Raw genomic sequence first — 44,007 nt, forward strand, 5'->3', positions numbered from 1 at the left:
GGAACTTTTCAACGCCTTTGATGGTAATGCCTAGTAGACCATCTGGGAGCTGCTCGAAATCCGTGATGATTACCCGGGTGCCGAAATGGCACATCGTCTCTTCATCTTTCATGCAGAGGCCGAAGCCGTTACCGTCCCCCATAGCCAGTTTGACTAAACGGGTATAGCGTGGTTCGAAAATACGCAGTTTACTTATCCCACCTGGCAGCAGGTATATCTGTAACGGAAATAGTGGTAATTGCATAGTATTAGCCTTACTGACGTTATTCATTATATAAATACGGGCCAACCGGAAGTTGGGTTTGCTATAACGTTCAGGAAAAGTATAAGCAGACAATCTTTAGAAGTTGTCTGCTTTTCGATACTACTTAAGTGCTAACATGATGGCGGAAGTGAGCTGGCTAAGTTGTTGTTGATTAATGATAAATGGAGGCATTATGTAGACAAGTGTGCCAAATGGGCGAATCCATACCCCACTGTCGACAAAAGTTTCCTGAATACTGGCCATCTCAACGGGCTCATGGAGCTCGACCACGCCGATGGCTCCCAGCCAGCGAACCGCCTTGACTTTGTCGAGTACTTCAATCTCTGGAAGTGACTCAGCTAATTGTTTTTCAATGGCTTTTACCTGATGCTGCCAATGCCCTTGGGCGAGGATATCCAAGCTCGCATTGGCGACTGCACAGGCCAGCGGATTACCCATGAAGGTTGGGCCGTGCATAAAGCACCCCGCTTCACCGCCGCATACCGTATTTGCGACATGACTACTGGTAAGGGTGGCCGAAAGGGTCATATATCCCCCCGTCAGCGCCTTGCCGACACACATAATATCAGGACTGATACCGGCATGTTCGCAGGCAAATAATTTTCCGGTGCGGCCAAAACCGGTCGCTATCTCATCGGCAATGAGCAAAATACCGTATTCGTCGCACAGCTGTCGCACCCGCTTGAGGAAGGTCGGGTGATAGATACGCATCCCCCCCGCTCCTTGCACGATAGGCTCGATAATGACTGCGGCAACGTTGCGGTGCTGCTGCTCGAGCTGGTGGCGGAAATCATCAATATCCGACTCTTGCCAAGGCTCAAAGAAGCCTCCCTCCGGCGACTGGGCGAAGATATGCTCAGGCAGGAACCCCTTGTACAGACTGTGCATCGAGTTGTCGGGGTCGGTGACCGACATAGCGGCAAAGGTGTCGCCATGATAGCCATGTTTGACCGTGAGAAATTTTGCCCGCGGCTCGCCTCTTGCGTGCCAGTACTGCAGCGCCATTTTCAGTGCCACTTCCACCGCGACGGAACCTGAGTCGGCGAGAAAAACATGCTGCAGGGGGGGCGGTGTGATAGCGACCAGCTTGCGGCAGAGCTCGACAGCGGGCTGATGGGTAATGCCGCCGAACATCACATGTGACATTTTATCGAGCTGGGCTTTAGCCGCTTCGGTTAAGGCCGGATGGTTGTAGCCATGGATCGTCGACCACCACGACGACATGCCATCAATGATTTCCCTGCCGTCCTCAAGTTGCAAATAGACCCCGTTGGCACTGACTACCGGGTAACACGGGAGTGGGTTCAGGGTTGAGGTATAGGGGTGCCAGACATGCTGCTGATCAAATTCCAAATCGACCGTATTGTTTGTTTTTTGCACAGTTGTAAACCTTGCTCCTTGTTGGTGGTTGACAGTCTACCGTCTCAAAGTAGACTAGCCAAGTAACAAGAAGCAATGAATGCATCATTCAGCAGCCCGTGTTTGTGCTGGCTGAAATCATAATAAGAGGTGATTACACGTGGAAGTACGTCACGACTGGACAGTCGAGGAAGTTCAAGCGCTATTTGACAAGCCATTTATGGATTTGGTGTTTGAGGCCCAGCAGGTACACCGCCAGTACCATGATCCCAACAAGGTACAGGTGAGCACCTTGCTTTCTATTAAAACAGGAGCCTGTCCGGAAGACTGCAAGTATTGCCCGCAAAGCGCGCACTACCGCACGGATGTGGATCGTGAGCGCCTGCTGGAAGTTGAGCGGGTGCTGGATGCGGCGCACAAGGCGAAGACCTCCGGCGCCACCCGTTTCTGTATGGGAGCGGCATGGAAAAACCCGAAAGAGCGCGATATGCCTTATTTGCTGGAGATGGTCCGCGGGGTGAAATCCATGGGGCTGGAAACCTGTATGACACTTGGCATGATCACCGGCGCGCAAGCCAATGAGCTGGCCGATGCTGGCTTGGACTACTACAACCACAACCTCGATACTTCACCGGAGTTCTACGGCAATATCATTACCACCCGTACTTACCAGGACCGCCTCGATACCCTGAGCCATGTCCGTGAGGCCGGCATGAAGATTTGCTCCGGTGGGATCATCGGCATGGGGGAAAGCTCACGCGACCGAGCCGGATTGCTGGTTGAGTTGGCCAATCTGCCTACCCATCCGGAAAGTGTGCCTATCAATATGCTGGTAAAGGTAAAAGGGACCCCGTTGGAGTCTGTCGATGATGTCGATCCGTTCGACTTTATTCGTATTATCGCGGTAGCGCGGATCATCATGCCTAAATCGGCGGTGCGTCTCTCGGCTGGCCGCGAAGATATGAATGAGCAAATGCAGGCGCTTTGCTTTATGGCCGGTGCCAACTCGGTGTTCTATGGCTGTAAGCTGCTGACCACGCCAAACCCGGGCGAAGATAAGGACATGCAGTTGTTCGCCAAATTGGGGATCAACCGCCAGGAGCAAGCAGCTAAGCCGGATGAAGTGCAGGCACAAGAGTTGTTGGGACAAGTGGCCGAGCGCGTTGCCGCACGACCAAGCAAGGATGATCTGTTCTACGATGCATCGGTTTAAGCAACGGATCGCGTCGGCCCTTGAAGACAGACAGGAGCAAGGGCTTTATCGGACATTGAGCTGCCTGGGGCGCGGACAGAATATGTCAGTGCAGTTGCGGGAACAGTCATTGCTAAACTTTTCCAGCAACGACTATCTTGGTCTTGCGCAAGATCCAGCGCTAGTTGCCGCATGGCAGGAAGGGCTATCCCGTTATGGTGCCGGTAGCGGCGCCAGTCCGTTGGTGACAGGTTTTCACTCTCCGCATCAGTACTTGCAGTCGCAGCTTGCCGAATGGTTGGGCTACGATCAGGCGCTGTTGTTCAGCAGCGGTTTTGGCGCCAACCAAGCACTCTTGTTTGCCTTGCTGCAAAAGGGCGATTACCTGCTGCAAGACAAGCTCAATCACGCCTCGTTGGTTGAGGCGGGGATGCTGTCTCCGGCAACTATGCGGCGTTTTGCTCATAACGATCCCGCTTCATTATCCCGCCTGCTTTCGCGCATGCCCGATAGCTCCCCAAAGCTGGTGGTGACCGAGGGGGTTTTCAGCATGGACGGGGATCTTTCGCCGCTCGGTGATATAGCCAGTGTGTGTCAGCAGAGCGGCAGCATGTTGGTTGTCGATGATGCCCATGGCTGCGGGGTACTTGGTGAGTCTGGCCGCGGCAGCTGTGATCATGCCGGCATCAAGCCTGATATCCTGGTGGTGACCTTTGGCAAGGCATTCGGCCTGCAAGGGGCTGCAATACTATGCAGTCAATATGTTGCTGAATACCTGGTGCAGTTTGCCCGCCACTTTATTTATTCAACGGCAATGCCACCTGCGCAGGCCCATGCACTTTCCAAAGCATGTGACATGATCCAGCAACAAGGCTGGCGGCGGGAAAAACTGGTCGCGCTAGGGGAGTGTTTGGCTGGGCATTTGTCAGCTGATGTTGAGATGGTGGCTACCCCAACTCCGATCAAGCCTTTGATGGTGGGTAGCAGTGAGCGGGCGGTTAGTTTCGCCGATAAGTTACGACAGCGAGGGCTGTGGGTGAGTGCAATCCGTCCGCCGACGGTTCCCGCCAATGCCGCAAGGCTGCGGGTGACTCTGACGGCTATTCACCAAGAGCCAGAAATATACATGCTGGCACAGGCAATCAACGAGGTATGGCATGAAGAATAATACAGAGACAGCAGCCACTCTTTTGGCGGATGCCGTGGTGACCGACAAGCAAGCTATTGCCGACGCCTTCGGCAAGGCGGCGAAGCATTACGATCAATCGGCGGCATTTCAGCGCCAGGTCGGCCATCATTTATTGGCCAAACTCCCCTCGCTCAACGTCGCGGGTAGCCAGGTACTGGATCTTGGTTGTGGAACCGGCTATTTCAGCCAGCAGCTACAACAAAGGGGAATGCAAGTCTGTGCCGCCGATCTGTCCAGCAAGATGCTCGAGCAGGCCAGATTGCGTTGCGGTGAGCAAGTCAGATACGTAGAAGGTGATGCGGAGTGTCTGCCGTTGCCGGACAATCAGTTCGATTTTGCTTTCACCAGCCTGGCTCTGCAGTGGTGTGAAGATCTGTCGGTGCCGTTGCGAGAACTCCGGCGTGTCGTGAAACCGGGCGGCCAAATTGTCTTTTCTACCTTGGTACAAGGATCCCTGTATGAGCTTTCTCATGCATGGAAGCAGGTTGATCAATATCAACATGTGAACCAGTTTCTTTCGCAAAAGGCCATAAAACTTGCGCTGGCGCAAGCGGGGTGTACAGAGGTTGACCTAGAATTTCAGCCAATCACCATGTATTACCGCTCGGCAGTTGACCTTATGAAAGATTTGAAAGGTATAGGGGCAACACATATTCATCAGGGGCGAAAAGCAGGCTTGGCCGGTCGCAAGACGTTTAAGGCATTAGAGAGCGCTTATGATGAGTTTCGACATGAGGACAATCAGCTGCCAGCAACATACCAAGTCTGTTTTGGAGTAATTATTAATGACTAACGCTTTCTTTGTAACAGGTACAGATACTGAAGTAGGTAAAACTGTAGCCTCTCGCGCCATTCTTCATGCTGCAGCTAGCGCGAATATCAAGATGGCGGGTTATAAGCCAGTGGCGTCCGGTAGCGCACCGACAGCCAATGGTATGCGTAATTCTGATGCTTTGTATATCCAAGATGCATCGGTTGTCGAGTTGGACTACGACGAGGTCAATCCGTACGCATTTGAAGCGGCCATCTCTCCGCACTTGGCCGCCGAGCAGGAAGAGCGAGTGATCGAGTTTGACGTGCTGTCGAAGGGGCTGGAACACCTCAAGCAAAAATCTGATGTTGTATTGGTTGAGGGGGCTGGCGGCTGGCGTGTGCCTGTGTCCTGGAATGACTACCTTTCTTCTTGGGTAAAGCAGGAAAAACTGCCTGTTATTTTGGTTGTTGGTGTGAAACTCGGTTGTTTGAGTCACGCCATTCTAACGGCGGAAGCGATTCAGCATGATGGCTTGGAAGTGGTGGGTTGGGTTGCAAACCGTATCAATCCAGGCACCGAGAACTATGCCGACATCATTCGAATGCTGGAAGAAAACCTACCGGGGCAGAAGTTGGGCGAAATCCCTTATATGCCGGGTATCAAGAAGCGCAACCTAGCGGACTACATTGATCTGTCACCGCTTGGCCTATAAATTGGCTGCTTGGTGTAGTGTGCACCAGATGCTGAGATATAAAAAAACCTGCCGCTAGGCAGGTTTTTTTTGCAGGCAGGTGTGTCGGTATTATTTAACCGAAGGCTTGCTGGCAGTACGTTTGAGGTTCGGGATGCAGTACCACGCTGCCGTAAACAGGATCAGGCTATAAGCCAGCAGTTCAACCCCTTCTTCGGCCAGGTTCTTAACGCCTCGCACATAATGCTCTTGCATGATCCCTTGCCACAAACTGCCCATGCCAAAGATGCGGGAGAAGACAAGCAAAGTAACCATGGCACCAAGCATCAAACTGAAACTGTTGTGCTTCATGTAGTCCATGAGCGGCTCGACAGTGGTCTTTCGGTGCATGATAGCGTAGCCAATTGCCGAAGAGGCGAGGAGCCATGCCGGGTATTTCCAGAAGCCGTGGACAATCTGATCGAGCACCGAGTCCATTTCGCGGATAAACATCACCCCAAAAAAGGCTGAAACCAAGATAGCGAAGCCGCGCTGCTGTGGTTGGCGGATTGCCACCATGGCAAATAAGCTGGAGGCAATGAATAAGTATGTTTCTTGCAGTAATTCCGTCCAGGAGTTTTCACCAACATTGTTTTGAATATGCAGTACATCAATATGGATGGTGAAAGCGGATAGGGCCATGAGCAATGCGAGCAAAAAGAATAGCGAGACACTTTTGATAAGTGGCTGATAAATTGAGTGTGCTTGCGATTGTTGCTGCGAGTCGGTGGTCGTTGTCAGTGACATAGCGTACCTGCGTACTGTATAGGGTTGCAAAACAGAACAGTCTAAACAGTTCAGCTGAATCTCAACTGAATCGTGACCTTGATCACGCTATGAATAAAAAAGCCTCCCGGCACAGGGAGGCTATATTGAATCTTGTTGTCGGCAAAACTGACTAGTTATTGCCGGTCAGGCCAATAAGCGCTTCTTGAGTTTCAGTAAGCTTCTTGTTATTTCCGTCTAACCCCAGCTCTTTACGCGCTTCTTCTGCAGACATACCAAGATGACAGCGTAGAATGTCAATTGCTACCTGGTAGTTTTCGTGATCAGCCATCATTCCTCCTTGATAATTGAATACCATCACCATCACCATCACTAACTAAATACGACAATAGAATATATCCGTCGTAGATACAATAAGACTAAAGTCTAAACCTGTCTAGTCCTACTACTGCTCTAAGTTTCATAATACTGGCAGTAGATCATATTCTGCGTTAAGCCCCAATTAAAGCTGTTTCTGTTATCATCAAAAAGATTGTTTAATAGTATTTGATTGTTTAATAACAAAAATGAAACGTAACAATTTTTCACTTCCACTTGTTTTCTGTTTCAACGACCATACTATACATATCAATAACAAATGGATGATACCTCAGTTGCATCAACAATGGGTAAGACTGGGGTGACAACCCCTTCTTTTTCAGGAGAAAGAGTATTATATGAAGCGTATTGCATTGTTTTTGGCAACTAACCTGGCGGTATTGCTGGTCTTCAGTGTTGTCTTGAACGTCGTTTATGCGGTGACAGGCTTACAACCGGGTAGTCTTTCAGGACTACTGGTGATGGCTGCCTTGTTTGGTTTTGGTGGCTCGTTGATTTCATTGTTCATGTCGAAGTCAATGGCACTGCGCTCTGTGGGCGGGATGGTCATTGAACACCCACGTAACGAGACTGAGCACTGGTTGATGGAAACCGTTGCCCGCCAGGCACAACAGTCTGGTATTGGTATGCCGACTGTGGCTATTTACGACGCTGGTGATATCAACGCATTTGCAACAGGTGCCAAGCGCGACGATTCGCTGGTTGCGGTATCGACAGGCTTGCTGCATAACATGACCCGTGACGAAGCCGAGGCGGTATTGGCCCACGAAGTGAGCCACATTGCCAACGGTGACATGGTGAACATGACTCTGATGCAGGGTGTGGTGAACACTTTCGTGATCTTTGTTTCTCGCTTGGTCGCTGGTGTTATCAGCGGCGTGAACAGTAGCGATGAAGAGGGTGAGGGCGGTAGCTACATGACCTACTTCATTGTCTCGTCTATCATGGAAGTGCTGTTCGGTTTCTTGGCGAGTATCTTGACCATGTGGTACAGCCGTCACCGCGAGTTCAAGGCTGACGCAGGCTCTGCCCAGTTAGTGGGTAAAGAGAAGATGATTGCGGCGCTTGAGCGCTTGAAGATGAGTCATGAATCTCAGCTTGAAGGCTCGATGATGGCGTTTGGGATCAACGGCAAGAAATCCCTGTCTGAGCTGTTTATGACCCACCCACCGTTGGACAAGCGTATCGACGCGCTTCGTCGTGGTGAGCACCTTTAATCCTTGAGAGTGACTCAGCCCTGATTGTGAGCCCCCTGAATTGTCAGGGGGCTTTTTTTTGCGCTGTAATTGCCGGACAGAAAAGCCAGTGAGTTAGACGATTATCTTGTAAATCAATAGATTACTGATGACAGGAAGTAGCCATTAATACTGCTTATGAATAGCATTTTGATATTTGTTTTTTTGGGCGGCAAGAAAAGTGGTAAAAGGCGTAAAAAATTATAGCGCTTGATAATTTATTTAGGCAATTCAAATAAATAACTTTAGGGATGTAGGACAGTATGAGCTGGATAAACAAGATTAGTTTCAAGTATAAGTTGGCTATTCCTATCGCGATTGTTGCTTTGGCTTTCTCGGGCTTGATTGCCCAGGTATTTGTTGTTTATAACGAGCAGCAGCAAGCTAACCGCCTTCTGAGCGAGGAGGTTCAGCCAGTGATGGATAACCTGGAAGATGCTTACCGCGATATGTACCAAGTAATGACGGCCGGTATGGCCATGGCTCTGACCCAGCCTGATGATCATGCTAGCATTGAACTTCACCGCTTCAATTTCTACGACAATGGCCCAAAAGCCTTTCCCCGCCTCGCATCCGTGCATGAACTGATCGATACGGGTTTTTTATCGGAAAGCAGCCGAGCCAACGTCCGTAAGCTGGAGCAGGAGTACGATAAATGGCAGAAGCGCTATGAATTTATGGTGACTAACCCAGAGCGGGCGCTCAGTTATTATTATGCAAACGACGCGATGGCAGAGAAGGACTTCGAAGCGATTCGCAAGCTGCTCAAGGTCGTCCGTAAGGATATCGAAACCCAGCGTGCAGCACTGGTTTCGGAAGTACAGACTCACAGCGAGGAGACCAATACCATCTTGTTGGCCGGCTCGATTCTCTCCCTGCTGGTGTCTGCTTTCATCACTTTGGTTGTGATCCGCGTGATCGTCAACCCGCTCCAACAATTGACTCGGGCATTGGAAGATATCTCGGCCGGTGACGGTGATTTGTCGACCCGTATTCCTGTGCTGGGCAGTGATGAAATTGGTCAGCTAGCGACAGCATTCAACACCTTTGTCAGTAAGATCCATACCACGTTGGCAAAGGTTGTTACCGCTTCTCATCACGTCCGCAGCGATGCGTCTCAGTTGAGTATGCTGACGGCGCAGGTGCTCAATGCCTGCCATTCCCAGCAGGCCCAATGCACCGAGGTTGAGTCGGCCGCTTACGAGCTGACCGCAACCAGCCAGACGGTGAGCGGCCATGCTGCGGAAGCGGCCAAGGTGACAGACTCGATCAGTGAACAATCGCAGACGGTACAGGTGACCTTGGCAGAGTCGGTGACTGCCATCGGCCAGTTGGCAAACGACATTGACGGTTCAAGCGTAGTGATCAAGGAGCTAGAGAAAAATGTCGCCGGTATCTCCTCGATTCTCGAAGTGATCCGCGGGATTGCCGACCAGACGAACCTCCTAGCACTTAATGCTGCCATTGAAGCGGCCCGTGCCGGTGAGCAAGGCCGAGGGTTTGCTGTCGTCGCTGATGAAGTGCGCTCACTGGCGAACAAGACCCAGTCCTGCACCAGCGAAATTCATTCAATGATCGAAAAGCTTCAAGACACCGTGGGGCAGTCAGTAGAGGCGATGCGCAATAATTCCGAGGCTGGTACGACAACGGTCGAACAGGCTCAGCAGACCAATATTGCGCTCGATGCGATGAGCGAGTCTATTGTAATGATCAGCGATGTTAACCGTCAGGTTGCCATTGCCGCCGATCAGCAGACGGTGGTAACCGGGAACTTGAGCGATAACATCCGTAGTATTGTGATGGCGTGCGAAGAGACCCTGAGCAATATCCAGAGCGCGCAGCAAACCTGCGACGGCCTAGCGAGCCAGAGCGAGACCCTAGATGGCCTGGTATCACAGTTCAAAGTCTGATGGAGGCAAGCTGCGGCGGCAAAGCCGCTGTGAAAGCTGTGGTTAGGCAAGCCACTAAAAACGGGCAGTTGATACTGCCCGTTTTGCTAGCTGGTGATTAAGCGGTTTTTGGCTGGTAGATGGGCTCATCGTTAACCGGTAGGTGGATAAGCGCTGCTAAGAATGCCAGGGCTACCGTTGTCCACCAGATCGGCTCGTAACTGCCGTAGTAGTCGTAGATACGACCGCCGAACCAGGCGCCGAGGAAGCTGCCGACCTGATGGGTAAAAAACACCAGGCCATAGAGGGTCGACATGTAGCGCGCACCGAAAATTTGGCGAACTAGGCCAGAGGTCAGTGGGACGGTGCCAAGCCAGCAGAAACCGATGGCACCACCAAACAGGGCGGCAGTCTCGGTGGTGACCGGCAGGACCACAAACCCAGCGATCACAACGGTGCGGACCAGGTACAGGGCACACATCACATAGCGTTTGCTGAATTTATCGCCCATTACCCCCCAGAAATAGCTGCCGAAAATGTTGAAGATCCCCACATAGGCCAGAGCCATGGCAGCAGTGGTGCCGGGAAGGCCCTTATCAGCCAGATAGCTTGGCAGGTGGGTGGCAATGAACATGACATGAAAGCCGCAGACAAAGAAGCCCATGTGGATTAGCCAGTAACCGCGGTGCCTGAAAGCATCGCGCAGTGCCTGGCGCAACGTCAGTTCGCGACCGTCCGGGGAAGCGCTGCTTGCCGGGCCGGCGTTGACCTTCATAAAGCATGAGAAGGCCATCATGATCGCGCAGAGCATAGCGAAAACCTGCAGCGCCAGCTGCCAGTCAAATTCGCTCAACAGGTACTGTGCTCCCGGGATCACAGCAAACATACCAAATGACCCGGCCGCTGTTGTCAGGCCGAACGCTTTGGCCGTGTGTTCGGCGGGGACTACGCGGGCCACGGCACCAAGTACGATAACGTAGCTGGTAGCACTCAAACCTAGGCCAACCAGCGCACCAAGAGATACGTATAACCAATTTGGCTCGACTGCGATTGAGGTGAGGTACAGCCCTAGCCCATAGGCGATGGCACCAGTCCAGATGACTTTTTGCGCGCCCCAGCGGTCGGCGGCCATACCAACAAACGGCTGGAAGGCGCCGAAAAGCAAGTTCTGCACAGCGATAGCCAGACTAAAGAATTCACGGCCAGTATCAAAATGCATAGAAATCGGCATCATGAAGATACCGAAAGACTGCCTGATCCCTAGGCTGATAATTAGTGTTCCAATGCCCATCCACACCAGTAGTGGAAAGCGAAAAATACTCATGGTTATAGTCCGGTCAAAGTGTGGTCGTTTGAGTTTTGCTGATGGCAGCCACCGTTCATGGCATGTTCGGCCAGCGAGTCCAGCAACGGCTGGCAGTGGTGGACACTCACTAGGGTCAGTGCAAGCAGCAAGACCATCCGTATCAGTTGGGCTGTCAGTGATTGTGAAAACATCAGTGCCTCAAGGTAAAAAAGTGCGGGGATAGTAGAGGAAATTAAGTTATGACTCAAATGAGCAAATAACAAATATTCTATGCATAATACGCATGTTATCGGGAGCGAGGGCGTAGGCGGTAAATTGCACCGGAATCTGCCGATAAATACAGCCAGCCCAGGTCGTCCACAGCCAGGGCCCGTATCCGTTCTTCCAGTGCTTCGAGCAGCCGCTCTTCGTTTGCGATGCTGGCATTGTCTGTTATTTCAACCCGGTTTAGGTGGCGTAGTTTCAATGCCCCACTGAATAGCTGGCCTTGCCAGCTGGGGAAGGCTGCGCCTCGATAAAGAAGCAGGCTGCCCGGTGCTATGGAGGGAATATACACCTTGCGTGGCGAGACAATGCCATCTTTCTCGGTGGCTTCGCCCACCGCAATCGGGCCCCAATATTCCTTCCCGTGAGAGGTGACTGGCCAGCCGTAGTTGGCCCCTGCGGTGATTAAATTGATTTCATCGCCGCCCCTAGGACCATGCTCGTTTGACCACAGCCGGTTGGTCAGTGGATCAAACAGCAGCCCTTGCGGGTTACGGTGACCAAAGCTCCAAATTTCAGCAAGTGCATTAGGTGTATCGGTAAAAGGGTTGTCTTCGGGCGTTGAGCCATCGAGGTTGAGTCTAAGGATAGTGCCCGCATGGGTTGCGAGATCTTGCCCGTTGGGACGATGAGCTCGGTCCCCGATAGAAAAAAAGACATGGCCTTGGTTATCGAAAGCGATACGGCTACCGAAGTGGCGGGAAGCATCGCTGAAGGATTGAGTGACCAGCAAATCCTGCCACTGGGTTAACTGGGTACCGCTAAGCTTGGCGCGGGCGAGGGTTGTCGCGGCCTGCCCATCGTGTGCTTTAGCGTAAGTGAAGTAATACCAGGTTTGAGGTGCGGCGTTGTTGTGACGCTGGTCGGGCGGTTGGTTGCCGGTGGTATCTAGCCGGGCGATATCCATCAGTCCCCCCTGTCCGTATTGGCGAATGGGGGGGAGTCCGGAAACTTCTTGCAGGGATCCATCCTCAGGGTTGAGCAGGCGAATATTGCCTTCCCGGTAGGTGATCAGCAGCTGTTGGTCGGGGGTGAAAGCCATCCCCCATGGTACGCCGTTGGTTTGCCCGATGCGCTCAACGACATAGTGCATGCCGAGGCTGGAGCCTTCGAGTACAGTTTCAGGGAAGGACAGAGCCTTGGCTGGTGGGGCCAATATGATAAGGGATAACAAGGCCAGGCGTACTGTGTTCATTGCTGTAGCGAGGGGGCGGTACCTCATCCTGCGGTTTCCTTCTATCCTGTGCGCTATCAGTAGTGTAGCAGCTGGGATAGCGGTGTCTTTTCGACTTTATGGTTACTGTTTGGTTTGTCCTGCAATAATTGCGGCTAGCTGGTCGAGCCCCTGCCGCCAGGTGTTATTTTCACGGAAGTTGGCAAAGCTCAGGCGCAGGCAATGCGCATAGCGCTTGTTGGTACTGAACATGGTGCCGGGAAGTACGCTGATCCCTTGGCTTAGCGCCTGTTGATAAATGGCCTGACTGTCCGCATGCTCGGCTAGAGTGAGCCAGCATAAGAATCCACCGGTTGGTTGGGTCAGGTGGTAATGATCCCTAAGCTGCGGGTATTGGTTCAAGGCCTGGGTGAGCTGCTGATAGAATACCTGCTGTTTTTTAGCGTAACTGCGGCGGATTTTACCGAGGTGCTGGCGGTATTTGCCGCTTGCAAGGAATTGGGCAACCGCGGAGTGAATGAGGTTGGGGCTGCCCATGTTGTCAGTGAGCAAGCGTTTCTCAATTACTGTCTGATACTTGCCGGCCACGACCCAGCCGATACGGAGTCTGGAGTCCAATGTCTTAGATAACGAGTTGCAATAGATCACCCGGTTTTCTTGGTCGAGGGTTTTCAGCGGCAGGGGACGCTGATGATGTGCCAGGCCGCCGAAGACATCGTCTTCGATAATTGGGATCCCATGGGTCATGGCGAGGAAGCGTAGTCGGTCCGCTGTCGACATCACATACCCTGTCGGGTTGTTGAAACTGGGGTTAATCAAGATGGCCTTGACCGGCCAATCTTTGAGTGCCTGCTCAAGGGCATCCAAATGAATGCCAGTGATTGGGCTCGCCGGAATTTCAATCACTTTAAGGCCCAGAGATTCTAGCAGCATAAGGTTGCCGAAATAACTGGCAGACTCTACCAAGACGATATCCCCAGCAGAGGTCAGGGCCTGCAGGCTCAAGCTAATCGCCTGCTGCGCACCATGGGTTACCAGCAGCGACTGTTTGGAGATGGTAATGCCAAGTTCGCGGTTTATACCAACGAGTTGCTTCAACAGCAGATCGTTTCCCGGTGGCAGTTGGTAATGGCTGGGAATATGGCTTTGGTAGCGGCTGTGTCGGCCTATTTCAGCGTACAAGCTGTTGATGGCAGGAAAGTCAGTATCAGGGTGGGCCGATCCCATTGGTAAAACCTCTCGGGATACAGGCAGTTCCATGATTTTTTTACTGAGTGTCATTAGGTCGACAAAACCCGGCTCGGGAACCGGTTCTGGAAGTCCATGGATGACTTTGCTGCGATTGACCCGATAGCCAGAGCGGGCTTGCGCGGTGATCTTCTGGTTAGCTTCCAGTTGCTGATAAGCACGGATCACCGTGTTTTTACTCACGGACAGTTTTTGGCTGAGATCTCGAATAGAAGGGAGCCGTTCCCCCGGCTGGTAGCTTTGCTTGTCTATCCGCTCGGAGATCCATTGGTAGACGTACTGGTATTTGGTTTTGAGCGGGCTATGCTCCTGCAGCAATGCTTTCTGACACCGAGAGTTATACGCTTTCTTTGTGTTATCTGTACCCATTAAAAATCACCAAACTGTCCCTGTTAAGATTTTTGTGCCCATTTAAAGTAAGGGTAATTAAGGGAAAAGAAAAGTGGGTGAGCTATGATGACGCGATTTATTCCATTCTTGTTTGTTGTTCTCTGGAGCTCTGGCTTTATTGGCGCACGGCTCGGTTTACCCTACGCCGAACCGGCGACATTTCTGTTGATCCGGATGGTTGCGAATATCGCGGTGTTTTTGCTGCTGGTGGCTATCCTAAGAGCTCGGATACCGACCGGCAGGGCGCTGGTTCACTGTATGGTGGCAGGCTTGTTGATCCACGGTTTTTACTTGGGCGGTACCTATATCGCAATTGGCCTCGGTATGCCGGCAGGGCTGTGCTCCCTGCTGGTAGGGTTACAGCCAATAGTGACCGCGCTGGTAATGTTCGGTTGTGCAGGCGAGCGAATGCGGTTGTCGCAATGGCTCGGGTTGGCAATTGGCTTTGTTGGCATCAATCTTGTGCTGCAAGGGAATATGGCTTGGCATCAGGATGGTAGCCGAGAAGCCGCCTATCTGTTCACTTTCCTGGCTTTGGTGGGGATCACTTTTGGTACGCTTTACCAGAAAAAGTTCTGCCAAGGTGTTGATATGGTGGGAGGCGCTGTATGGCAATATTTTGCGGCGGCTTTGTTGTTCCTGCCTTTGGCTCTGGCGACGGAAACCATGGTGGTACATTGGACCCCGACGTTTATATTTGCCCTGAGCTGGTTGGTCTTGGTGCTGTCGGTCGTCGCCATTTTATTACTGCTTTATATGGTGAAGCATGGTGAGTCATCCAAGGTGGCTTCGACCTTTTACCTCGTACCGCCAATGACGGCTTTCCAAGCCTGGTTGATTTTTGGTGAACGTTTTGACGAGTTCGGTGCCGCCGGTTTTCTGTTAGCTGCCATCGCCGTTTTCCTTGTGACGAGAAAGCCTAAACTGCACGGTACGGACACTTACTCTTCGGCTAAGCCGGCTTCTTAAAAGAGGGGGGATCATCCAAGCGGCGGACAGCAAACCGACGTTTTGGGCGAGCTGGTGATGGAAAATTGTTCAGCTGGTATTAATTGAACGTCATTCAATTGTTTGTCATTATTGTGTCAATCTACAGTTTTGAGGTTGCATGATGATGAAAAGTATCATTAAGACGGGCCTGCTCGGTATGGCTCTGGGGGGCTCTCTGCTTGTCGTTAGCTTAGAGCAAGATGGCCCTCATGCCGGTGAGGATAGCCGTGCTTATCTCGCGCAACAAAAGCCCGGTCAAGAAGTGAGTGGCCACAACTTAGCGGTCAAGTCCCAGCAGGCATATATTGCGGAACTGTACCGCGCGCGTGAAAAGCTTCAGTCTCTGGGGGAGGAGAACTCCGAACTGTACCTGTCGATTGAAAATGCCATTGCCCTTAACGAAGAGCTGTTTGATGACGCCGGGTATTGGCGGGCCCATTATTTGGGCCCCTCGTCGTAGGGGATTGCACTAACGGTGGGATCAGTCCTGTAACCGGTAAGGTGAGAAAATCTTCCCAACATCGACCTTGGCTTGGAGCCTCGCGGCAAGCAGGTACAATCCCCCTAGCTTGCGGTGGAAGAAAATCGCATCGGCAGGTGGGGTATGCCAATAATTCTCCTTCATGCTCAGCGCCGTGCCGGCATCACGAATTCGACGCGCCAAGTCGGTTTGGCCGAAATCAAATTCGCCCACGGTCATGATCGGCTCACAGGCTTCCAGGCATAGCGCGATCACCGCCTCTTGCTGTGAGGCCGTGATCGGTTGACTGAAAAAGCCAATCTGGCGCAGGGCTGAATTCATCGCTGGTTTATCATGATGCAGCGCTGCGCTGAGTAGTCGTCGGTAGCCTTCTGATACTCTGGACGGGTAAGCACGAGTTGCGCCGAAATCAAGTAACACCAACTGTTGATATTGCTCGTTGTAGAGGAAGTTGGCGAAGTTCGGATCGGTCTGTACTAGCCTGAACTCAAACATTTCTTTGAACAGCAGTTCGAAGGCGAGCACCATAACATGGTTTCGAACATGCTGCGGCTGGTTGATCAGCGACTCAATCTGCAGGCCATCAACATAGTTCATCGCAAGGATGTTTTCTGTGGTTAGCTCGTCGAAGACACCTGGTATAACATATCTCGTATCATGGGCCAGCAATTGACGGTATTGCTTGAGCAGCTTAGCCTCGAGCTGATAGTCTGCTTCTGCGTGGAGCTGCTGCTTGGCTTGTTCCAGCAAATCCTGATAATCAACGCCCTTGGGCAGTAGCCCTGATACACGCAATAGGGTAGCGACGTTATCGACATCGCTGTCGATACTTTGCTTGATCCCCGGGTATTGGATTTTCAGTGCAATCTTGTCACCTTGCCAGTTGGTGGCGGCATGTACCTGGCCGATGGATGCGGCAGCGACAGGGTAGAAGGAAAAGGTCTGAAATTGGTCTTGCCAGTCGATATCCCACTCTTGCTGCAGCATCGCATTGAGTTGGCTGATGGGCATCGCCTTGGCTTCTGCCCGCAGCCGTGCCAGTAGCTCTGCCAGTTCAGGCGGAAGTAGATCTCCGGCATCCATTGACAGCAATTGTCCAACTTTCATTGCAGCCCCGCGCAGCAGGGACAATTGGTCGGCAACGCGCCTGGCATTGTTGGGGGTGAGTAATAACTCACTAGCTTTGGGACGGTTGCCCTGGGCGAGCTGCCTGACTCCCTCGGTGACCATGCTGCCTGCTACGCGTGTCGCCAAAGAACCTAATTGTCCCAGACGCGACAGGCGGCTTTTCGGGACTTTGGCATATTCTCTGGCTGTCCCTGACTTTTCCTTGCTGATAATCTTCTCCGGTTTCATGTCGATTTACCCGTCGCTTTAATTATACAGGTACGTGATGCCAAAGCAGTTGGTTCATATCGGCAGGGGCTGACAAGCAATGCCGATTAAAAACTTGATTGCGAAAGAAAAGGGACATAACGAAAAGGCCAGCAGTGCTGGCCTTTGATATTGATGGATGTGTGTTTGGCGTTAGGTTAAAACGGATACCAAAAGAGCTGTTCGGCGTGGTAGCGGTTGGCAAAGCCCAGAGCCAAGATCACGGCGATAGTCAACAAGACGGCGAAATCCGCCTTGGTCATCGGCTTCAAGCTATACCAGCTGCGACGTTTGTGCTGGCCAAATCCACGTAAGGTCATCGCATTGGAAATCACGTCAGCACGGTCAAGGCTGGAGAAAATCAATGGGCCTAGAATTTTTGCCACATTTCTGATGCGGGTAAAGACCGGTGCATTTTTCGAGATATCCACCCCACGTGCCTGCTGGGCATGCATGATGTTGATGAAGTCCTTGGTCACTTCCGGTAGATAGCGCAATGTCAGGCTTACCGCATAGGCAATACGGTACGGGACGCCTAGCTTATTCAGGCTAGCCGAAAATTCCGTCGGGTGAGTGGTAAATACGAATACCAGAGCTACCGGGAACATGCTGAAGTACTTCAGGGTAACGGTTACCAGATAAAACAGGGTTTCCTGGGTTAGGGAGTAGTTACCCGGTAGCGGGATAACAACGGTTTGGCTGCCCATATACTCAGTTCCCTGCTGCGGTGCAATCAGGAACATAAAGAGTGCATTAAGGAGCAGTACGGTGACCGTACCTGTCATCAGGGTTTTGTAATTGGCAAAAGGTACACGCGAAAGACGAAGCAGAGCAAAGCCAACCAAAATCATGGCCACAATGATACGGACATCGAACGTCATCAGCACCATGGTGACCCAGGCCATAAACAAAATGAACTTGGTGATCCCGTTTAGCGCATGGAGAGGCGAGCCGGTATTGATGTAGCTAATACCGAATTTTATCTTATTGGTTTTCATTAAAGTGAGCCTGCCTCATGGTTAATGAAGCAACGAATAAAGTGATCAATGCGCTCGATACCCAAGCTATCGGCAAGTGTATACAAACTGGTTACTGTCAGGTTGGCTTTTTCCAGCAAGGCCGGTTGGCTGAACACCTCGTTGACGGCAGAATCGGCCAGCAACTTGCTGTCAGCGATGACGATCGCACGCTGGGTGTATTCAAGCACCAAATGCATATCGTGGGAAATGATCAAGATGGTGATCCCCAGCTTTTGGTTGAGCTCCTTGATAAAGCCCATCATCGCCGTGTAGTGGTGGTAATCTTGACCCGCGGTTGGCTCGTCAAGGATCAGCAGCTTAGGCTCCAGTACCAAGATAGTTGCGATGGTGACCCGTTTTTTCTGGCCGTAGCTCAGGGCATCGATAGGCCAGTGGCGGTAGCGATCCAGCCCGCACAGCTTCAAGGTCTCCAGCACCTTGGCTTCGACGTCGCTTTCTGGCACCCCGCGGTTGCGCAGGCCGGAAGCGACTTCGTCGAAAATCATATGGTGGGAAATCATGTGGTTTGGGTTCTGCAGCACAATACCAATGTCTTGGCTTCGCTCGAAAATGGAACGCGCGGCTAGGTCATGCCCTTCAAAGCAAATGCTCCCACTGTCCGGCTCCAGTACGCCCATGATCAAACGGGTGATGGTCGACTTGCCTGAACCGTTCTTGCCGAGGATCGAGACAAACTCGCCTTGGTTGACGGTAAAGCTGACACCGTCGAGGGTCTGGCGCTGGCCATCGTAGGAATAGCCGAGGTTGTTCACCTCCAGCAGCGGGGTTGTGCCAGTTGCTGCTGTGACCACGTCACCTTGCTGGAACCAGTTGAGTACCTGGGGTTTGAAACGGTCGATATCGATTGTCGACAGGTAGGCGGGCCTATCCGCTTGGTCGATGTCACAGCCGGCTGCTTTCAATGCGGAAAGATACAGGGGCTCGCGGATCCCGTGCTGGGTTAGCAGTGGGCTTGCCAGCAATTCGTCGGGTGTCATGTTGGCAACAATTTCACCGCGCTCCATCAGGATAATACGGTCGGCATGGCAGTGCAGCACATCTTCAAGTCGGTGCTCGATAATAACCACAGTTTTGCCGGTCTCGCGGTGCAGGCGATCGATAATTTCGATGGTTGACTTGCCCGTTTTCGGATCCAAGCTCGCGAGCGGTTCGTCGAACAGAAGAATGTCGACATCGTCAACCATCACCCCTGCCAGCGATACGCGCTGCTTCTGGCCGCCACTGAGGTCGAAAGGTGACATATGCAGCATATCATCCAGCTCCATCATTGCCGCTGTTTCTTCAACCACTTGGCGCATTGGACCTGGTGCAATCATCTGGTTTTCCAGGGCAAAGGCGATGTCTTCGCCGATGCTCAAGCCGACAAATTGGCCATCGGTGTCTTGCAGGACCGTTCCCACCAGGCTGGTGCACTGGTGAAGATCCATCTGCTGGGTTTCTTTACCGTTGATCTCAAGGCTGCCGGTGATGTCGCCTTTGACCGAGAAAGGGATCAAGCCATTCAAGCATTGGCCCAACGTAGACTTGCCGCTACCGCTTGGGCCGACAATAACAACCTTTTCGCCTTTATTTATGGTTAGGTTGATGTTCTTCAGGGTGGGCTTTTGCAGCGCCCAGTATTTGAATGAGAAGTCAGTAAACTGAATAGACATGACTTATTCTGCCTCGATCAGGTTGTAGCTTTGTTGCTTGCGCTTGGCGACAGCAGTCAGGATGAAGTGGCCGACAATGGCGATCAGTACCGTGTTGCCGACAGCAATGATCGTTAGCTGTGCCAGCACCTTAGTAAACGGTTCGGCGTACAGTACGGCGTCAAGGAAGGCTGAGCAGCCATAGCCCACGACATTGCCTATGAAAGCCAGGAGCACGAACAGGCAGAAGTCAAATTTGGAGAATAGCCCTTTTTCAATTCTCTGCTTGGTGATTTTGGGATACAGGCCAATGACCAGGCCGACGATCCCTGAGCCGAGTACCCAAGTTACCCACACGCCCCAGCCAGCGAAAAGGTCGGTGACCCAGTGGCCGATGAAGCCGACAAGAAAGCCTACGAGAGGGCCGAATAGTACACCGAACAAGGCAAGCACTGCCATTGCAGGTTTGAGAGTGGTATTTGCAAAGACAGGAATACCAAACATAGGTAGACCACCAATACCATATAAGGCTGCACCGATTGCGATGAGCACAACTGTCTTGGCAGAGAGATTCATGACATAACCTTTTAAAGCTCTTGGGTATTTGCTTGTACATTGCCGGCCAAAAGGCTGCTTGCGAAGTCCAAAACAAACCCGCATCGATGGCGGGTAAGGGGTTGCAAATATCCATATTTAAGCAAGAGCAGTTATGCCGGCAGGCATAAGGACGCGACATCATACATGAACATCAAACAGAAGGGAAACCTCTACATCTAGACGTCTAACTCTTAGCCAAAATGGCCGGTCCTGCTGCCGGGGTGAACATTGTGTGGGGAGATTACGTACCAAAAGTCATACTGTTAGCAGCAAAGCGGCTATATCCATCAAAGCCAAGACTAATGGACACGTGACGTTTGTTAATCGCTATTGATGGGTAATACTTTAATCATGGAAGGAGGCCATTTGGCTGGCAAGCAAAGCGAAGGCTTGGTTTGAGCGGAGGCTATCATTGTGCAGAATGTGGTGCGAGATGTTTTTGCCAAATGAAAATTGTAGCTTGCCGAAAAAAAAGGAAATTTCACTAACTAGCTGCTTTTTTTAGACTTTGATGAATAAAGCGGAAGCAGACACCACTAATGGGTAATTGATTTAACATATTGATTGCCTCAACAATATTACAGATTAGAGCTATCTTTTTGAGATAAATCTAACTAATTGGATAACTTGAATATTTCACTTTATTTTTTTCGAAATATAGTAAATACTGCTGTCCAAGCTATTTTATTTTGAAGCTTGTAAAAATTGACAAATCATTGTTTTGTCAAGCCTTAACTTACTACGAAAACATGCGCTGTTACACAGAAACTGCATGAGATTTGGTGGGAAGTTAAGGTAGAATTGGATAATATCAGTAACAGCTATCCCGCCAATTCGGCTGGGTGCAGAGCCAAATCATATTGGAGATACAGCTTGATTAATGTATTCCTTGTAGATGATCACGAACTGGTTCGCACAGGGATCCGACGTCTGCTTGAAGATGTCCGTGGTATAAAAGTGGTAGGGGAAGCCGACAGTGGTGAAGAAGCCGTAAAATGGTGCCGTAATTCTCATGCGGACATCATTCTTATGGACATGAATATGCCTGGTATCGGTGGCCTTGAAGCGACACGTAAAATTTTGCGCTTTAGTCCTGATGTCAAAATTATCGTTTTGACCATCCATACAGAAAACCCGTTTCCGACTAAGGTGATGCAGGCAGGCGCAGCAGGCTACCTGACTAAAGGTGCCGGCCCTGACGAAATGATCAATGCCATTCGCATGGTCAATAGTGGACAGCGTTATATTTCACCTGAAATTGCGCAGCAGATGGCATTGAGCCAGTTTGCACCAGATTCGGAAAACCCTTTCAAAGATCTCTCTGAACGTGAGCTACAGATCATGATGATGATCACCAAAGGGCAGAAAGTGACCGATATTTCAGAGCAACTGAATCTGAGCCCGAAAACCGTGAACAGCTATCGTTATCGTTTATTCAATAAACTGGATATTAACGGTGATGTAGAGCTTACCCACCTTGCTATCCGCCATGGAATGTTAGACACAGAGACGTTGTAGTGTCGGAACGGTTTGACGCAAAAAGTTTTCTAAAAACTGTGACTCATCAGCCAGGTGTATACCGAATGTATGATCTGGCTGATGAGGTTATCTATGTCGGTAAGGCCAAAGATCTTAAAAAGCGTCTTTCTAGCTACTTCCGGGTGAATGTGGCGGGGGAGAAGACCCGTGCCTTGGTTAAAAATATTGTCAAGGTTGATGTCACCGTTACGCATACCGAAACGGAAGCTCTGATCCTTGAGCACAACTACATCAAGCTTTACCTGCCGAAATACAATGTCCTGCTCCGGGACGACAAGTCTTACCCTTACATTTTCCTCAGTGCCTCTGCTCACCCCCGTCTGTCGATGCATCGCGGTGCCAAGAAGCGCAAAGGCGAGTATTTCGGGCCCTACCCGGACGGTGGTGCCGTGAGGGAAAGCTTGCATCTGTTGCAGAAAATTTTTCCCATTCGCCAGTGTGAAGATTCAGTCTACGCTAACCGCAGCCGCCCATGCCTGATGTATCAGATTGGTCGATGCCTTGGGCCCTGCGTTAAAGGGCTGGTGAGTGACGAAGACTACGAAGAGCAGGTCAACTATGTCCGGCTGTTCTTGAAAGGCAAAGACCGCCAGGTGATCACGTCGATGGTCGAAAAAATGGAGCTGGCGAGCCAGCAGTTGGCCTTTGAGAAGGCGGCGACCTACCGTGATCAGATCCAGGCGCTAAGGCGCGTACAGGAACAGCAGTTTGTCAGCCACGATAGTGATGATGATCTGGACGTGATCGGCATCGCCTACGAAAATGGCATGGCCTGTATCCATGCGCTCTATATCCGCCAAGGCAAGATTTTGGGCAGCCGCAGTTATTTCCCTAAGATGCCACTCGATGCCGAGATAACAGAAGTGCTGTCCAGTTTTGTTACCCAGTTTTACCTCAATCAGGCCGAGGGCCGGGTGATCCCGAGTGAGATCCTGCTGGGGGAGGCGCTTGGTGATGAGCAGGCAGTGATTGCGCAGACGTTGACGGAGCTTGCAGGGCGTAAAATCGTCATCAAATCCCATACTCGTGGCAATAAAGCCAAGTTCCAGCGTTTGGCGCAAACAAACGCCAGAACGGCGCTTACGAGTAAACTTAGCCATCGGATGACCGTCCACCAGCGCTTTACTGCCCTGCGTGAAGCACTGAAGCTCAATCGGCTTGAGCGAATGGAGTGTTTTGATATCAGTCACACCATGGGAGAGAAGACAGTTGCCTCTTGTGTGGTGTTCAATCAGGATGGACCGCTTAAGCAGGAGTATCGTCGCTATAACATCACCGGCATTACCGGCGGTGATGACTATGCTGCGATGGCACAAGCTTTAGCGCGTCGATATGGTTCACAAGTCGATCCGGATAGAATTCCTGATATTATTTTTATCGATGGGGGTAGAGGTCAGCTGTCAAGAGCGTATGATGTAGTTAATCCGTTGATGACAGAGTGGCCAAAGCGGTCGCTTTTGGTTGGGGTAGCGAAAGGGACGACCCGAAAGCCAGGGCTGGAAACGTTGTTGCTTACCACTGGCGAAGAGTTTTCAATGCCGGCAGATTCCCCAGCGTTGCATTTAATTCAACATATCAGGGATGAAAGTCACAATCATGCAATCAGCGGTCACCGTGCCCAGCGTGCAAAAGTAAGAAAACGTAGTGCTTTGGAAGACATTGAGGGTATCGGCCCCAAACGTCGCCAAGCATTGCTCAAATATATGGGTGGCCTACAGGAACTGAAAAAAGCTAGCAGAGAAGAAATCGCCAAGGTGCCGGGCATCAGTCGTGCGATGGCAGAAAAAATTTATGACGCGCTGAATCATTAGGTTCGTGCGGTACATCTACACAATAAGAACGAAGAACTATGCGTTTAACAATCCCGAACATTCTAAGTTTTATACGGCTCATTTTGATTCCATTTTTCGTGATCACCTTTTATCTGCCGTATAACTGGTCCCCTTTTGCGACAGCGTTGATTTTCTTGATTGCCGGCGTCACAGACTGGTTTGATGGCTACTTGGCCCGTAAACTAAACCAGACTACACGTTTTGGTGCTTTTATCGATCCGGTTGCCGATAAGGTGATGGTCGCTGCGGCGATGGTCTTGGTCGTTGAGCACTACAATTCGGTGTGGGTAACCATACCGGCAATTACGATGATTGGACGCGAGATCATTATTTCTGCCTTGCGGGAGTGGATGGCCGAATTAGGCAAGCGCTCGAGTGTTGCGGTGTCCTGGGTCGGTAAGGTCAAAACCGCTTCTCAGATGGTTGCGCTAATCGTCCTACTGTGGCATCCGAACGAGTGGCTAGTTTGGATTGGTTACATCGCTTTGTACGTTGCGATGATCTTGACTTACTGGTCGATGTACATTTACCTCAAGGCCGCCAAGCATGACTTACTGAACTCGGAAGACCTGTGAAGTCCCTGTACTGTTGGAAAAGCGGCTTAATAGCCGCTTTTTTTATGGCTGAAACACGAACTGCTGGAAGAGTTTCATAAATCAGTTCGTAAAGGTGATTTTTAAGGCATTTCTCAAATTCAGTACTGTTAACTTTTATTTTTGTAGTCATATTGATGTTAGTGTGATGGAAATCTGATATTTTAAAGTTGTCTTTTTGCCTTAAAATTGAGCATCATACGATAATGTAAGAGTTAAAAATCTATAAAACAGGGGTTATTGACTGCAAATTCGCCACTTGACCAAAAATGATGAATTTTACTGTTGACTCAGGCGCGGTATTGCGTAGAATGCACCACATACCGCAACGGAACACATCTGGTGCGGTTAGTTAATCAAATATGATTACCGAATGGCGCGTTGGCAGAGTGGCTATGCAGCGGATTGCAAATCCGTGGACCTCGGTTCGACTCCGGGACGCGCCTCCATTTGCGACACTAGCTCAGTTGGTAGAGCGCAACCTTGCCAAGGTTGAGGTCACGAGTTCGAACCTCGTGTGTCGCTCCAGATTAAAATCTTACGGCAATCAGCGGTAAGACAAAGATGGTGTTTACTGTACTAAACGGCATCGCAAAGTATTGCGTGCCCTGGTGGTGGAATTGGTAGACACAAGGGATTTAAAATCCCTCGGCGTTCGCGCTGTGCCGGTTCAAGTCCGGCCCGGGGCACCATCTCATATTAAGCCCGCAAGCTTTGCTTGTGGGCTTTTTTGATCTCACCAATATCCCTTTCTTTGCCTCAGCAAGCTATCCAACATCTTTTGGCATTTCATACCGTATCTTCTTTTCTGGGCGTAATCAGCTGCACACTTGCACAGAGTGCTGCCGTGTGTATGTTGTAGGAGAGTTAATAATACAAGTGCTATATGGAGAGAAATGGTATAGGGAGACTTGAAAAGAAAAAGCCGTCGCACTAAGAGGGTACGACGGTAAAAGAATGTAGAACTCTTGATAAGGCTTAAATCATCAAGATAGGGCTATTATGTCACAAAACCCATGATTATCAATAAAATTGATAGGTAATTATGTATGAATAAGTAAATCTTTATTGCTCTAGCCGCAGGCGGTTCAGCGAGGGCTTAACTGGATATCAATACATAAGTGCCATCAATGGTGTGATATCGGTTGAATAATTTACATGTATATCTAATGAACGTATAATCGCCCCGCATAAAGTTACTTTATGCTTTTAATTCGATTGGTATATCGTGGTCGATAGTTATTATTTTCAACAGTGAGGTTGGAAGTATTTTGGAAAACGGTAAGGATAAATGCAACCTAATAGTTATGAGCCTGAGTTCCTAGCCCATAGAATAAAAACCCTCAGAGAGTTTCGTGGTAAAACACAAGTTCAAGTTGCAAAATGTATTAATGTATCAAGAAGAACTTATATAGACATCGAGTCTAATAAAGCAGACATAAAATTATCAACTCTTTACCGTATTTGTGATTGTCTAAAATGTGAGGTCGCCGATCTGTTAGGCATCCAAAGCAAAGATAAAGGTATGGGTGAGAGAATTATTGAAATTTTTGAGAGCAATGGACTCATGGTCGTGAATATCCCCGAGGTGTAACCAGGCTGCTCCCAAAAAATAATATGTGTTCATAGGCAGTTTGATGCGTTGTACAGTAACGAACTGCTTATTTATGCCCTCCTTCCTGCGCACTGACTATTTTCAATCCACCTTCTGCTAGCATTTTCAGTATGTTATCGCCTAGAGTCAGTGGCTGACATTGCTCATGCATCAAATCACAAACGCGACAACCAAGGCAGTCAGCAATCCGTAACAGAGTTTTGACTTTAAGCGACGTTTTGTTTGATTCGATATCAAGTATCGTTTTTCTCGATACATTAATAGCTTCCGCAAGCTTTGACTGGGTTAACCCCTTAATTTCCCTGTGCTGTTTAATATTAAATGCGATTACTTCACAGTAGTAATCATAAGATAACATTTAAATTGTCCTTGCTATATGCGGGTGCTGACAAATTATAAAATTCCGCAGGATTCATTAATTATATTATTTATGAGGTATATTATAAATCTTAGTGTGTTTATGTATACAAGATGTTGGCTGTTAAGACTTTTGTCTGGTAGGAAATGTTGGTGATATATCTCAATGTTCATTTTCAATCACATCGAGTTGCATTATTTGCACTGTTGTTTAATACACCGTATTTTTATTTATTATCGAGAGATATAAAATCCCCACTACTTTCTAGGTGGGGATTATCAACATCACATTGGGAGGAACTTAGTCCCGAATGTTTTTCTCGTTTTAGCCGTTGGCAAAGTGCTGCAGAGGTATACGCTCAGCCAGTAGCTTGATGTAGAGGCGGTGACCAATGATACCGCCTACCAAACCGGCTATCGCAGCGGCAACAGTGGCCATCAGCAAAGTATGAGGCTCGTTAAAGGCGATGGACGCCAATAGGCCAGGAATGGGGGCGGCACTACCGGGGGCATCATTGATGATACCGAAGTAGGCGGCGATGACCCCGGCCAAGGCTCCACCAATAAAGTTGGACATAAAGATAGGAACCGGGTTTCTGGTCACGATGTGGGCCTGGGTAAGCGGCTCCAGCATCACGCTGATGGTGTTGCTCGACTTGCCCAGTTTGAGCGAGTGGAAAATATAACCATTGGTGAACGAGCCACCGACGCAGGCAATGGCCGCAATCCCCATCGGTAATCCCGTTAGCCCCAGCATCGCAGTCAATGCCATCGAGCTCAGCGGTGACGTGCACACCATTTTAATCAGGCCTCCGAGCAAGAAGCCCATAGCAATAGGCGATAGCAACGTGGCTTCGGTGATCATGCTGGCCAGAGTGCCCATCAAAACTTCCAGCCCCGGGCTGATAAAAATGCCGACCAAGCGGGCTAATGGTGCCAGCGTGAGTACCCCTAGGATCACATCCACCCCTTCAGGCAAATACTTCTTGAACAGCGGGGTGGCAAAAGAGAACAGATAGCCGACGATGAATCCTTCTAGAATGCCGAGGTTAGCCATCGCAAGACCCGTAACGATGGCATAGACCGGTTGCACCCCCATGCGAAGCATGACCAGTGTTGCCGCGGCTATCCCGCCCATTGCGCCAACCATATTGCCAAACTCAGCAAGATAGCCGATTCCAAGCAGGTTACCCATGACGTATTTATGAATAGCTTCAACCAGAAAAGTGGCGATAGCGGCATCGGCAAGCCCACTCATTGCGGCACTGCCGTTTGGAGCCTTGAAACTAAACAGCGAAAAAAGGCACAGCGCGCCGAGCAGGGCGACGACACCCATTAAGATTTCCATAATCATTCCTTGTCATTTAGTACTGTTAATGGAGAGGGGGAATAGAAATCAATAGGGGCTCCCGGATCGGGAATTGAAAGCAATTGGTGGTGCTTGGGAGGGGGAAAAAACTTGCTGAACAGACTGTTAGCAAAAATTTGAAATCAGGGATGAGTACCTGATAGGGGGAGCAGTCGAATAATATGCTTCATGAGCGGTTCTCGGTGGTCGCATTGACTTGACAAAACAGTAGCATATGGAGCTGGTTGGTTTGGTGAGCAACATCATGTTCTTCTGGTTATCGCGAAATAACCAGGTGTTTTCTCCTGTTGGGCTCTGTTTGGTGGTGGACAATCATGAAGTTGGCTTAGGCCGCATAATTCAATGAAATATTTCTGGCATACACGTGACTGGTGTGGTACTTTTCAGCGCAATCTCAGGACGACATTTCTGAGGCACACTGTACTAAGCGGTATTCAGGCTGATTGCCTCTTGGTACGCCGTAGGTACTAACCTGATTAGGGTTAGTAGAAGGGCATTGATAGCGCAGTCCTGTAACAGCAATGCAGGCGCATATTGAAGGAACCCAACTGTGAATAATTTTACTCTTACTACTCTAATCAGCTTTGTCTTACCCAATTGCAGTATTATTACTGAGCCTTGATCTTTCCGATCACATTCACTGGTTTTTAACTTTCTGATCACATGCTGTCATTTTGACTGGCGTTGAGGCGAATTTTGTCTTGGTAATCAGTTGGTTTTCGGTCACGCCGAGAGCGCAAGCAATCGGTAGTTTATAGTCAATGCATCTTTGCTAGATGCAGCTACACCGAACCTTGAAATTTTCTCCAGTTCACATCAATCACACCACCATTACTTGGGGGTGTTTTTAGTGCTGAACAAAAATTGTTTCTGAGTCTTGTATCAATGGAGAAGGCGACAAGGGGTGTGGTGTTTCAAATGGAAAAGAACATGAGTAATGTGTTTGACCTTGATGAGCTAAAACTCGCTTCAAATGTACCTGTTGTACATGATGTTTATGATTTAACACCTGATGAGTTGCTGCTTAGTCAAGAGCATTATGAATCCGAAGTGCGATCGTATCCACGTCGTTTACCTCTGGCTATTGCCAAGGCTTCTGGTGCGCTGGTCGAAGACAGCCGTGGCCAATTGTTTCTGGACTGCCTCGCCGGTGCCGGTACGTTGGCGATGGGGTATAACCACCCTGAAATTAACCAGGCAATTGTTGACCAGTTGCAAGCTGGCCTGCCATACCAGACATTGGATATCACTACGCCAGTTAAAGACAAATTCATCAAGGAGCTTATGAGCTTCTTGCCTGATGAGTTTGCCAAGAATGCGCGTATTCAGTTCTGTGGCCCATCTGGCGCTGATGCTGTTGAAGCAGCAATCAAGCTTGCCAAGCAAACCACAGGCCGTAACACCATGGCAGCTTTCCACGGTGCTTACCATGGTATGACAAACGGCACCATGGCCATGATGGGTAACCTTAATACCAAAGCCCGTCGTCAAGGCCTGATGGCTGATGTTCATTTCCTACCTTTCCCATACAGCCTGCGCTGCCCGTTTGGCATGCACGGTGAAGAAGGGGCCAAGCAGACGCTTCGCTACATCGAACGTATGCTAAATGATGACGAGAGTGGCGTGCAGAAGCCGGCGGCAATCATTGTTGAGCCGGTTCAAGGTGAAGGTGGTGTGATCCCTGCGCCAGCATTCTGGCTGCGTGAGCTTCGCCGTATTACCCAAGAGCACGGCATCCTGCTGATCTTTGATGAGATCCAGTGCGGTATTGGTAAGACTGGCTCGAATTTTGCGTTTGAAGAGTCAGGCATTACCCCTGACATTTTGTGCCTGTCCAAAGCGGTAGGCGGCGGTTTGCCAATGTCGGTGCTTATCTTTGATAAGTCTATCGATACTTGGAAGCCAGGCGAGCATACGGGAACATTCCGTGGTAACCAGTTGGCGATGGCAACGGGTGCAAAGGCACTTGAAATTATCCGTCGTGATAACCTGGTCGAGCACGCGAAGAAAGCAGGCCAATACTTGCGTGAAGGTCTGGAGCGTATTGCTCAGTACACTGACTGTATTGCCGAAGTTCGCGGCAAGGGTTTGATGCTGGGTATCGAGATCTGTAAGCCAGATGGTTCTAAGAACAAATTTGGCGAGCCGGAAGCGGCACCAGAACTGACTATCGCGATTCAGCGTGCGGCGCTAGAGCGTGGCCTGATCATCGAAAAAGGCGGTCGCCAGGGCTCTGTGCTACGTTTCCTACCGCCGTTGATCATCTCGTATGAGCAGCTTGATTTTGCCCTTGATGCTTTGAGCAAAGCCATCATTGCAACAGCAGGTCCTGCCAAGGTGAAAGAGCCTGTGGCGAGCGAAGCGGCCGATTGGCGTAACCACTTCATCCACACCGGCAAAGGCGGTGCGGACAAGTTCGAAGCGGCGCTGAACCAAACGACACAAGTACTGAAGGGGGTTTTTGAGAATACTGACACCCCATATTCAGGCATGGATCCCCAGCAGCTGAAAACCCTGATCAACAACATTGATCTGGACAACCAGCAAATGCCATTGGATTTGGTGATCGAGCAAACCGGTGAGCTGATTGCCAAGAACTCTATCATGGTTCAGCATCCGCACTGTATCGCGCACCTGCATACACCGCCGCTGCTACCGGCTGTTGCGGCTGAAGCCTTTATTGCCGCCCTGAACCAGTCGATGGATTCTTGGGATCAGGCAAGTGCAGCCACTTTTGTTGAGCAGAAGGTCGTTGACTGGCTATGCGAGCTGTACCAGTTGGGCACCCAAGCTGACGGTGTGTTCACCAGTGGCGGCACCCAGTCCAACCTAATGGGCTTGCTGTTGGCACGCGATTGGGCGGCTGACACGATTTCTGGCCATAACATCCAGAAACAGGGGCTACCTGATTACGCAGGCAAGCTTCGTATCCTGTGTTCGAAGAAATCGCATTTCACCGTACAGAAGTCCGCGTCGCTAATGGGGCTGGGTGAGAATGCCGTGGTGACGGTTGATACTAATCCTGACGGTACCATCAAGCTCGCTTCTCTGGTCAATACCATCGAAACGCTGAAAAACGACGGGCTGCTGCCGTTTGCCATGGTGGGTACCGCGGGTACGACTGACCACGGTGCGATTGACGACCTAAACGGCATGGCCGATGTGGCCCAGCAACACAACCTATGGTTGCACGTTGATGGTGCTTACGGCGGTGCGCTGATCTTGAGCCGTCACAAGACGCGTCTGTGCGGCATTGAGAAGGCCGACTCGGTAAGTGTCGACTTCCACAAACTGTTCTATCAGCCAATCAGCTGCGGAGCGGTACTGATCAAAGACAAAGAAAACTTCAAGTACCTGCTTCACCATGCAGATTACCTGAACCGCGAAGATGATCTGCTGCCGAACCTGGTCGACAAGTCGATTGCGACGACCAAGCGTTTCGACGCCTTGAAGGTGTTGATGACGATGCAGTGTGTCAGTCCTCAGGCATTGGGTGCCATGTATGATCACCTGCTCAACCAGACGCAGCAGGTTGCAGACATGATTAACCAGTCGGCAGAATTTGAACTGTTGGCTGATCCGGCTCTATCAACGGTGTTGTTCCGCTACATCGGTAACAATGAAGCGTCGGCGCTAGATGGAATTAACAAACAACTACGCATTGATGCTCTTGTTGAAGGCAAGGCTGTACTGGGTGAAACCGTGGTGGATGGCAAAGTTGCCCTCAAGTTCACGATTTTGAACCCATGTCTGACTCTGTCTGACTTTGAATCATTACTAACAGAAATCAACCAGGTAGCAGCACAAGCTGAACGTAAACTTGGTTAAGTAACTGGTACGGCACAGTTGGTGAGTCAGCTGTGCCGGAACACTCACTCATTTAATTATGGAATAAAGAAGAAATGGCAATTCTACAGATTGGTGCTGGTGGTGTTGGCTGGGTAGTTGCACATAAAGCGGCTCAGAATAACGATGTTCTAGGTGATATTACAATCGCCTCTCGCACGGTTGGTAAGTGTGAGAAAATCATTGAGTCGATCAAGAAAAAGAACAACTTGAAAGACCCATCCAAGAAGCTAGAAGCACGTGCTGTGAATGCAGATGACGTTGACGCGCTAGTAGCACTAATCAAAGAAGTTCAGCCTGATCTTGTGATCAATGCTGGTCCTCCATGGGTAAACATGGCCATCATGGAAGCATGTTACCAGGCAAAAGTTTCTTACCTAGACACATCTGTAGCGGTAGATCTATGTTCTGAAGGCCAGCAAGTACCAGAAGCGTACGATTGGCAGTGGGGTTACCGCGAGAAGTTCGAACAAGCGGGCATCACCGGTATCCTAGGTGCTGGTTTCGATCCAGGCGTAGTGTCTGTATTTGCAGCGTACGCGGTTAAGCACCTGTTCGACGAAATTGACACCATTGACGTAATGGACGTTAATGCGGGCGATCACGGCAAGAAGTTTGCCACCAACTTCGACCCAGAAACTAACATGCTGGAAATCCAGGGTGACTCTTTCTACTGGGAAAACGAAGAGTGGAAACAAGTACCTTGTCACTCACGTATGCTTGAGTTTGACTTCCCACTCGTGGGCACTCACAAAGTTTACTCAATGGCGCATGATGAAGTTCGCTCGATGAAAGAATTCATCCCAGCTAAGCGCATCGAATTCTGGATGGGCTTCGGTGACAAGTACCTGAACTACTTCAACTGCATGCGCGATATCGGCCTACTGAGCCCGGATCCGCTAACACTGCACGACGGTACTGTGGTTCAGCCTCTTCACGTACTCAAAGCACTACTGCCAGACCCAACCTCTCTAGCGCCGGGCTACACAGGTAAAACCTGTATCGGTACTTGGGTGCAGGGTAAGAAAGACGGTAAAGAACGTTCTGTCTTTATCTACAACAATGCTGATCACGAAGTGGCCTACGAAGATGTTGAGCACCAAGCGATCTCTTACACCACCGGTGTACCGGCGATCACTGCAGCACTTCAGTACTTCCGTGGCAAGTGGGCAGACAAAGGCGTGTTCAACATGGAGCAGCTAGACCCAGATCCGTTCCTAGAAACCATGCCAGAAATCGGTCTAGATTGGCATGTTCAGGAGCTAGAGGTCGGTCAGCCTGACATCAAAATCCTGAAATAAGGCCCTGAGCTGGTTGTTTCTCTCCACGGCGGTGTCGGAAGTACTCATTTATGTTTATAAACTCCGTGCTTCCTCCTAGCCCTGAAGAGAATCACCGGCGCTCAGAACCGTATTTGGAAAAGTAATATCAGAAGGGAGCAGCGACTGCTCCCTTCTTAGTGCGATTGATTAGGTTTGGATACGTAGATTGGTTGTTGCTTGGGATATTTATTTGCTTTGTCCTGTCTGAACGCAGTGAGTTACTAAGCAGAGAAATATCTCAAGCAACTATCAGGCAGACAAACCTGAACGCGGAACAGAACAATGACATTTAATAAAGAAGAATTGAAAACACCTTACTTCATGATCAATGAAGATAAGCTGATTGCCAACTTGGAAAAAGCCAAGCTGCTCAAAGAGCTTTCAGGTGTAAAACTGGTATTGGCCCTGAAGTGCTTCTCGACTTGGGGCGTGTTCGACATCATCAAGCCATACCTTGACGGTTCAACCAGTAGCGGCCCGTTTGAAGTGAAATTGGGCTACGAAACCTTCGGTGGTGAAACCCATGCATACAGCGTTGGTTACAGCGAAGATGACGTACGTGAAGTGGCAGACATCTGCGACAAGATGATCTTTAACTCACAAAGCCAGCTAGCCGCTTACCGCCACATCGTCGAAGGCAAAGCGTCATTGGGCCTTCGCCTGAACCCAGGTGTGAGCTACGCAGGCCAAGATCTGGCAAACCCAGCTCGTCAATTCTCCCGATTAGGCGTACAGGCTGATCACATCAAACCAGAAGTCTTTGACGATATTGATGGTGTGATGTTCCACATGAACTGTGAGAACAAAGACGTAGATGCGTTTATTGGCCTTTTGGACTCAATCTCAGAGCAGTTTGGCGAATACCTTAATAAGCTTGATTGGGTAAGCATGGGCGGCGGCGTATTCTTTACCTGGCCGGGCTATGATATCGAGAAGCTAGGACTTGCGCTAAAAGCATTCTCTGAGAAACACGGTGTGCAAATGTACCTTGAGCCGGGTGAAGCGATCATCACTAAAACTACCGACCTTGTGGTGACAGTGGTAGACATCGTCGAAAACGTGAAGAAGACCGCTATCGTTGATTCGGCCACCGAAGCCCACCGTTTGGATACCCTTATCTACGACGAGCCAGCCTCGGTGTTTGAAGCGTCTGACAACGGCGAGCACGAATACGTGATCGGTTCTTGTTCATGCCTGGCCGGCGATCAGTTCTGTGTCGCTAACTTTGACCAGCCGCTAGAGACTGGCCAGAAGCTTCACATCATGGATAGCGCGGGCTACACCATGGTGAAATTGAACTGGTTCAATGGTCTGAAGATGCCGTCTATCTACTGCGAGCGCAGCAACGGCGATATCCAAATGCTAAACGAGTTTGGCTACGACGACTTCAAGCGTTCGTTGTCGCAGTGGTCGGTATCGTGATATAGAAACGCCGTCCGGTTAGGCCGCGGAGAGGTTATAGGGGATCTAAGTCAGGCTTAGATCCCTTTTTTATTGATAACGGGTGGGAAATCCCCCTTATGAAAAAGCGGTCAGCGCTAAGACGCTGATGTCCATATCAGAATCAGTAGAATTATTGCTGACACACCTTTGCCCTATTTCTTGCTAGGGATGCCAATTCGCTGATTTCAACTTGCTGAATAATTTTCAGCCTATTCGGGTAATAAAGGTTTGCTCGTCATCCACAAAAGCCACAAAGCCGCCGTGATAGATAAACACCCGACCACGCCCCTCAACTAGGCAGGCAAGCTGTGGGTTCAAATCTTCTTCGTTATCCTGGCTTTGAAAAGTGCCAGTATCGGTGATTACGCCGCTGAGTGTAGGCAAATATCCATAAGTGCGCTTGGCTTGGTCAATCAGGTTCAATTCGCTGGCGGTAGAGAAGCAAGAGGGAATCGCACCGGCTTCTTCGATAAATATCGTTTTCAGTTCTTCAAAAGCTGTAATCACCAGCCAGTCGATGCCGTTAACATGATGGATAAACATAAGAGTTTCTCGGTAATTCTGATGCGGAGATCTTATCACTATCAGGGGAGGGCGTAGTAGAGATTTAGTTGCTAAAGGCGGTAATTCTGTTCCATTTCCAGATATTTACTAGGCTAACTTGAAACACGTTTTTCCCCATTACGTGTTTAGAACGCAGTAAACCCTCATAAGAATAATTTGGTCAACAGCCTGTTGACTAAATTCAGGACAACTCATTGATGAAGAAAGCTGTTTCGCAATTGTCCAACAGGCTGGTCTACAAATTCCACAGCCCAATTTTGCAAGAGGTTCTTGCAAAAACGAGTCAACGCATTTCTGCCCATCTTCGAGTCAGCATATTGTCGGCAAGCATCTACTGCTCATTTCTATGCGTATAATATTTAGTAATCACACAATTACTCATGGCATACTGATTTAAATGTTCTGGATAGTCATATTACTCATAATCGCGATATGCGTTTTCCTGCCGGGTCTGTGAGTCAAGCATGTGATGGATAAGTACAGACAGCCGGCTGATCGCTACCGCAAGCAGGGAAGCGGTGGTGAACTTGCTCGCCACCTGCTGGACAGCTTCGGCTTGGGTAACGTCGAGGTAGAGGAGACTTCTGCCGGTGATCACTATGACCCGGTCGCTAAGGCTGTGCGTCTGACGCCGGACAACTACTCAGGGTACTCGCTGACGGCAGTGACTGTGGCCACCCATGAAGTGGGGCATGCCATTCAGGATTCACGTGGAGAGTCCTTGTTCCTGGCGCGGCAGAAGCTCGTAAAGACTGCCATGGTCGGCGAGCGTATTGCCGGCATGATGCTAGTGGCTGCTCCGCTTATCCTAATGCTAACCCGCATGCCGCAAGCGGGAGCGATAACGATAATGATTGGTATTGTTTCAATGGCACTTAGTACAATGGTGCACCTGCTGACTCTTCCGGTTGAGTTCGATGCCAGTTATGGCAAAGCTCTGCCGATCCTGCAGAAAGGCGGCTACCTGCATGATGGTGATCTGGAGCATGCGGAGAAAATTCTCAAGGCGGCGGCGCTGACCTATGTCGCTGCCTCGCTGACCAGCTTGTTAAACTTGGGGCGATGGGTCGCGGTGCTCCGTCGCTAATGGCTGCTTGATGCCAGAGGTCTAGCGAGTGCTATGTTATTGACCAGGCGTTGTATCAACTCGGCGCCTGAGTTATCCCTTCCATACAGCCGTTTATCACCAACCCTGACTTTGTCTACCGGATACAAGCAGGATATACCACAGACTCCGGTGAATTATGGCGCGCATAAAACCTTTTATGGCGGTTTGAGCTGAAGGCTCAACGGCACTAACCGCCGGTTGAGATATGGCCACTGATCCAAGCGCCAAAATATCAACACGGAATTGCCCCATAGTAAGCTATGGGTGGCATTGAAGCTGATTTCAAACCTAGTAATTTGACATACTTTTTCTTATCTAACCGTGTGGCCAATTTTGTTAATCCACTACAATACGATCTTTACGAACAACAGAAGATTTTTTCAACTTGTAATTTCAGTTAATCGATGTGCCGATTACTTACCTTTCAGTAAAGTTCAAAATGAATGCAGTCTGTTTGTTTTCGGCTTGAATATCCCGCTCCAGAAGCTTCGAAAACGCCATACGCTGTTGAAAAGTGTGATAGGCTAACTTGATTAAAATATTGTTTTAATTAATATAGTGCTCAAATTGACTTGGTTGACAATAAACTCATATATGGACTTTCACTGAGTAGCCCATATTTCCCCCTCCCTATGAAAAAACAACAGATTGTCGATAGCGGCATCAACACTTTGCTTGGGGCTCAGTCTGAGTTGCAAGCGCAGCTTCTTGAAAAGGCTATTTCCGGATTTGGTGATCAGCTCGCCCAGTCTATCACCCGCGCCGACGGTCAGATATCCCAACAAGCACTTGGGGTTCAACAAGGCTTTTTGGCCGAGGCATACCATACCGCCTCTTACAACATCGATGCCATCGCCAAAGGTCAGCCGCAGTTTCGGGCGGATATGGACAGCTTATCCGCCATCGATCCGGTGACCGATGTGCAGATCACTGCACCGGATGGCAGCACCGCGAAGTTCCAAATGAAGTTCTACAAGGACGCCAAAGCGACTGCCAAGTCGTTTGCGCCGGAACGTTATGCGGAAAATAACGTTGCTAAAGTTGCGCCCCAAGAGCAATTGAGTGGGGTCAAAGGGGAAGCCCATAAACAAGCGCTGCGTAATCAGGAGATCCGCCCGGAGGTTGCCAAGAACTATCGTCACACTGCCGACAATGCCACCGATCGCATTGCCCATCCGGATCGCCCTAACATCAGCTCTAAGCCTATTAATCGCAAAGGGCAAGGGGGCACCGAAGATCTGACTAAGCAGATCCGCAAAGGTGAAAAGCCCAAATATCAGCACGCGCAAGAGGCCTACAACACCCAACAGTGGCGGCAGTACGGCAACGCCGCCAAGTACGGCGCCATCGGTGGCGCAGTCAGCAGCACCGCCGCCGAGCTGATAAAGGTGATGCGCTCGGACAAACCCTTAACTCAGCAAGAGTGCGAAGCGATTGCTGGGCGGATTTTGCTCGGCAGTGCCAAAGGGGCGGGCCAAGCGCTACTGACCACAGCGGTTCAGCATGCGGGCAAAGAGATGGTCCGCGCTGGCAGCAAAGGGGTTGCGCAAAGCGTTGGCAGTCAGCTGGCAAAAGGCAATGTCGCGGCGAACGTAGCGCTGATGACGGTGTCACTAGGGCAAGAGCTGTTCCGCTACAGCCAAGGGGAGATCGACGGCGTTGAGCTGGCGGAGAACACCCTAACCAGTGCCACCGGGCTAGCGGCATCCGCCGGTGGTTATGCCTTAGGTACTTTTGCCGCTGGCCAGATGGGGGCCTTGGTGCCCGCGGCGGTGGCCAAGTTTTCGGTGGCGGGCACCACCCTTGGCGCCATGGGGCCAGTTGGCCTCGGTATCGCCGCTGGCATCGTTACCTCGTTGGTGGTCAGCGCTTACAGTGGCCACTTCAAACAGCAAGGCCAGAAGATCGCCTTTGATGAGATCGCCGCGGCATCGAAACTGCTGCAGGGCGGTGAAATCTCATTGGGGACTTACGCCGGTAACGTCGCTCAGATGTCGGAGTTTAAGTTCCGCTGGAGCGACATCTTGCCATTGAGCGGTACCTTTTCGGTCTTTGGCGAGTACAAGGCTCGTAAGCAGCAATTGCAGCACCTGCAGGCTGACATCAGCCAGCGCAGGACAAGCTTAGACGCCCAAGAGGAGCAGCTGGCCTATCAAATGTTGGCACAATACCAGCAGCAACTGAGTGAGATAGAGCTGCAGTTTGTTGAGCAGCGTCAAGCGGTGCATCAGCAGGCTGGTGAGCAGCTGGCGACATTGCGAAACCAGCTCGATAGCCATCTTGAAACTCAGTTTGCCCTGCAGCAAGCCAGCTTCAGTCGCCATTTTGATCAGCTTGGCCAGCAAAGCTTAAAGCAGCAGCGACTGCAGCAACAGCAAGCCCGTTTGGCCAGTTACACCTCCGAAATCAATGAGCTGCGCTTGCAGTTGCAGCAGTTCCGCGACTTAGAACCGAAGCTGAAACTGTCGATGCAGCAGGTGTTGGCGCAACGGGTTGAACACGCCTTGCCAGCCACCACACCATTTGATCAAGCCGAGCAGTTTATGCAGGAGTCGCTGCGTGCTTAAGTTCATTACTCACTACTTTGCTAAGCGCCGTTTGGCGGAGCATCAACAACAGACCCAAAATGCCATTGCCGCCTACGAACAAGAGAAAGCGGCGGTGGAGTTTCGCCTTAATGAAAAGCAGAGCGAGCTGACCGACAAGCTGAAACAGGAGGTCGAACGGCAACAATCGCAACTGCAGGATGAGATCGACCAGCTAAATCGAATCTGCCAAACCGCGGTAGAGATGCAACCGACCTTGGCACAGCTACAGCAGCAGATGTTAGCCGCGGTCGAGTTGTGGTTTCAGCGCCAACATCTGGATCAACAGCGCCGCACCAAAAACAGCGAAATCGCCCTGTGCAGCCATGAGATTAGCTACTACCAAGAGTGCTTAGATGGCTTTAACGTGGCCAGTGAATCCCAGCAATATGGCCAATGGCGCCAGCTGCGAGAACAGTTGGCACTCACCATCGACAGCCCCCATTTGGATAAGGCCAGTAAGCAGGTTGAACAGTGGCGCAAAGAGCAGTCGGAGGAAGTGGTACGACAGCGAGCCCGAATCACCTCTGCCAAGCATCAAGCGATTACTCTGAAGCAGCAACTGCTGACCGAGTTACAGCCGATTAAAGCGGAATTGAATCAAGTGGGCGAACTGATGCGTGAGCAGCGTCAGTTGCTGCGTCAGGCGTACTTTGATGCCAGCCAGCTGTGGCGTCGCATCGAGCAAGAGGTGATGAATCGCCCACCATCCTTTACCGATCTTAAAGCCGAAGGGCGAGCATTGGTACAGTTGAAACAAGAGCTGTATGACGACAAGTCTGAGTACTCAGAGCAGCTTCAGCTTTACAAAACTCGGATCAATCAAGCCCATAACTTGGAAGAGTACGACAACCTCGATCATTACAAATCTCAGCGAGGCTACTACTTCAACCGAATTAAGGAGACTGGGGAAAGGATCGACGAGGTTAAAGAGCAGCATCAACAAGTTCGCAAGCTGACTCAGCAGAAAGTGGCACTAAAAGAGCTGATTGGTCAGTTTCACCCCAACAACCCGGCCGATCGGCTGTTCGATCTGTTGCATGAATTGATGCCCGATGACGATGACAAACTGTATCGCCAAGCCATTGGCATCAGCACCCGTTACAACAAGCCGTTGTTGCCAGCGCGAGGAGGTCAACATGACTGAGCAGTCGGTTACCGAAGTTCGCTTTCACTGGAAGCGGTTTGTGGCCACGCCAGAGGCGCAAGCGATCCTGTTGGCGGTTGGCTTCGGCTACCAAACGCGATTGCAGTTGCTGCAGGCCTTGCCGATGTTTCAGCAAAGCCGGTTACAGCATGGCTTACAGGCGCTGTTAGGCGCCGACATGGTGACGATAAGCGGGCAACAGTTGCTGCTGTGCGACGACATTGAGGTACTGCAAAAGCTCACTTCAAGCCCGCAGCCATTGACTTTGCCAATGGCGCAAGTGTCGCTGACCTGGGAAGACAAAGTGGCGCTGTTACAGCGTTTAGGGGTGCAAAACCCCGGCCGAGCATTGAGTGCCATTAGCATCGCTGCTAAAACCGTGGAAGTTGAGTAATGACCAGTACCACTCTAAGCCATCAAGACTCACTGGCGTTTCTGCGTCATTTGCAAGATTGGATGGATTACCTCTGTCGCTTGTTGGATCGCTGCGACGACAGCCAAGAGCGAATCAAATATCAGCGCCAGTTGCGTTGGTTGTTGGGCTTCTTTGAGGGCACTAACCTATCGATAAAGCACAACTTGTTGATTAATAAGTTGTACTTAGGTGAAACGGCGATTGACGACAGTGCGAAAATTACGCCGCTGGAGCCGATCCAAGCTTGCTACCAGCAACGCGGTCATGCGTTTGAGTTGATTGAAAAAGCCCGCAGCGCCGAAACCCTGTTTTTGATTCAAGGGCCACCGGGAACCGGTAAGACCACCGCCATTTGCGAGTTGGTACTGCAAACCTTAAAGGCCAATCCTCAGGCGCGTATTTTGATCGCCTCGGAAACCCACGTCGCGGTGGATAACGCATTGGATCGGATCTGCGCCGAAGTCGACCCAGAGCTGGTTCAGCGGATCTATCGCCATTCGGCCTATGCCGAAGGCAGCCAACTGCAAAGCCCGCAAGCGGCCAGTACCGAGCTGCTGGAGAAGGCCAACGACGTTTGGACCAAAGCCTATTTGGCGGCACCGGAGTTGACCGAAGCGCTGTGGCAGCGATTTGCCAATGACAACGGTCGACCACCCAACTGGCTGGCGAAGAATCTGGCCGATGATCAGCAGCTTGTTGGGGTTACCTGCAATCAGATTGAGCACTTGATTGATGGCCTTTCGAAACCCTATGACTTGGCGATTGTGGATGAGTGTTCCAAGGCGACGTTGCCGGAATGGCTGATGGCGGTCTCGGTTGCCGCAAAGGCGGTGTTAGTAGGCGATCACAAGCAGCTACCGCCCACCTTTTGCCAAGCAGAGAGTGATGCGCTGGCAGAGCTGACCAAGCAGCAAGAAACCTTGATTCGTGATGGGGTGATTGACCGCCTGTTTGAGCATGCCCCGCAGTCAATGAAAGGCACCTTAACGACCCAGTATCGGATGCAGCCTAACATTGGCCAGTTTATCTCTGAGGCGTTCTACCAAGGGCAGCTGCACCACGGGCGTTCACAATCAGTTCGGCCAGAGCACAATTTTGGTTGGTTAGGCTATCCGCGTCAGGCGCTGTGCCCAGAGCCGCAGCTACCGCAGGAACAACGTGTGCTGCACAACCCGCAAGAAGTGGCGGTGATTGAACAGGCGCTTGCGCAGTTAGCCAAGGTAAGCCAACAGCCGCGTTCAGTGGCGGTGATCACCCCCTATCGGGCGCAAGCGCGAGCGCTGCGTAAGATGGTCAGTCAGTTGGATTGCGGCGCGCTGGCGATTGAAGTCGATACGGTTGATGCCTTCCAAGGGCGTCAGGCGGATGTGGTGTTCTTCAGTTTTGTGCGCAATAACGGCTCAGCGCAGTTTTATGGTGACAGTCGCCGCATCAATGTGGCGTTGTCACGGGCCAAAGATCATGTCTATTTAGTTGGTGATCAAAACTATCTACGGCAACAGCGTCGCTATCCGGTGTTACAACAATTGTTGAAACTCCCTGTGTGGAGTTGAAGTAATTGGCAAAAGCTGGCTGTAGTGGATGACTGATTTTGGTCAATCAGAGGATTTGTAATACTTCAGATAATCCGTTAAATGCTAATTTAGTTAAGGCTGTAGCTCACATTTGTCCAGCGACGTGTTACAGCTAAAGGGCGTAACAGCGATTTCAGCCAACACTGATTATTTTAGAGTCGATAACACATAAATCTATTCGCCTGAATAGAGATACATATAAATCTTCTATCAGCATAAATCTGACAGACTCCGCGTCGAAAAGTGGGTAACTGCCAGATCAGGTCTGAATTAGTACAGATTAGTGCACATTACAACTGTAGAGTGATTTCTCTACTTGAGGCTTTGTTCATATCGATAATATGCTCAACACCATCAACAGTCACTTTATACTTACCATAATAGGCGTTGATTACTACATTGCCTTGATTGCTGGTTTTAAGCGTTGTTGGGTGAATCCAGTGTTTATGATAGAAGAAATTGACAAAAGCTGCGCCAGATTTGTAATGAGTGTTGCTATTTTTAAAGTGAGTAGTTCTCTCTTTAAAGCCAACGATAGGCTTTCCGCCTTCAACAGCATACCAATTCCATAGCATGAAACCAGTGTAGTGTTCATTTGCGAATATAACACTTAGCAAATCAGCCATGAACTGAGCGTGCACCTCATCATTGTATACTGGTAAATCGAACTCTGTAATTTCAAACTCTTTGTATTTTGGTAATAAATTTGTAACATCTTCTAGTCTTTGGATTACAGATGGAATACTGTGGAAACCTTGGTAATGCCCTTGTAAGCCGAAAGTTAGCAGGTCTATACCATGAGCTTCTGCTCGGTTAGCTAAATCATTCCAAATAACCGCACGTTTACCAATTTCTTCAGTGTCGCCAAAGTCTTGGTAAAGGTGTCGGAGGAATACGTAATCATTGACTGCCATTTCTGCATTAGGGTTAAGAGTTTTGATGTCATTTAACCAATCGAGTTGAATAGACTTATCAAGTAATCCATCATCTGAGTCATCATTAACGTTCTCACCAAAATAGTCTCTACCATCGGGTAACTCATTAATAACGTCCCATTCATTTACAAAATGAGCTGTCTCATTAATAGCGCCATGAGTTTAATATGAGTTTGTTCACTTAAGTATGCAGAAGCAGCACTGTCACCAGCTTCTGCTTTTAGACGCTCTACCTCATCCCATATTGCACTTGGGGTTGTACTACCTTTTGGCCAATGTACGGCGTGACCTCGTACATGCATACCTGTGTCTATCCAATATTGCCATGTATAATTTAGGTACTCATTCCAGTAGTCATTTGTCATCATTTTCCATTTAAATCCATTAGCCATACCAGCATTGTTAAAAATGCGAGAGTGTATAGCTAACATTTCATCAAACTTAACTAGGTTTCTTTCTGGGACTTGAGATTGCCATAGACTATTATTGATCGCACCTCCGATTTTGAACTCATGTTCAATTTGTTCGACTTTCATTTCTTTGTTCTTTAACACTCTTCCTGAACTGTTCAGTACAGAAATAGTGAAGTCATCCTTACGATTTAACGCAATTTGTTGTTCGGCTGTGTCGCGCCAAGGCGCATCGTGTTCCATTCCTTCATAATATGCATATGTATGAGGAAACTCTTCATAACTGACTGATGAAGTGTAGTTTTTAACTTCTACTCCACCAATAACAAAGCTATTTGCAAAATCCTCCCTAGTTCCCCACTTTATTGAAACTTTACTGTAGTCATTCGAAGTTGGTTTTAGAGGTAGTTGAATTTTATGCCATTTGTTTAAATTAGGTAAAGTCACATGATATTTCATCTTGTAAGAACTAGAACTATCTGGATCTTGAATAGTAACTGGCACGCCATTTTGTGCATTATTAAATGATGTTGGCTTAATATAGAAAGTAATGGCCAATGTATCTCCAGTATCATCAGGGATACTGCCATCAATAGGGTCTGCACTATTACCAAAATGAATATCTAGGGTACAGTTTTTCACAGTACCATCCCATATACGGGCTTGTGTAAACCCAATAGGGTTACCTTCAATATCTAACTCTGATGGATTGATGTCGTCGGTAACTGTACCAAGACAATTACTATTTTTGGAATAAACTCCTACGCTTGATAGCGTGGGTTCACTCAATACATTGAGAATACTCTCATTTGTGAACATCAATGTTGAAGGAAGAGCGTCTAATTGTTCGGGAGTTAGGCGCGCTCGAGATATGCCTACTGCGGGCTCTGGTATTTCGACAGTAGGGCTTTCTGATGGTGGAGTGTTAGTTTTTACGTTTTCCTGTGTATCACAACCAGTTAAAAAAATAGTAGGCAGCAAAAAAGCCACTTTGGAAAGATTGTTGTGCATTATTGTAGTGGCATAGTTAATTTGGCCACCTGATAAGAGGTGATATCATCGCCTCAGAAGTTAACAGGTGACGCAATGACAAAACGCAGTAGAAGAACATTTAGCCCCGAGTTTAAACTTGAAGCCGCGC

The 44,007-nt window shown here is 49.8% G+C and carries 37 protein-coding genes and 3 tRNA genes (1 of these 40 only partly in view); 23 read left to right on the top strand and 17 right to left on the bottom strand.

The annotated features are described in order from the left end of the window. Together C9J03_RS08505 and bioA are read right to left on the bottom strand one after the other, a co-directional pair. Nucleotides 1-244 carry the beginning of an LON peptidase substrate-binding domain-containing protein gene (locus C9J03_RS08505; RefSeq protein WP_044622982.1) on the bottom strand. 323 nt of this gene lie to the left of the window's left edge, so the window shows 244 of its 567 coding nt (coding positions 1-244); its start codon is at nucleotides 242-244; its stop codon lies off the left edge, out of view. Nucleotides 245-364: 120 nt separating this feature from the next. Continuing rightward, nucleotides 365-1,645 (bottom strand): adenosylmethionine--8-amino-7-oxononanoate transaminase, encoded by a 1,281-nt coding sequence (bioA, locus tag C9J03_RS08510; protein ID WP_044622983.1) that lies wholly within the window; start codon nucleotides 1,643-1,645, stop codon nucleotides 365-367. Nucleotides 1,646-1,784: 139 nt separating this feature from the next. Between bioA and bioB the strand changes: the two genes are divergently transcribed. From bioB to bioD, 4 genes are read left to right on the top strand one after another with little or no spacing between them, the layout of a single operon-like run. Beyond that, complete coding sequence (bioB, locus tag C9J03_RS08515) at nucleotides 1,785-2,837, top strand: biotin synthase BioB (protein ID WP_044622984.1); 1,053 nt, start codon at nucleotides 1,785-1,787, stop codon at nucleotides 2,835-2,837. After that, nucleotides 2,824-3,984 carry an 8-amino-7-oxononanoate synthase gene (gene bioF, locus C9J03_RS08520; RefSeq protein ID WP_044622985.1) on the top strand — a complete coding sequence of 387 codons (1,161 nt, stop codon included), beginning with the start codon at nucleotides 2,824-2,826 and terminating at the stop codon, nucleotides 3,982-3,984. Before bioB ends, bioF begins: the two co-directional genes overlap by 14 nt. Then, nucleotides 3,974-4,798, top strand: a complete 825-nt coding sequence (gene bioC / locus C9J03_RS08525) for a malonyl-ACP O-methyltransferase BioC (protein WP_044622986.1) — start codon at nucleotides 3,974-3,976, stop codon at nucleotides 4,796-4,798. The genes bioF and bioC overlap by 11 nt, the downstream gene beginning before the upstream one ends. Further along, entirely contained in the window at nucleotides 4,791-5,471 is a 681-nt protein-coding gene (bioD, locus tag C9J03_RS08530) for a dethiobiotin synthase (protein WP_044622987.1), read from the top strand. Before bioC ends, bioD begins: the two co-directional genes overlap by 8 nt. A gap of 90 nt (nucleotides 5,472-5,561) precedes the next feature. Here the strand turns inward: bioD and C9J03_RS08535 are convergent, their stop codons facing one another. Together C9J03_RS08535 and C9J03_RS26470 are read right to left on the bottom strand one after the other, a co-directional pair. Next, a complete protein-coding gene (locus C9J03_RS08535; protein ID WP_044622988.1) occupies nucleotides 5,562-6,236 on the bottom strand; it encodes a hypothetical protein in 675 nt (224 codons plus the stop codon). A gap of 151 nt (nucleotides 6,237-6,387) precedes the next feature. After that, entirely contained in the window at nucleotides 6,388-6,546 is a 159-nt protein-coding gene (locus C9J03_RS26470; RefSeq protein ID WP_039468590.1) for a hypothetical protein, read from the bottom strand. Between the two features lie 385 nt (nucleotides 6,547-6,931). On the opposite strand from C9J03_RS26470, the gene htpX reads away from it, so the two are divergent. Beyond that, nucleotides 6,932-7,810, top strand: coding sequence for a protease HtpX (gene htpX / locus C9J03_RS08540; protein ID WP_039468589.1), 879 nt, complete (start codon nucleotides 6,932-6,934; stop codon nucleotides 7,808-7,810). Nucleotides 7,811-8,091: 281 nt separating this feature from the next. Continuing rightward, the gene (locus tag C9J03_RS08545) at nucleotides 8,092-9,738 is read left to right on the top strand and encodes a methyl-accepting chemotaxis protein (RefSeq protein ID WP_044622989.1); all 1,647 of its coding nucleotides are present in this window, start codon (nucleotides 8,092-8,094) and stop codon (nucleotides 9,736-9,738) included. A gap of 97 nt (nucleotides 9,739-9,835) precedes the next feature. Here the strand turns inward: C9J03_RS08545 and C9J03_RS08550 are convergent, their stop codons facing one another. The 4 genes from C9J03_RS08550 to C9J03_RS08560 all read right to left on the bottom strand — a co-directional run bounded on the left by C9J03_RS08550 (nucleotide 9,836) and on the right by C9J03_RS08560 (nucleotide 14,078). Further along, nucleotides 9,836-11,041 carry an MFS transporter gene (locus C9J03_RS08550; protein WP_044622990.1) on the bottom strand — a complete coding sequence of 402 codons (1,206 nt, stop codon included), beginning with the start codon at nucleotides 11,039-11,041 and terminating at the stop codon, nucleotides 9,836-9,838. 2 nt (nucleotides 11,042-11,043) lie between these two features. Continuing rightward, nucleotides 11,044-11,214: a hypothetical protein gene (locus C9J03_RS26670; RefSeq protein ID WP_162845549.1), complete on the bottom strand. Its 171-nt coding sequence runs from the start codon at nucleotides 11,212-11,214 to the stop codon at nucleotides 11,044-11,046. 95 nt (nucleotides 11,215-11,309) lie between these two features. Further along, nucleotides 11,310-12,509 carry a PQQ-dependent sugar dehydrogenase gene (locus tag C9J03_RS08555; protein ID WP_231580714.1) on the bottom strand — a complete coding sequence of 400 codons (1,200 nt, stop codon included), beginning with the start codon at nucleotides 12,507-12,509 and terminating at the stop codon, nucleotides 11,310-11,312. Between the two features lie 75 nt (nucleotides 12,510-12,584). After that, nucleotides 12,585-14,078 (bottom strand): aminotransferase-like domain-containing protein, encoded by a 1,494-nt coding sequence (locus tag C9J03_RS08560; RefSeq protein ID WP_082060585.1) that lies wholly within the window; start codon nucleotides 14,076-14,078, stop codon nucleotides 12,585-12,587. Between the two features lie 84 nt (nucleotides 14,079-14,162). Between C9J03_RS08560 and C9J03_RS08565 the strand changes: the two genes are divergently transcribed. Then, on the top strand, nucleotides 14,163-15,068 hold the full coding sequence (locus C9J03_RS08565) for a DMT family transporter (RefSeq protein ID WP_044622991.1): 906 nt from the start codon (nucleotides 14,163-14,165) through the stop codon (nucleotides 15,066-15,068). A gap of 139 nt (nucleotides 15,069-15,207) precedes the next feature. After that, nucleotides 15,208-15,549 carry a hypothetical protein gene (locus tag C9J03_RS08570; protein ID WP_044622992.1) on the top strand — a complete coding sequence of 114 codons (342 nt, stop codon included), beginning with the start codon at nucleotides 15,208-15,210 and terminating at the stop codon, nucleotides 15,547-15,549. A gap of 21 nt (nucleotides 15,550-15,570) precedes the next feature. On the opposite strand, the gene C9J03_RS08575 is transcribed toward C9J03_RS08570, so the two are convergent. From C9J03_RS08575 to C9J03_RS08590, 4 genes are all read right to left on the bottom strand, one after another. Then, nucleotides 15,571-16,926, bottom strand: coding sequence for an ABC1 kinase family protein (locus C9J03_RS08575; RefSeq protein WP_044622993.1), 1,356 nt, complete (start codon nucleotides 16,924-16,926; stop codon nucleotides 15,571-15,573). Between the two features lie 176 nt (nucleotides 16,927-17,102). After that, nucleotides 17,103-17,942 carry an energy-coupling factor transporter transmembrane component T family protein gene (locus tag C9J03_RS08580; RefSeq protein ID WP_044622994.1) on the bottom strand — a complete coding sequence of 280 codons (840 nt, stop codon included), beginning with the start codon at nucleotides 17,940-17,942 and terminating at the stop codon, nucleotides 17,103-17,105. Next, a complete protein-coding gene (locus C9J03_RS08585) occupies nucleotides 17,942-19,636 on the bottom strand; it encodes an ABC transporter ATP-binding protein (RefSeq protein WP_044622995.1) in 1,695 nt (564 codons plus the stop codon). Before C9J03_RS08585 ends, C9J03_RS08580 begins: the two co-directional genes overlap by 1 nt. Nucleotides 19,637-19,639: 3 nt before the next feature. Next, nucleotides 19,640-20,191, bottom strand: coding sequence for an ECF-type riboflavin transporter substrate-binding protein (locus C9J03_RS08590; RefSeq protein WP_044622996.1), 552 nt, complete (start codon nucleotides 20,189-20,191; stop codon nucleotides 19,640-19,642). 894 nt (nucleotides 20,192-21,085) lie between these two features. Between C9J03_RS08590 and uvrY the strand changes: the two genes are divergently transcribed. From uvrY to C9J03_RS08625, 7 genes are all read left to right on the top strand, one after another. Further along, entirely contained in the window at nucleotides 21,086-21,730 is a 645-nt protein-coding gene (gene uvrY, locus C9J03_RS08595) for a UvrY/SirA/GacA family response regulator transcription factor (protein WP_039468571.1), read from the top strand. Continuing rightward, nucleotides 21,730-23,562: an excinuclease ABC subunit UvrC gene (gene uvrC / locus C9J03_RS08600; protein WP_082060586.1), complete on the top strand. Its 1,833-nt coding sequence runs from the start codon at nucleotides 21,730-21,732 to the stop codon at nucleotides 23,560-23,562. Before uvrY ends, uvrC begins: the two co-directional genes overlap by 1 nt. A 38-nt stretch (nucleotides 23,563-23,600) precedes the next feature. Then, on the top strand, nucleotides 23,601-24,158 hold the full coding sequence (pgsA, locus tag C9J03_RS08605) for a CDP-diacylglycerol--glycerol-3-phosphate 3-phosphatidyltransferase (RefSeq protein ID WP_044622998.1): 558 nt from the start codon (nucleotides 23,601-23,603) through the stop codon (nucleotides 24,156-24,158). A gap of 393 nt (nucleotides 24,159-24,551) precedes the next feature. Next, a tRNA-Cys gene (locus C9J03_RS08610) sits at nucleotides 24,552-24,625 on the top strand. Nucleotides 24,626-24,628: 3 nt separating this feature from the next. Continuing rightward, nucleotides 24,629-24,704: transfer RNA gene (locus C9J03_RS08615), tRNA-Gly, on the top strand. Between the two features lie 77 nt (nucleotides 24,705-24,781). Beyond that, nucleotides 24,782-24,868, top strand: a tRNA-Leu gene (locus tag C9J03_RS08620). 599 nt (nucleotides 24,869-25,467) lie between these two features. Beyond that, entirely contained in the window at nucleotides 25,468-25,770 is a 303-nt protein-coding gene (locus C9J03_RS08625) for a helix-turn-helix transcriptional regulator (protein WP_039468564.1), read from the top strand. Nucleotides 25,771-25,837: 67 nt separating this feature from the next. Here the strand turns inward: C9J03_RS08625 and C9J03_RS08630 are convergent, their stop codons facing one another. After that, the gene (locus C9J03_RS08630) at nucleotides 25,838-26,149 is read right to left on the bottom strand and encodes a helix-turn-helix transcriptional regulator (RefSeq protein WP_044622999.1); all 312 of its coding nucleotides are present in this window, start codon (nucleotides 26,147-26,149) and stop codon (nucleotides 25,838-25,840) included. Between the two features lie 324 nt (nucleotides 26,150-26,473). Continuing rightward, a complete protein-coding gene (locus C9J03_RS08635) occupies nucleotides 26,474-27,496 on the bottom strand; it encodes a PTS sugar transporter subunit IIC (RefSeq protein WP_044623000.1) in 1,023 nt (340 codons plus the stop codon). Between the two features lie 939 nt (nucleotides 27,497-28,435). Between C9J03_RS08635 and C9J03_RS08640 the strand changes: the two genes are divergently transcribed. From C9J03_RS08640 to nspC, 3 genes are all read left to right on the top strand, one after another. Then, nucleotides 28,436-31,345, top strand: a complete 2,910-nt coding sequence (locus C9J03_RS08640) for a pyridoxal phosphate-dependent class III aminotransferase (RefSeq protein ID WP_420813000.1) — start codon at nucleotides 28,436-28,438, stop codon at nucleotides 31,343-31,345. Nucleotides 31,346-31,419: 74 nt separating this feature from the next. After that, complete coding sequence (locus tag C9J03_RS08645; RefSeq protein WP_044623002.1) at nucleotides 31,420-32,664, top strand: carboxynorspermidine synthase; 1,245 nt, start codon at nucleotides 31,420-31,422, stop codon at nucleotides 32,662-32,664. Nucleotides 32,665-32,967: 303 nt separating this feature from the next. Next, nucleotides 32,968-34,107 (top strand): carboxynorspermidine decarboxylase, encoded by a 1,140-nt coding sequence (nspC, locus tag C9J03_RS08650; protein WP_044623003.1) that lies wholly within the window; start codon nucleotides 32,968-32,970, stop codon nucleotides 34,105-34,107. 225 nt (nucleotides 34,108-34,332) lie between these two features. Here the strand turns inward: nspC and C9J03_RS08655 are convergent, their stop codons facing one another. After that, nucleotides 34,333-34,671, bottom strand: coding sequence for a hypothetical protein (locus tag C9J03_RS08655; RefSeq protein WP_044623004.1), 339 nt, complete (start codon nucleotides 34,669-34,671; stop codon nucleotides 34,333-34,335). 490 nt (nucleotides 34,672-35,161) lie between these two features. On the opposite strand from C9J03_RS08655, the gene C9J03_RS08660 reads away from it, so the two are divergent. The 5 genes from C9J03_RS08660 (at nucleotide 35,162) to C9J03_RS08680 (ending at nucleotide 41,500) form a co-directional block, all read left to right on the top strand. Continuing rightward, nucleotides 35,162-35,779, top strand: a complete 618-nt coding sequence (locus C9J03_RS08660) for a zinc metallopeptidase (RefSeq protein WP_044623005.1) — start codon at nucleotides 35,162-35,164, stop codon at nucleotides 35,777-35,779. A gap of 653 nt (nucleotides 35,780-36,432) precedes the next feature. Continuing rightward, complete coding sequence (locus C9J03_RS08665) at nucleotides 36,433-38,367, top strand: hypothetical protein (protein ID WP_052829735.1); 1,935 nt, start codon at nucleotides 36,433-36,435, stop codon at nucleotides 38,365-38,367. Then, on the top strand, nucleotides 38,360-39,532 hold the full coding sequence (locus tag C9J03_RS08670) for a coiled-coil domain-containing protein (RefSeq protein WP_044623006.1): 1,173 nt from the start codon (nucleotides 38,360-38,362) through the stop codon (nucleotides 39,530-39,532). Before C9J03_RS08665 ends, C9J03_RS08670 begins: the two co-directional genes overlap by 8 nt. After that, entirely contained in the window at nucleotides 39,525-39,926 is a 402-nt protein-coding gene (locus tag C9J03_RS08675; protein WP_044623007.1) for a hypothetical protein, read from the top strand. Before C9J03_RS08670 ends, C9J03_RS08675 begins: the two co-directional genes overlap by 8 nt. After that, complete coding sequence (locus tag C9J03_RS08680; RefSeq protein WP_044623008.1) at nucleotides 39,926-41,500, top strand: DEAD/DEAH box helicase; 1,575 nt, start codon at nucleotides 39,926-39,928, stop codon at nucleotides 41,498-41,500. The genes C9J03_RS08675 and C9J03_RS08680 overlap by 1 nt, the downstream gene beginning before the upstream one ends. 311 nt (nucleotides 41,501-41,811) lie before the next feature. On the opposite strand, the gene C9J03_RS08685 is transcribed toward C9J03_RS08680, so the two are convergent. Both C9J03_RS08685 and C9J03_RS08690 read right to left on the bottom strand, forming a co-directional pair. After that, entirely contained in the window at nucleotides 41,812-42,606 is a 795-nt protein-coding gene (locus C9J03_RS08685) for an endo-1,4-beta-xylanase (RefSeq protein ID WP_107291689.1), read from the bottom strand. Then, a complete protein-coding gene (locus tag C9J03_RS08690) occupies nucleotides 42,582-43,877 on the bottom strand; it encodes a hypothetical protein (RefSeq protein WP_044623010.1) in 1,296 nt (431 codons plus the stop codon). Before C9J03_RS08690 ends, C9J03_RS08685 begins: the two co-directional genes overlap by 25 nt. Between the last annotated feature and the right edge of the window lie 130 nt (nucleotides 43,878-44,007).

Source organism: Photobacterium gaetbulicola (assembly GCF_003025515.1).
Taxonomy (GTDB): Bacteria; Pseudomonadota; Gammaproteobacteria; order Enterobacterales; family Vibrionaceae; genus Photobacterium; species Photobacterium gaetbulicola.

Bases quoted from the DNA above. Each gene is read 5' to 3' on its own strand.
- bioF (WP_044622985.1), top strand. From the start codon at position 2,824: ATGCATCGGTTTAAGCAACGGATCGCGTCGGCCCTTGAAGACAGACAG.
- bioC (WP_044622986.1), top strand. From the start codon at position 3,974: ATGAAGAATAATACAGAGACAGCAGCCACTCTTTTGGCGGATGCCGTG.
- bioD (WP_044622987.1), top strand. From the start codon at position 4,791: ATGACTAACGCTTTCTTTGTAACAGGTACAGATACTGAAGTAGGTAAA.
- C9J03_RS08535 (WP_044622988.1), bottom strand. From the start codon at position 6,236: ATGTCACTGACAACGACCACCGACTCGCAGCAACAATCGCAAGCACAC.
- C9J03_RS26470 (WP_039468590.1), bottom strand. From the start codon at position 6,546: ATGGCTGATCACGAAAACTACCAGGTAGCAATTGACATTCTACGCTGT.
- htpX (WP_039468589.1), top strand. From the start codon at position 6,932: ATGAAGCGTATTGCATTGTTTTTGGCAACTAACCTGGCGGTATTGCTG.
- C9J03_RS08545 (WP_044622989.1), top strand. From the start codon at position 8,092: ATGAGCTGGATAAACAAGATTAGTTTCAAGTATAAGTTGGCTATTCCT.
- C9J03_RS08550 (WP_044622990.1), bottom strand. From the start codon at position 11,041: ATGAGTATTTTTCGCTTTCCACTACTGGTGTGGATGGGCATTGGAACA.
- C9J03_RS26670 (WP_162845549.1), bottom strand. From the start codon at position 11,214: ATGTTTTCACAATCACTGACAGCCCAACTGATACGGATGGTCTTGCTG.
- C9J03_RS08555 (WP_231580714.1), bottom strand. From the start codon at position 12,509: ATGAGGTACCGCCCCCTCGCTACAGCAATGAACACAGTACGCCTGGCC.
- C9J03_RS08560 (WP_082060585.1), bottom strand. From the start codon at position 14,078: ATGGGTACAGATAACACAAAGAAAGCGTATAACTCTCGGTGTCAGAAA.
- C9J03_RS08565 (WP_044622991.1), top strand. From the start codon at position 14,163: ATGATGACGCGATTTATTCCATTCTTGTTTGTTGTTCTCTGGAGCTCT.
- C9J03_RS08570 (WP_044622992.1), top strand. From the start codon at position 15,208: ATGATGATGAAAAGTATCATTAAGACGGGCCTGCTCGGTATGGCTCTG.
- C9J03_RS08575 (WP_044622993.1), bottom strand. From the start codon at position 16,926: ATGAAACCGGAGAAGATTATCAGCAAGGAAAAGTCAGGGACAGCCAGA.
- C9J03_RS08580 (WP_044622994.1), bottom strand. From the start codon at position 17,942: ATGAAAACCAATAAGATAAAATTCGGTATTAGCTACATCAATACCGGC.
- C9J03_RS08585 (WP_044622995.1), bottom strand. From the start codon at position 19,636: ATGTCTATTCAGTTTACTGACTTCTCATTCAAATACTGGGCGCTGCAA.
- C9J03_RS08590 (WP_044622996.1), bottom strand. From the start codon at position 20,191: ATGAATCTCTCTGCCAAGACAGTTGTGCTCATCGCAATCGGTGCAGCC.
- pgsA (WP_044622998.1), top strand. From the start codon at position 23,601: ATGCGTTTAACAATCCCGAACATTCTAAGTTTTATACGGCTCATTTTG.
- C9J03_RS08625 (WP_039468564.1), top strand. From the start codon at position 25,468: ATGCAACCTAATAGTTATGAGCCTGAGTTCCTAGCCCATAGAATAAAA.
- C9J03_RS08630 (WP_044622999.1), bottom strand. From the start codon at position 26,149: ATGTTATCTTATGATTACTACTGTGAAGTAATCGCATTTAATATTAAA.
- C9J03_RS08635 (WP_044623000.1), bottom strand. From the start codon at position 27,496: ATGGAAATCTTAATGGGTGTCGTCGCCCTGCTCGGCGCGCTGTGCCTT.
- C9J03_RS08640 (WP_420813000.1), top strand. From the start codon at position 28,436: ATGGAAAAGAACATGAGTAATGTGTTTGACCTTGATGAGCTAAAACTC.
- C9J03_RS08645 (WP_044623002.1), top strand. From the start codon at position 31,420: ATGGCAATTCTACAGATTGGTGCTGGTGGTGTTGGCTGGGTAGTTGCA.
- nspC (WP_044623003.1), top strand. From the start codon at position 32,968: ATGACATTTAATAAAGAAGAATTGAAAACACCTTACTTCATGATCAAT.
- C9J03_RS08655 (WP_044623004.1), bottom strand. From the start codon at position 34,671: ATGTTTATCCATCATGTTAACGGCATCGACTGGCTGGTGATTACAGCT.
- C9J03_RS08660 (WP_044623005.1), top strand. From the start codon at position 35,162: ATGGATAAGTACAGACAGCCGGCTGATCGCTACCGCAAGCAGGGAAGC.
- C9J03_RS08665 (WP_052829735.1), top strand. From the start codon at position 36,433: ATGAAAAAACAACAGATTGTCGATAGCGGCATCAACACTTTGCTTGGG.
- C9J03_RS08675 (WP_044623007.1), top strand. From the start codon at position 39,525: ATGACTGAGCAGTCGGTTACCGAAGTTCGCTTTCACTGGAAGCGGTTT.
- C9J03_RS08680 (WP_044623008.1), top strand. From the start codon at position 39,926: ATGACCAGTACCACTCTAAGCCATCAAGACTCACTGGCGTTTCTGCGT.
- C9J03_RS08690 (WP_044623010.1), bottom strand. From the start codon at position 43,877: ATGCACAACAATCTTTCCAAAGTGGCTTTTTTGCTGCCTACTATTTTT.